Raw genomic sequence first — 57,175 nt, 5'->3', positions numbered from 1 at the left:
GGGGTGAGCGGTAGCCGAGGGCGGAGTGGCGGCGGTCGAGATTGAAGTAAGTATCGAGGTAATGAGCAACTTCCAGACGGGCCTCCTCCAAGCTGGAAAAAGCGGTTCCAGGAGGCAGCAATTCGGTTTTGAGCGTGCTCCAGCCGGCTTCGGCCTGCACGTTGTCGTAGGGATTACCCGGCCGGCTGAAGCTGGCCACCGCTTCGGCCCGCTCGATGCGGGCCCGGCAGGCGGCGCTGGTGTACTGACTGCCGTGGTCAGCATGGATGATAAGCCCTGGCGCGGGTTGACGCAGCGTCAGCGCTTGTTCAAGCGCGAAGAGCACGAGTTCGGTAGGCATCTGGGCCGCCAGGTGCCAGCCCACAACCCGGCGCGAACAGGTGTCACGCCAGGTAGCTAGATAGCACCAGTGTCCGCCCGCCAGCGGCAAATAGGTGATGTCGCCCACCCACACCTGATCGGGGGCGGTGGGGGCAGGCTGACCGAGCAGCAGGTTTTCGGTCACGACGGCGGCCGGGTCGGCCACGGTCGTGCGGGGGCGTTGCGGGCGGGTGCTCAGCGCCCGCAGCCCATTTCGGTGCAGCCACGAGCGCAGGGCATAGCGACCCACGGCATGGCCTTCAGCGCGTAATTCAGCCTGCAACCGCCGGGTGCCGTAGTGGCGAGCATGGCGCGTAAAGGCCTCCTGCGCTGCCAAATGCCAAACTGCAGCCAGTCGAGCCGGGCGTTTGTGCCATTGATAATAACCGGTTGCACTGACGGCCAACAGGCGGCAGAGCAACCGCACGGGCCAGGGCTCGGTGCAGGCTTGAATGAACTGGTAGCGGCTCATGACTGAGGCGGTTGCGCAAAGATGGTCACGACTTTTTTTAAAATATCGCGCTCTATTTCCACGCGCCGCAGCTCGGCGCGCAGCCGCTTGATTTCTCCCCGCTCGGCGCTGCTGGGCACGGCCTTTTCCAGTGCCTCGCGCTGCCAGCGGCCCAGCAGGGCCGGCGAAATGCCTTGGGCGCGGGCCACGTCGGATTGTCGGGCACCGGCCACCACTTGGCGCACGCACTCGACTTTGAACGCGGGCGTGTATTTCTTGCGCGTGGCGGGCAAAACGCCAGGATTTAGTTTCTCGGTCATGGGCAGGGAAGACTTCTCACTGTCCGTTTTAGCTGGACCACCTCACTCTAACGGGGGGGGGTTCTTACTCTTGCTTTAGTTACCCTATTGGCACCAGGCTCCGGTTTATCCGGCTCACCAGCGCCGGCCCTTCATAAATGAACCCGGTGTAAAGTTGAATGAGCGAAGCCCCCGCGTCAAGCTTTTCCCGTGCATCGGCCGCCGAGTGAATGCCACCGGCGCCGATAATAGGCAGCCGTCCGTCCGATTTTCGGTGCAGGTAGCGAATGACTTCGGTGGCCCGCGCCCGCAGCGGCTTGCCGCTCAGGCCACCCGCACCGAGGCTGGCTACGTAACCAGGCTCGGTGCTCAGGTTATCGCGACTGATAGTGGTATTCGTGGCGACGAGGCCGCTCAGGTTGGTTTCGCGGGCGATGAGCAGAATGTCGTCGAGCTGCGAATCCGTGAGGTCGGGCGCGATTTTGAGCAGCAGCGGACGCGGCACGGCGCGGGCCAGGTTCCGGGCCTGCACCTGCTGCAATAGCTCAATTAGGGGCTTTTTCTCCTGCAACTGGCGTAGGTTGGGCGTGTTGGGTGAGCTCACGTTCACCACAAAGTAATCGACCACCTCGGCCAGAGCCTCAAAGCCGGCCACGTAATCGGCGGCGGCGTGCTCGTTGGGCGTGTCCTTGTTCTTGCCAATGTTACCGCCGATGATAAGCTGCCGGTTACGCCGCCGGGCCAGCCGGGCCGCTACCACGGCTGCCCCGTCGTTGTTGAAGCCCATGCGGTTCACCAGCGCCTCGTCCTGCGGCAGTCGAAACAGGCGCGGCGCGGGGTTACCGGACTGCGGCCGGGGCGTCACGGTCCCAATCTCCACGAAGCCAAAGCCTAGCGTGGCCAGCTCATCGGTCAGGGCTGCGTTCTTATCAAACCCCGCCGCCAGGCCCACGGGGTTAGGGAATTTCAGCCCGAAAACCTCCCGCTCCAGGCTGGAATCCTGGAAATTATATAGCGTCCGCAACAGCGCTTTGGTACCCGGCATCCGCGCAGCACGGCGCAAATTATCGAAAACGAGATAATGGGCGCGCTCAGCGTCGAAGTTGAAAAGCAGGGGTTTGATGAGGAATTTATACACGGGCATTTGGGCCAAACGGTTGGTCGGGTTCAGCGAATAAGTTTTCGCGGTACAGGTTTTTAGAATTCCTGAACTTTAACAGGCTCTTAGTGGAAATCTTAGGTCGATGTACAGCCATACGGACTACCAAGTCCGCGCTACATGGCCTTATACTCGTTCCAGCTCTTAATCTTCAAATCCTTCATCTCCAGCCTGCAAAACGCCTTGATAAACGCCTTTGCCAGCCGCGCATTCGTCAGCAACGGTACGCCGGAATCCACGGCGGTGCGGCGGATTTTGTAGTCGTTATCCAGCTCGCCTTTTGAGAGGTTTTTGGGGATATTAATTACTAAGTCGATTTTCTTTTCCTTCAGATACGTCAGCACGTTGGGCTCTTGCATATCATCGGGCCAAAATAGCAACGAGCTGGGGATGCTGTTTTCGGCGAAGAAGCGGTGGGTGCCCTGGGTGGCGTAAAGCTGGTAGCCACGCTTCACCAGCAGCTCGGTGGCGGAGAGCAGCGCCACTTTCGACTGGATGGGGCCGCCGGAAATGAGCACCGTTTTCGCCGGGATTTTGTAGCCCACGCTCAGCATGGCTTTCAACAGCGCTTCCTCGGCGGTGTCGCCCAGGCAGCCCACTTCACCGGTGCTCACCATGTCCACGCGCAGCACCGGGTCGGCGCCGGGCAGGCGGGTGAAGGAGAACTGCGGGGCCTTCACGCCCACGAAGGGCAAGTCGTACACCCGCTCGCTCTCGTCGCGGGGCACTTGCTTGCCCAGCAGCACCTGGGTGGCTTTTTTGATGAGGTTGTTGCCCGATATTTTCGACACGAAGGGGTAGCTGCGCGAGGCCCGCAGGTTGCACTCAATCACGCTGATGGCCCCGTTTTTTTCCAGAAACTGGATGTTGAACGGGCCGCTGATTTCGTAGCGGCGGGCCACCTTCTCGGCAATGATTTTGAGCTTGCGGATGGTGCCCACGTACACCCGCTGGGGCGGGTAGTACATGGTGGCGTCGCCGGAATGCACGCCGGCAAACTCGACGTGCTCGGAAATGGCGTAGCTCACGATTTCGCCCCGGTCGGCCACCGCATCCAGCTCAATTTCCTTGGCTTCCTGCATGAATTCGGACACCACCACCGGGTATTCGGCGCTCACTTCCCGGGCCGCTTTCAGGAATTCTTCCAGCTCGAAGGCGTTGGAAACCACGTTCATGGCCGCGCCCGACAGCACGTAGCTCGGCCGGATGAGCACCGGGTAGCCCACTTCCCGCACGAACTCGTGCATGGCTTCCAGCGAGGTCAGCTCCTTCCAGCGCGGTTGGGCAATGCCCAGCTCGTCCATGATGCGCGAGAACTTGTGGCGGTTCTCGGCCTCGTCGATGTGCGCGGCCGTGGTGCCCAGGATGGGCGCGTGGGCTTCTTCGAGGCGCATGGCTAAGTTGTTGGGAATCTGGCCACCGGTGCTCAGAATCACGCCCCCTGGCTGCTCGAAATCCAGAATGTCCATCACCCGCTCGAAGCTCAGCTCCTCGAAGTAGAGCCGGTCGCTCACGTCGTAGTCGGTGGATACGGTTTCGGGGTTGTAGTTGATGAGGATGGTTTTGTAGCCATCCTCGGCGGCGGTTTGCACGGCTTGCACGCCGCACCAGTCGAACTCGACCGACGAGCCGATGCGGTACACGCCCGAGCCCAGCACCACGATGGACTTGGCGGTTTCGCGGTCCAGGTCGTTTTCGGTGCCGTGGTAGGTAGTGTAGAGGTAGTTGGTTTTGGCGGGGAATTCGGCGGCCAGCGTGTCAATCTGCTTTACCACGGGCAGCACGCCCAGGGCCTTGCGGCGGGCGCGCACGCGCAACTCATCGGCCTTCATGTCGCCCTCGCCCAGCAGTTGCACGGCAATCTGCTGGTCCGAGAAACCGGCTTGCTTCATCTTGCGCAACAACTTGGTTTCCAACGAATCGAGGCCGGTAGCGCGGTGGGTGGCCAGCCGCTGGCCCAGCTCGAAAATGGTGAACAGGCGCTGCAAAAACCAGTGGTCAATCTTGGTCAGTTGATGCACCTGCTCCAGCGTATAGCCGGCCTCGAAGGCACTGTTGATGGCGAAGATGCGCTCTTCATTAGGCTCGCTCAGGAGCTTATCAATCGTGTCGGGTTCAATGTTTTCGGGCCGGTTGGCCACGAAGCCGCGCTTGCCGGTATCGAGCATCCGCAGGCCCTTCTGAATGGCTTCCTCAAACGATTTTCCTATCGCCATCACCTCGCCCACGCTCTTCATGGCCGAGCCAATCTGGCGGTTCACGCCCGCGAATTTGCCCAGGTCCCAGCGCGGCAGCTTCACCACTACGTAGTCGAGGGCGGGCTCGAAAAAGGCCGTGGTGGTCTGCGTCACGCTGTTTTTCAGCTCGGCCAGCGAGTAGCCCAGGCTCAGCTTGGCGGCCACGAAGGCCAGCGGGTAGCCCGTCGCCTTCGAGGCTAGCGCCGACGAGCGCGAGAGGCGCGCATTCACCTCAATCACGCGGTAATCTTCGGAAAAGGGGTCGAGGGCGTACTGAATGTTGCACTCGCCCACGATACCCAAATGCCGGATGGTTTGGATGCCGATGGTGCGCAGCTTGTGGTACTCGCGGTTGCTCAGCGTTTGGGACGGGGCCACCACGATGCTCTCGCCGGTGTGAATGCCGATGGGGTCGAAGTTCTCCATGTTGCAGACCGTGATGCAGTTATCAAACTGGTCGCGCACCACTTCGTACTCCACTTCCTTCCAGCCCTTCAGCGATTCTTCCACCAGAATCTGGTCCGAAGTCGTAAAGGCTTGCTGCACCACGGCCCGCAGCTCGTCCGGGTTGTTGGCGAAGCCGCTGCCCAGCCCGCCCAGCGCAAACGCGGCCCGCACGATGATGGGGAAGCCGATGGTTTCGCCGGCGGCCAGGGCAGCTTCCATCGTGGTGCAGGCCACGCTGCGGGCACAGAGCACCCCAATCTGGTCGAGCTTGACCTTGAAAATCTCCCGGTCCTCGGTGTCGATGATGCTCTGCACGGGCGTACCCAGCACCCGCACGCCGTACTGCTCGAACACGCCGGCGCGGTACAGGGCCACGGCGCAGTTCAGGGCCGTTTGGCCGCCAAAGGCCACCAGAATGCCATCGGGCCGCTCTTTTTTGATGACTTCCTCCACGAAGTAGGGCGTCACGGGCAGGAAGTACACGTCGTCGGCCATGCCGTCGGAGGTCTGCACGGTGGCAATGTTGGGGTTGATGAGGATGGTGCGGATGCCTTCCTCTTTCAGCGCCTTGAGGGCCTGCGAGCCGGAATAATCGAACTCCCCGGCCTCGCCAATTTTCAGCGCGCCGGAACCGAGGATGAGTACTTTGTTGGGTTTGTTCATGTGCGTAACCTCACCCCCCGGCCCCCTCTCCTTTGGGAGAGGGGGAGCCAGACGATTTGTGGTTGATGTATGTTGTTTTGAAATTATCAAAGCATTATTTCGAGTGAAGCCGGAGCTTTTCGCGCGCAACATTGACTATTTGAATTGGATTTTCAAATACAGGATGTTTGTCCTTCCAAATAGTATCGACTTGACTAAAGTATTTGTCTAGCAAAGTGTAAGCAGCTTGTATTGTAAACAACTCATCTTGTTTCTGTAATTCGGGCTCTAAATGGCTTCGTTTACGTCGGAGTAGCTTAGGTATAACTTTGGTAACGACCTCTGAACCAAAAGGCCCCTGCATTTCTTCGATAACGGTCATGCAGGCGACCATTGATTCTCCGGGGTCTTTAGATTCCAAGAGAAATTTTACGAAAAAATTCAGGTGTGCAGTACAATCGTATTCCGAGCAACTCCAGAAATAAACTGAATTATAATTTTCGTTTTCGGGAGCCAAAGCCGCTTTCATAAGCGGCTTTAATACTTTCGAATCTTTAGCTGTTCCGAAAATATCAGCTATGAAATGTTTTGTTACGTGACTGGTTGCGATTTTTAATAAATTAGCCTGTACCCGAAATGTCTAATGCCACGGTTGCTGCAAAGTCACAAGAATTTGCTTTAGCTCTTCTTGAAGAACAACGTCGTTTTCTTGCTTCGCTTCTTTGAGCGAATCTTTAAGTTGCTGAAGCGTCGTTTTTTGGCGAGGCATATTTATTTGGGATTTACAACGAAGCGGGCAAGATGCTGTGCTCCGCTCTGCATGACGTTCTGGTTCCCTCGTTCTTTCTTTATCGCTGTGCCTTATACTCCGCCACCTCCTTCAGAAAATCATCAAACAGAAACTCCGTATCCTCCGGCCCGCCAGCGGCCTCGGGGTGAAACTGGGTGGAGAAGAACGGCTTGGACGTGTGCTTGATGCCTTCACAAGTCCCGTCGTTCAGGTTCTCAAACAGCATCTGCCACTCGGCGGGGAGCGTTTCGGTATCCACCGCGAAGCCGTGGTTCTGGCTGGTGATGTAGCAGCGCTGGGTGCCAGTGAGCTTCACGGGCTGGTTGTGGCTGCGGTGGCCGTATTTCAGCTTGAAGGTGTCGCCGCCCGCGGCCAGGCCCATGAGCTGACTGCCCAGGCAGATGCCGAAAATGGGCTTGTCCTGGGCCAGGGCCTTTTGCAGGTGCCGGATGGTGGCCTCGCACATTTTGGGGTCGCCGGGGCCGTTGCTCAGGAACAGGCCATCGTATGCCAGGGTCGTGAAATCGTAGTCCCAGGGTACGCGAATCAGCTCCACGTCGCGTTCCAGGAAGCAGCGGATGATGTTGGTTTTGGTGCCGCAGTCCACGAGCACGATTTTGTGCCGGCCGCCGCCGTAGTGCTGCACGCCGGGCTGGCTCACCTGCGCCACCAGGTTATCGAGGTTGGGGTCGTGGAAGGGCACGTCGGTTTCGGCCACGATTTTGCCCAGCATCGCGCCGTTCTCGCGCAGCTTCTTGGTGAGCATCCGGGTATCGACACCGGCGATACCGGGGATGTTGTACTCCTTCAGCCAGTCGCCGAGGCTTTTGGCGGCGTTCCAGTGGCTGTGCTCCTCGGAGTAGTAATTGACGACCAGCCCGGCAACGTGGATTTTGTCGGACTCGAAAATGGTCGAAATCGACTCGTAAAGCGCTTCGCCAGGCACGCCGTAGTTGCCCACCATGGGGGTGGTGAGCACCAGAATCTGGCCGGCGAAGGACGGGTCGGTGAGGTTTTCGGGGTAGCCCGTCATGGCCGTGCTGAACACGACTTCGCCGGCAGCGGAGGTGAAGGCCCCGAAGGATTCGCCGGAGATGGAGGTGCCGTCTTCGAAGATGAGTTTTACTGTTTGGGACATAGCGTGGCGGTTTACCTTACCCTCGCCCCCCCCCACTCCTTAACGAAGAAGGGCAGAGCATTTCGATGGGTAGGGTTTAGGTTTTAGCGGTTGGTTTTGACGATTGCTAGGACGCGCTTGGTTAAGCGCAGACAATGGCAGCTAGATATCATTCAGACCCGGCAAGCCGAGCAAACCAGCGGCGCGGCGCGCCGTGGTTTTTACACTGGCGACATCCGGGCCGGTGATGGTCAGGTGGCCCATCTTGCGGCCGGCACGCGCTTCTGCCTTGCCGTACAGATGCAGGTGTGTCCCCGGCAAACTCAGCACGGCGTGCCAGTCCGGCTCCCGCCGTTGCCCGTTGCCGTCAAACCACACCTCGCCCAGCAGATTAAGCATGATGGCCTGGGAATGCTGGCGCGGCGATGGCAAGGGCAGGCCCGCCATGGCATGAACCTGCAGGTCAAACTGCGACACGTCGCAGGCGTCCAGGGTGTAGTGGCCGCTGTTGTGCGGGCGCGGGGCCATCTCATTGACTACCAAGTTGCCGTGCTCGTTGTCGCCTTCCACTACAAAAAACTCAACGCACAGCACCCCCACATAGCCCAGATGCTGCGCCAGGGAAACGGCCGCGTTGCGGGCCCTGGTGGCCAGTGCTGGCGGCATATTGCCTTCGTAAGCGTGGGTCACGGCCAAAATGCCATCGACATGCACGTTGCGCTGGGCGGCAAAGCTGACAACTTGCCCGTCCCAGCCGCGTGCCACCAGCACCGAACACTCGGCCGTGAGCGGCAGCATCTTTTCCAGCACGCAGGCCACGCTGCCCAGCTCGGCCCAAGCGGCGGCCAGCTCAGCGGCAGTCTTCACCCGGACCTGACCCTTGCCGTCGTAGCCCATACGAGCGGTTTTGAGGATGCCGGGCAGCAAATCAGCCCGGTCGTTCCGCACGGCCTGGAGCTGGGCCGGCGTTTCAATCACCGCGTAGGGTGCGCAGGCCACCCCCGACAGGTCGGCGCCGGCCGTGAAGTGGGCTTTTTCCTCGATGCGGTCCTGGGCAATGCCGACCACGGCCGCGCCCGGGGCCACGGGGCGGGTTAGGGCCAGCGTTTGCAGGGCCTGGGCGGGCACGTTTTCAAACTCGGTGGTGATGGCCTGGCACAGGTGGGCCAGTTGCGCCAGCCCGGCTGGGTCGTTGTAGTCGGTCTGGATGTGGTGGTGGCTCACCAGCCCGGCCGGGCTTTGCGCGTCGGGCTCCAGCACGGCGGTGAAGTACCCCAGGCGCTGGGCGGCATGCACAAACATGCGGCCCAACTGGCCGCCGCCCAGCACCCCCAGGGTTGCTCGTTGGCCAGCGGCATCCACACTGCCCGGAAAAACCGGGGTCATGGCGAGGCTATGCGTCTCGTCGCTCATATGGGCAGCGTCATGGCGCGGGCGGCTTCGGTTTGTGCGGCGCGAAACGCGTGCAGACTGGTCGCCAGGTCCGGGTCGTGCAGGGCCAGCATGCTCACGGCGAACAGCGCGGCATTGGCTGCCCCGGCATCGCCAATGGCAAACGTAGCGACGGGCACGCCTTTGGGCATCTGCACGATGCTGTGCAACGAATCCACGCCCTGCAAATGCCGGCTGGCCACCGGCACCCCCAGCACGGGCACCGTGGTTTTGGCGGCCAGCATGCCCGGCAGGTGGGCGGCTCCCCCGGCCCCGGCGATGATGGCCTGCAAGCCGCGCGGACCAGCTTGTTCGGCGTAGGCGAACAAGTCGTCGGGCATGCGGTGGGCCGACACGACGCGCGCCTCGTGGGCCACGCCAAAGTGGGTGAGCATCTGCACGGCATGCTGCATGGTGTCCCAGTCGCTGCTGGAGCCCATAACTACGCCAATCAAGGGTTTGTCTGGGGTAGCGCTGGGGCTAGAGGATTCGGAGGAGGAAGAGGTATTCATTGATAAATATTTGGTCGTCATGCTGAGCTTGTCAAGCATCTCTACCGCTTCGTTGAATGGCTCAGTCGAAGCGGTAGAGATGCTTCGACAAGCGCAGCATAACCGTTCTTATTCAAAAACATTGATTTTCGCTGGGCTCTATCTATTCGCGTTCCAGCAGCACTTCCGTGCCTAAAATCACCAGGTCCACCCGACCTTTCAACGTCTGGTCGATAAATGGTGTGTTCTGGGATTTGGATTTCATGAAGTCCCGCGTGAAGGTCGTTTCCGCTTCGGTATCGAACAAAACGCAGTTGGCCGGCTGGCCGACTTCGATGGAGGCAGCCGGCAGGCCCATCAGGCGGCGGGGCTCCGCCGAATAGCGCTTCACCAACACGTCCCACCCAAATTTTCCGGGCTCTACAAAGTGGTGGTAGAGCGACACCAGGGCCGTATCCAGGCCGGTAATGCCATTGGGCGCGGTGATGAAATCCTGGGCTTTTTCGAACGGCGTGTGCGGCGCGTGGTCGGTGGAGATGATGTCGAATACGCCCTCAATGAGCCCTTCGAGCAGCGCATCACAATCGGCCTGAGTGCGCAGCGGCGGGTTCATCTTGTAGTTCGTGTCGTAGTCGCCGATGTGCTCGTCGATGAACATCAGGTGGTGCGGGGTGACTTCCGCCGTCACCTTCACATCGCCGCGGGATTTCCACCAGCGGATGGTCTCCATGCCCAGTTTGCTCGAAACGTGCTGGATATGCACGTGCGCGCCCGCCGCATGGGCCAGGCGGATGTCGCGGTCGATGATGATTTCCTCCGCGCACGCCGGCGAACCCTTAATGCCGAGCCTGTAGCTCATCACCCCTTCATTCACGGCACGCGGCCCGGCCAGTTCCGGCACCTCGCAGTGGCTGGCGAAAAACATCCCAAATTCGGTGGCATACTGCATGGCCCGCAGCAGCACGGCCGGGTCGGCCGTGGTATCGCCGTCGTCGGTGAGCATTTTCACCCCGAGCTCGCGCATGCCCTCAATTTCCGCCAGCTCCTTGCCCTCCCGGTTCTTGGTAACGCAGCCGGAGGTATACACCGGAATGCGCGACCGGTCGCGGGCATTGTCGAGCACAGTGGCCACCGCCGTGGCCGAGTCGAGGGCCGGGCGGGTATTGGGCATCATCACCACCCCAGTTACGCCGCCATTGATGGCCGCTTCGCTGCCGGTAGTGATGGTTTCCTTGTTCTCAAACCCTGGGGCGCGAAAATGCACGTGGGCATCAAACATGCCGGGCATCAGCACCCGGCCTCGCGCGTCGATGACTTGGCCACCCTCGGGAATGGCCAAGTTGCTGCCGATGTCCTGAATTTTTCCTTCGACAATCAGGACATCACTTTCGAGCAGTACGGGTGAGTTTTCGGAGGCGATGCGGGCGTTTTGAAGCAGCAGCATGAATAGGGTATGATATGGTTATGTAGGAAGTAGCCGAAAATCAAGGGGCGGTTATGCTGCGCCTTCGCTCGGCATGACCGTTTTAATCAGGGCGTGAGCACCGTCGAGTCGGCTCGCTGCCGCGCTACATACGATACCTGCTTGGGGAATTCCCCGCCCGGCTTGAGCCAGTCGAGTACGGCCATGCGGACAGATATGCCGTTTTCGACCTGGTTGGTAATAAGGCTGCGCTCGTAGTCCATCACGGCGTCGCACAGCTCCACCCCCCGGTTCACGGGTCCGGGGTGCATGATGTAGAGGCCCAGGTCGCTGATTTCTGCCAGCCGGGCAGTGGTGATGCCGTACACCCGGTGGTATTCGCGGAGGCTGGGGAAAAACTGCACGTCCTGGCGCTCCATCTGCACGCGCAGCAGGTACACCACATCGGGCGCCCAGGCCATAGCCGCCTCATAGTCGGTGAAGCGGTGGATGGAGGCCGGCACGTACTTGGGCACCAGCGAGCCCGGTCCCAGGTACGCAACCTCGATGCCCAGCTTTTGCAACAGGGTGCTGGTGGAGCGCGCGACGCGGGAGTGGAGAATATCGCCGATTATGAGGACCTTTTTGCCTCGGGGGTCCGGGAATTTTTCCTTGATGGTAAAGGCGTCCAGCAGGGCCTGGGTGGGGTGCTCGTGCGCTCCGTCGCCGGCATTAATAACCGAGGCCGTGGTTTGGCGGGCAATCATGCCGGGCAGGCCGGGGTGGCTGTGGCGAACGACGATGTAGTCGGTGCGCATGGCCTGGAGCGTCTCAATCGTTTCGCGCACCGACTCGCCCTTGGAGATGGAGGAGTGGGCCACATCGAAATTCGTTACCTCCGCCGAGAGGCGTTTGGCCGCCACCTCGAAAGAAGAGTGAGTCCGAGTGCTAGCCTCATAAAAGAGCATGAGTACGGACTTGCCTTCCAGGGCGGGAATTCGCTTCACCGAATGGGTAAAGAGCTTTTTAAAGGACTTGGATTGGTCGAGCAGGAACTCGATTTCCTCCGGATGCAGGGATGCGATGTCGAGTAGGTCTTTGCGTGCCATACCGGAGTTGCGGAAATTTAAGTACGTAATCAGTAGTTACGAGCCAGAGGGGTTCACCCTATATGGTTTAACAAGTCATTCAACTTGTTTATAACCAATCACTTGAACAGGAACCCAAGGCAGTGACTACCGGTGTGAGCCAGGGTGATGGGGGCCGCAGCCACGGCGGCGGAGCGGCAACCCCCGAACTCATTGGACATAAAAAAACCGTTTCGGAATCCGAAACGGTAGCGGGGCAATACCCGGAAAAAACAACAGAAATACCAGTGGTAAAATCGGGAAAACCGACGGGACCGCAGACCTTCCGGTCCACTCGCGGTTCCCAGTCGAACTGGGTTCCACGCTTCATCAACAGGTTTTTTGGTTGAAGCATGCTGCAAAGCTACAGTATTGTTACGCCCGACAATTCATCAACAAAGTTAATTTTTTCGGACTACTTTTCTCATCTCTGTATTTTTCAAGCTAACGGGCTAATCGACGCATCTTTTGTTCTTCTTTTCTCTACCAAAAAAATTATGGCTCGCGCAACCAGTTGCTTGGCAAGCACATACATCTTAACTTTAGCTCTTTATTCTGCTGCTTAAGCTGGTGGACCACCATTCTGTGGTGACAAGCAGCCCATGAACCACTCGGTATTTCATGGGCTGATTCATCTCCGGCCGGTACAAAGTAGTATCAGGGTGGTCTGGTTAGGTCGAACCCGGACAGGTGAGGTGGGCTAGCGAAGCCGGACAGGATTGGGACGTGGTTTACAGATGGATTTCGAGGTAAGCTGGTCTAATAAATGTGGGCGGAATAGGGTGGTTTAGATGAGGTGTGGCCCCTTTTACATACTGTAAAAGGTCATTCGGCATGAGGTGGTCTAGGCGAGCCGGACAGAAGAAGGACGTATATTTCTTCTGTTATAGCAACCAAATCCAGTGGGGCGTCGCCCGACAAACGACGTAAATACGACGAGGCATTTAAGGTGGAGGCGCTGCGCCTAGCCAGTGAGAGCCGCAGCACGCAGGCGGCGGCCCGGCAGTTGGGCGTCAGCCCCAAGCTGCTCTACCGCTGGCAGCAGGCGCAGGCAATGGCCGCTAACAGCATCGTCTTCTGGGCCCCGGCTTTACCGCGCGTGCTCACGCGTCGCAGACCATACTGATGAATCAGGTTGCCAAACACGGGTTCGACCGTACTTTGGCGCTTGCGCCGCATCGTCTGCCCTTGCGGACTCTGTTGCCGCGCCCAGGCCCGTCGGTAAGCCGGATCATACGCCGTACGCGTGAGCTGCTTGCGCTTAGCCGTGGGCACACAGGTTGGTTTAAGAGCACAGTGCTGGCAGTCCTGATAGGCTGCCCAATAAAGCTTGAGCCAGTTACCATCGGCGCTGGTGTCAAACTTGCGAAACGGTAGCGGCTTGTCGGCTAAGCAGGTGTAGGTGTCCGTCACCGAATCATGGGTAAAGCCCTCGATCGTTACTTTGTACTTGCCGAATACCGGCATCCAGGACCTGATACCCCGCTCCTCCAGAAAGGCATAATTGAATCCATTGGCGTAGCCGGCATCGGCCAGTAGCTCGTGCCAGTACAGTCCCTGTGCCTGCAAGCGGGGCTGTAAACTGCCGACGATGCGGGGCAGGTGCACGCTGTCCCGACTGTCAGCGAAGTCGGCCTGCACGTGACTGATAACGCCGTGACCCGTATCGACCGCCAGGCTACAGAGGTAATTTAAGGCGCGGGCCTTGCCGGGTTTAACCGACACGCGGGCGTCTGGATCGGTTGTGCTGTAGTGCGTTTTATTGCTCAGTAAACGGGCTTTGCTGTGGGTCGCCCCCAACGCGCCCGGTGCTTTTTGGCGCTTCGCTTGGCGGGTGGCCTCCTGCAGTAGCTGGTGCGCCGGGGCGGTGAGCACCCCCGTGGACAGTGGGGTATCGGCGGTAGCGGCTTGCTTGGGCTGCATGCTTTCCAGCGCGGCATTCGCCTTTACAGGAGCCGAATCGATGGCTTGGATATTACCGGCGACAAATCCCTGCGCTACACATTGGGCAAAGACATGATCGAACAGGTGCTCGAAGACCGATGCGGGGAAGAGTTGACGTGTGCGGCTCACTGTGGAATGCCAGGGCAGTTCTTCGTCCAGCTCGTAGCCAAGAAAGTAGAGGATATCCAGCCGCAGAGCGCAGTGCTCGACGAGGCGCCGGTCGCTGACCAGATTCTCCAGTCGGCCCACGAGCACCAACGTAAAGAACACGACCGGGTCGAGCGACGGGTGGCCGGTATGACTATAAAGCGCGCGCGTTTGCTCGTAGAGAAACGTCCAGTCTACCAGCTCAGCGAGCCGGCGGTAGAGGTTATGGGGCGGGATCCGCTCGGAGAGCCGAAAGCGGGTCACTTCTTTGTCGAGGTACTGCTTCTTGCCTTGCATGCTTCTGCTACGAAACGTGCCCGAATCCGGTCATGGGTTCTGCAACAGCCACGAGCGTTTTCTGAACAAACAGCTTGTCATCTAAGGGTGCAACCGTTCAGCTTTTATACCAGTTGCCATTGCGCGAAACGCTGGTCGAGCAGCGTATGAAATTGCTCCCGTAGCTGTTCGGGCATAAAGCTGCTAGCAATGAACGCGTGCCAGGCCGGCTTGGCCTCTGCAAAGTGCGTGAACATGCGCGTTACCACTTTCTCGTCGATGCCCGCACGCTGGGTGGCCTGTCGAAAGTCGGCCTGCCGCAACCGCTTCTTTTTGCCGTTGAGCGTCAGGGCCAACTCCTCGGTATCCGCCGGGTTGACCAGCACGGTGGCCACCAGATCGTAGGCCGGGGCCAGGCCATAGCCCAGGCCGGGCGTGTGCAACAGCGAGAAGTTCTTTAAGTGCATATCGGCGTTGCCGGTCAGGAAACAGAAAAGCACCAGCTCATAGAAGTCAACCACGTCCAGGCCCGGATTGGCCGAGTATTTCAGCAAGGCTTTGGCCACCTGTTCGTGGGAGCCATCGTACTTGTTCTCGGTCAGCCGCTCGGTGAGCTGGCACATATCTTCCATGGCCAGCTTCCGCCCTTTCTGCCGGTCAATGCGCCGCGTGACGTAGGCCAGCGCGTCGCCTTCGAGGCGCAACAACCCATGGGGTACCGTCGCCAGGCCGGTGAGCCGGGCCAGGTGCATCGTCAGGTCTTCCACTTCCGGTAAGTGGGGGTAGTGGTTGGTCGGCGGCTTGAGAATGTACTCGCCTCCCAGCGCCCCAACGATGGTAAAGCGGCTGGGCTGGCCGGTGCTGGTAGCGGCGGGTGCCACACTTAGCGAGAGTTTGGGTTGTACGCCGGTAACCGTGATGTGCTGTCGTACCACCTCTTCGGCTAGTGAGAGCAGCTCGGCCTCGCTGTAAGGAAATGCGGGCGCAACCGTCCGGCCGAATAGCTTTCGGCTACAGGCCGGATGATAAGCGGACCCATCGCCAGCCGGCAGCAACTGGTAGCAGTACAGGCAGCGGCTCATCGCTCATCATTTGTTTCGAGTGGGTAGATACTAACATTGCCAATGCAGTCGCGGCAACAGGCCAGCAGCAGGCCCATCCGGTCGCGGGTCTGCAGTTTCCAGTTACGCTCAGCCACTTCCAGCAGCCAGCCCTCGGGAATTAGCCCGTCGAAAAAGGGGAACAGCACCCGTTCCACATACGGTGCCGGGCGCAAGGGCAGCGTCAGACTTACGGGCTCCATCAGGGGGGAGAGCAGGTAGACGGGCGAGTAGGTAAAGGTGTAGCCCTGCTCGTCCTGGGTAAGATGCCCCGCCAAGTGCTCCCGCACATATACTTCGGCCTTTCTCATAGCTGTTGCACAAGCAGGGTGCGGTCGAGGGGGGCGGGGGCCATTTCGTGGCCGAAAAGACGTAGTACTTGGTTGACTTTGTCTAGCCGGAGCGTAGGTTTACCCTGCTCCAATTCGCGCACAAAGCGCAGCCCGACGCCGGCTTTAGCCGCCATCTCGGGCTGGGACAAGTGCAACAGCTTACGCCGCTGCTTGACAAATGAGGCAAGGGAAGATAACATAATAGCACCCGATCGGGTGTACAAGTGGGCAGAGTAGTATATTTCATCCCCGATCGGGTACGAATATAGCCAGATATTTGTCAGCCGTACCTGAACGGGTATATGCTATGCGCCTAAATTAGAATCAGTCACCCTCCAATAGGTAGCCACCTATGCAGTTTAAGTAGCTACTCCCGTGCCTCCACCCACTTAAGCAAGCGTTGAACGGTCATCGTAATGCCCTCTATTGCTGGTGCGTGGGTCTGGTACGTTGAACACATGGGCAAGCTGCTGGCGCATGCGTCCCGGCCCTTGCGCCAAAGTAGGGCCTCTGGTGGTTGTGGGCGGTGGTCTGCTACCCTTCTCTTCACTACTGCTTTAGAGATGAGGCGGGCGAGTACGCGCAACTGGCAACCACGTGCTTCGAAGCTTTAGCGGGAAACAATGAGAGAAAACCTTAGGGTAGCTAATCAGCAGCATAACGCGCTGATAACTTCTAAGGGCAGAGGAAGGCCGATCTGTTTGACAGGTTAGCTCACTAACTGCGTTTCGGTAGCATTCTCAAAACCGGCCCTATTTCGTGAGTTGTCTGAGAAGCTACATTACCTTAAACGGTAGCCGGCTAAAAACGCGCGCTGCAAGGCCTTGATGACTAACTCTTCGGGCATGGTGGCCATCACGTGCTAGCCCACGGCGTGCTTGCTGCACGCGTCCTGAAAGGCGCATAAATAGGCCCAATTACCGTCGGCCAGCGGCAAATAAGTGATGTCCGAAACCCTCACGCGGTTGGCCTGGGTCGGCTTGGACTGGTCAAGCAGCCGGTTCGGGGCGCAGCGTAAGCCATGGGTCGAGTCGGTGGTCCGCGGCGTGTAGGCCTTGGGCTGCAGCGCGCGCAGGCCCCGCCTGCGCATGGCAGCGCGTAGGCACTGACGACCTACCTGATGCCCTTTTTGGCGCAAGGCCACCTGGAGCCGGTGGGTACCGTAGCGGCTTTTATGATGCCCAAAGGTTTTGACCAGCGCCGCTTCCCAGGCTGGTGCACCCTTCTGCCCCACAGCCTGGGCTACCTGCCAGGCGTAGTAACTGCTGGCCGGTACGCCCAACACCTGGCAGAGCCGCCGCACCGGGTAGTGGCCGCACTCGGCGGCGATGAAGCGGTAGCAGCTCATGGCGTCTCGGTCTGTGAGAGCCTGCGCTTAAAGCAGGCAACTGGCAATGGCTTTTTTTAAAATGGCCAGTTACTGCGCCTGCCGCCGGGCCAGTGCCCGCAACTGGCGCAACTAGGCGGCTGTAGCCGGGTCCAGGGTGTCACCCAAGGCGGCGGCCACCGGAGTTTGAGCGGCTTTTTGCCACTGGTAGAGGCGTTTGGGGGCGATGTTCAGCGCCCGCGCCGCAGCTTGGGTCGAGCGGCTTTGGGCGGCCAGGCGCAGGGCCTCGGCGCGGAAGGCCGCATCATACTTGCTTCGTTTGTAGGGTTTTGGTGTCTCGTTCATGACGAAGGAAAGATACCACCCTATTCTGTCCAGATTTACTAAACCACCTCATCTTTACTCTGCTGGCTCTGTCGTCGAGCATGCTGATTCGGGCGACGGGCCAGATTCGGCAGGCCATGTCGTTTTCGGCTGGGGCTGTTGTGGCTAATATGGTGTTGGCGGCGGTACTTGTACGAGGGCTGCACTGGGGCGTGCGCGGCGCGGCCCTGGGCGCGGGCTTGGCCATGCTGCTCTACTGCGCCCTGAACCTGTTTCATCTGCTACGGGGCCGCACGGCCTTGGTCCTGGGCCGGCCGCGCCTGTATTTCGACTGGCCGCTTACCCGCGAAATCATGGCCATCGGCTCCTCGGCCTTCCTGATGCAGGCTACCAGCTTCGTGCGGCAGGTGCTTATTTTCAAGTCGGTAGCTTCTTATGGCACGACGGCGGAGCTGGCCTTTTTTGGAGCTGTGTACCGAATCTATGGCTTTTCACTGCTCCCGGTGTTCGGGCTGTTGCAGGCCTTGCAGCCCACGGTGGGTATTAACCATGGGGCGGGTAATTATGAGCGGAGCCAGGAAGCAGTCCGGGTATTCCGGCGGGCCGGCGTCGGGCTGCTACTGTTGATTAGCTTACCCTCGCTGCTTTTTCCGGCGGTGGTGCTGCACCTGCTGCTACCGGCCGCCACCTTTGCCGCCGCCGACCTGGCTCACTTCTGGCTGCTGATGCTGGTGCTACTGGGTACCCCGCTGGCCTCCACGGGCTACGTCTACTTTCAAGCCACGGGGCAGGCACAGCTGGCGACTACGCTTTCGTTCGGACGCGAATTGCTGTTCGTACCACTGATTCTGCTATTACCCCGGCTGGCCGGTTTGGGCGGGGTGTACTACGGGCTAGCTGCCGAAAACGTGGGGTACGCGCTGGTCGTGCTGGCCGCCACCACCTGGTCGTTCCGGCGGACCGGGCCGCTGGTCGCACAGGCCAGCTAATTGGGGCAGTTGTGGGTGGCGGCAACCGGGTTCTTTTGATTTATATGCAATATAGTTGCAATAACAACCTGGTCACGTATCTTTGGGCTTTCGGTAACGGTATGGGCACGCGAAATCTACGTAATAAGCTGGTGGCATGGTGGCTATTACTGCTGCTTGGGCGCGTGATGGCCCCCGAAGCCGCCGTGCTGAGCCTTCACGCTCACCACCACACCGTAGACGCCGTAGAAACCCAGGCCGCCGGCCAGCATGATATTCGGCAGCACTGGTCCCAACAGCATCGGCACTGCCACACCGAGCAGTTGTACGACGCCGCTTTCCAGCCGGCCCTACCGCCCGGGCTACCAGTTGCGGCCGTCCAGCCCACTTTCCCCGCTTACCGGGTAGCCGCCCCCGGGCGGGCCAGCCGGCACCTGTTGCGCGGAGCGGCCCTGCGCGGCCCCCCGGTATCCTAGCCCACCGTGGTACGTTGGGCACCCACCGAGGCGCGCTAATTAGCGTAGCTCCTCGCGTTGTAGGTTAGGCAGCGTACCACGCTGCCGGGCGGCTCCCATTCATTTCATGGCTTTCTATCTGCCGCTACCCGCCTGGGGAAGAAGCGGTTGGGGCCTGGTGGCGCTCTTGGCGGGGCTGTTCAGTCAGCCGGCCGTTTACGGCCAGACTGCGGGAACAGCCGTGTCCGTAGCCCCGGCTGAATGCCCACTGGCTCTGACGGTGCGTGTTACTGATGCCGAAACCGGCCAGCCCTTACCAGGAGCCACAGTGCGGGTACTCGAAACCAGCGCGGCCCAGGCTACCGACGCCGCCGGCCACTGCCGCTTGCGGGCCTGCCCCGGCCACTACCAGGTGGTAGGCAGCCTGATAGGCTACCGCACCCAAACAGTGGAAGCCCGGCTGCGGCCGGTACAGCCCGCGAGCCTGCGCCTGGCGTTGCGGGCCACCGCCCAGGAGTCATCGGCTGTTCAAGTGCAGGGGCAATCTGAAGCAACTACGTTGCAGCAGAGTGCCCAGGCCGTGACCGTGCTCAATGTGCGGCCTTATTACGGGCAGGCCCTTGGGCTGACGGAGCTGGTGAACCAGGTGCCAAGCGTGCGCATTCGTCAGGATGGGGGCTTGGCCCCGCCCGGCGACACGCTCTTTCAGCCCAACCTGCTCTCCAAAGGCTACTCCGTCAACTCCCAGCTCAATACCCAGCGCCAGAAGCCCGTGGTGGACGCGTACCTGCGCGCCGTAGCCGCCCGCGAGGCCCTGGCAGGCCGCTTTAGCCTGTTCAATCCGGCCGTGAACACCCAAAACCTGCTCAGCCAGCTGGCCGGCACCGACCTGCCCAGCTACCTGCGCCTTTTCAACGCCCTGCCCGCCTTCCACCGCCAGATTGTGGGTTTCTACTTCCCGCGCCTGTTTCGCAACCAGCCCCTGACGGCGGCGGACTACGCGGCCCGGCCCATTTTTCAGGCCCCGATTCCCACTGGCACGGGCGTGGGTTTCGGGCTGCTGGAGCTACTGGCGGCCACGGCGGTGCTCTTTGGAATCGGCTACTGGAACCTGCCCCGCCGGCTGCGCGGCTGACAGGTGCGGCTTAATGCCACCGGGAATGCGCCCCTACCACGCACCGCCGAACAAATAGCTGAAATGACAGCGAACCGCCTCCCACAATTTTCCTTCCGTGTGCAATGATTCGACTACAAGCCCTGCAACTCAGCAAAGACTACAACGGCCAGCCGGCCCTGCGCCCCCTGAACCTGACGCTGCACGACGGCGACGTGTGCTGCCTGCTGGGCCAGAACGGGGCGGGTAAAACCACGACCCTCAACCTGTTTCTGGGCTTTATCGCGCCCACGGCGGGCAAAGCGCAACTGAACGGAGTGGACGTGCGCCTGAACGCGCCCGACACCAACCGCTTCGTGGCCTACATCCCGGAAGTAGTGATGCTCTACGGCAACTTGTCGGGCCTGGAAAACCTGCGCTACTTCAGCCGGCTGGCCGGGTTTCGCTACGCGCCGGCCGAGCTGGCGGACTGCCTTACGCGGGCCGGGCTGGACGCGGCGGCGCACCCCCGGCCGGTGCGCGGCTATAGCAAGGGCATGCGCCAGAAAGTGGGCATTGCCGTGGCCCTGGCCAAAAATGCCGACGTGCTGCTGATGGACGAGCCTACCTCGGGCCTCGACCCCAAAGCCACCCAGGAATTCACGGACCTGGTGCGCGGGCTGGGCCAGCAGGGCAAAACGGTGCTCATGGCCACCCACGACATTTTCAACGCCGTGCAGGTCGGCACCCAGGTCGGCATCATGCGCCAGGGTGAGTTGACAACGGTGCTGCCCACCGCCCAAATCACCGCTCCCGAACTCCAGGAGCTTTACCTCCAGACCATTTAACCTTAGTTCATGAAACTCGCTTTTACCCTTATTGGCTGCGTGTCGGCTACCTGCGCGGTAGCCCAAACCGGCACGGTGCGCGGCCGGATTACCGACGCCGCCCAAGCCCCGCAAATCGGGCTGGTGGTGCGGCTGGAAAACACCGCCTTGGGCACCGCTACCGATGTTGACGGCACCTTTTTCATGGACAAAATCGCGCCCGGTCAGTACACGCTTATCGTGTCGGGGGTGGGCTATACGGCTCAGAAGCAAAATATTGTGGTGCAGGGCGGGCTGACAACCCAGCTCCAGCTGGCCCTCGACAAGGAGCAGCAGGTGTTGCAGGAGGTGGTTGTAACCGAACGGCGGGCATTTGAAACCAGTGCCGGCGGCCTGACCCGCACCAACACGCCCATCAAGGATTTACCCCAGTCGGTGCAGGTTATCAACCAAAGCACCTTGCGCCAGCAGCAGGTATACCGCCTGGACGAGGCCCTGCGCAACGCGGCCGGCGTGAGCGAGACCTCGGCCACGGGCAACTACGGCTTTCGCGGATTCACGACGAATTCGCAGAGCTTTCTGACCAACGGCATCAAGGGCATCGGCAACCCGGAGGGCGTGATGCCCTTCCTGGCCAACGTGGAGCGGATTGAAGTGCTGCGCGGCTCGTCGGCCATTTTGTACGGCGAGGGAGCCGTGGGGGGCAATTTGAACCTGGTAACCAAGCAGCCCAAGAAAACCACGGCCGTAAATGCCGGCCTTTCGGGCGGCAGCTTCAATCTGTTTCGGGCGCAGGCCGACGTGGCCGGCAGCCTTACTTCGGACAAGCGCCTGTACGCCCTGGCCGGGGTCGGCTATGAGCGCGGGGGGCGTTTTACCCGCGACTTCGAGCACCGCACCGTGCAGCTGTTCAGCAGCCTGCGCTGGGAGCCGGGCGTGAACACCAGCTGGCAGGTAAACGCGACCTACAACCGCGACCGGTCAACGCAGCGGGGCGTGCCGGACCTGCCGCAGGCTGCCGGTCAGCTGTTTTCGGTGCCCGATAATTTCCGCGTCTCCGCCGCCGATGCCCGCTACGAAGGCGACTCCTACCAGTTACAGTCGCAGATGCAGCACCGCTTCTCCGACCGTTGGGCTGCCAACCTGTGGCTGGGCTACGCCAAAAGCCGCGCCGACGATATTTCCTACTCCATTCGCTCGACCCTCGACTCGACGGGCAGCTTTAGTCGCGGCCGCACCCAGCAGGTACGCAGCGCCCCGACCCGCACCCTGAACGCCTTTCTTACCGGCCAGATTGCGCTGGCCGGCACCGAGCACCGCCTGACGGGCGGCCTCGATTTGGCCTACGAAAACGCGGATTATCCCGAAGGTCTGCGCCTGTGGCGCGCCGCGCCGCTCAACGTGAACGCGCCCATCTACGCGGCTTTCAACCCCGCCGAAATCAACGACCCGGCCAAGGTCCGGTATGTTTCGGGCCGGGAGAAATTCACGAACAATACCTACGGGGTGTACGTGCAGGACCAGGTAACGCTCTCGCCCAAATTCAAGGCCCTGCTGGGGTTGCGCTACAATCACTACTATTTCCGCTACACCGCCGACGAGCTGACCTACGACTTGGTGGACTATCAGCAGCTCAAGGAAACGCCCGACAACACCACGGCCCTGCTGCCACGCATCGGCCTGGTGTATCAGCCCACGACCAGCAACTCGTTTTACGTGGATTATAACACGGGCTTCGTGCCGCAGTACTCCAACTCGGCCCTGTTCGGCGGGCCCTTCGACCCGGAGCTTACCCGGCAGGGGGAAATTGGCTGGAAAGGCGACTTTCTTAACCACCGCCTCGTGCCCACGGTGGCCGTGTACCAGATTCAAAAAAAGAACGTGCTGAATTTTGACAACGAGGCGTTCGACCTAACGGGCGACGTGCTGTTCCGCGCGCTGGGCGGCGTGCGCAGCCGGGGCATTGAAACCACGCTCACGGGCACGGTGCTGCCCGGCTGGCAGCTCATCGCCAACTACAGCTACAACCGCACGGAAGTGACCGACAGCAACGTGCCGGAGGAAATCGGGGGGGAGCTGGCCAACACGCCCCGCCACCTGAGCAGCTTCTGGACCACCTACGAATTCAGTCAGCCCGCCCTGAAAGGCCTGCTGCTGGGGAGCGGCTACCGCTATACCGGGGCCCGCTACAGCAGCACGCGCAACCCTGGTGACGCCGACGTGCTGACTTACCCCGGCTACGGCATCGTGGATGCCGTGGTGGGCTACCGCTACCGGCAGTTCTCGCTGCAAGCCAACGGCAACAACCTGCTGGGTAAGCGCTACGTGCGCAGCGGCCTATTCAACAGCTACTTCGCCGGTACCCCGCGCAACTTCCTGCTCACGCTGGGCTACGCGCTGTAAGCGCCCGGATGGTCTGCTTCAAAAACGCCCGCCCCCTACCGCCATGAACCCCGTCTTCCAAATTGCCGCCCACGAAATCCGGACCAGCCTGCGCACCCGCGCCGTGCGGGGCCTGGGCGTGTTTTTGCTGCTGCTGCTAGTCTTCTGCCTGGTGGCCGGCCGCGCCGACTACCAGAAAGCCGCCCATGAGCGGGCGGCGGCCCGGCAAGCCATGCGGGCTTTTTTCCTGGCTCAAGGGGCCACCAACCCCCACAACGCCACGCATTACGGCACGTTCGTCTTCAAGCCGACCTCGCTGCTGAGCGTGGTGGACCCTGGCATTGAGAAGTTCGTGGGCGTGACGCTGCGCATCGAAGGCCACTTTCAGAACGAGGTGCAGTTCGCGCCCGCTGAGCGCAATTCGTCGCTGGTGCGGTTCGGGCAGCTCTCGTTCACGGTGCTCTGGCAGGTGGTGCTGCCGCTGATGCTGATTTTCGTGGCCCACCGCGCCGTGGTGGCCGAGCGGCAGGCCGGCACCCTGAAGCTGCTCGTGGCGCAGGGCGTGTCGGTGCGGCGGCTGCTGTGGGGCAAGGTGCTGGGCTACTGCGGGCTGATGCTTGCGGTGCTGGCCGTGTCGGGGGCCGCGCTGCTGCTGCTGCGAAGCGGGCCGGCCGGGGCGGATGGCGGCCGGGACATAGGGGGACGGCTGGCCTTGCTGCTGAGCTGCTACGCGCTGTACTACGTGCTCATTATCACGGCCACGGTGTACGCGTCGGCCCGGCTGGCGGCCCCCAGCCAGGTGCTGGTGCTGATGCTGGCGGGCTGGTTTGGGCTGACCATCCTGCTGCCCAAGCTGGCGATGAGCGTGGGGGAGCAGTCGTTCCAGCTGCCCACCCGGCTGCAATTCGAGGAGCAGCTGGACGCCGCCTACAAGCAGGGCCTCAATGGCCACGACCCCAACGATGCCCGCGCTAAGCAATTTCAGGATTCGCTGCTGGCGCGCTACCAGGTCAAGGAATTGCAACAGCTGCCTCTCAACGCCGACGGTTTGCTGATGCAGGCCGACGACGTGTACCACGGCCGCGCCTACGACCGGCAGGCCGCCACCCTGCAGCGCACCCTGGCGCGGCAAAACCAGCTGGCGGGCCGCGTGGCCCTGCTCGACCCGCTGCTGGCCGTCAGCCGCCTCTCGCGGGGGCTGGCCGGAACCGACATTCACCACCACCTGCGCTTCCTGCAACAGGCCGAAACCTACCGGCGCGGGCTGGTGAAAACGCTCAACGAAAAAATGGCCTACGGCGGCTCCAAAACCGGCGACTGGGGCTGGAAAGTGGACGCGACCTACTGGCAGAGCATTGCCGATTTCACGTACCAGCCGCCCACCATTGGCGGCAGCCTGCGCCCCTACCGGGCCGAGCTGCTGGCCCTGCTGGCTTGGGTGCTGGGCACGCTGGGCTTGGTGCATTGGGCCGCCCGCCGCCTGTCGGCCGTGTAGGGCCGCGTTGTCAGCTATTTTTTTAGTCTTGAATTTTTATGTGGAAAACCGTCTTTGCTCACGAATGGCAGCTGTTTAGGCGCAGTAAGCTCCTGGTTGGCGGGCTGCTGTTTCTGCTGCTGACCGGGGCCTACGGCCTGTACGCCGGCCACGCCTTCGCGCAAACCCAACGCGCCGTGCTGCGCGGCATCGATGCCAGCCAGGCGGCCCGGCTGACCAAGCACCTGGCCCGCTTCCGGGCCGATACGCTCACCGACGCGGGCAAGCGCGACTGGCGCTGGGCGCACGATGCGGTGGTCACGGACCGGGAATTAAATAAAATCGTGTACCAGCCCCTGGCCCCGCTGGCGGGCCTCTCTATCGGGCAGCGCGACGTGTACCCGTACTACTACCCCGCCGTGCCCTGGGATAACGCCAACGAGGGCAAAACCACTGAAATCCGCAACCCCGACAAGCTGCTGGCCGGCAACTTCGACCTGGCTTTCGTGCTGATTTTCCTGGTGCCGCTCTTCCTCATCGCCTACGGCCACAACGTGCTGAGCGAAGAGCAGGAGCAGCACACGTACGCGCTGCTGCGGGTGCAGGCCGGCTCGGTGCGGGCGGTGGTGGGCTATAAGCTGCTGTTCCGGGTGGGGCTGACGCTGGCGGCCGTCTGGGCGCTGAGCGGGGCGGGCTTCCTGCTGAACCGGGTGCCCGGCGCGCAGCTGGCGCAAATGGTGGGTTGGCTGCTGGTGAGTTTGCTGTACGTGGGCTTCTGGGGCGCGGCCACGTACGCGGTGGCCGCGCTGGGCCGGGGCTCCGCTTTCAATGCCCTGACGCTGCTGAGCGTGTGGGTGCTGGTGCTGCTGCTCATTCCCTCAACGCTCAATTATGCGCTCAGCCAGCGCCAAACCGACCCGGAGTCTATGCGCCTGGTGTCGTTGAGCCGGAAGAAAGACGGCCCGTGGTACTGGCGCATGCCCCGGCTAACTCAGGCGTTTCAGCAGGCGGCCCCGCGCTTTGCCCAGGCCCGCTACGCCCCCGCCCGCGACACGTCGGAGTTTCGGTTCGTGGCCTACGTGGAGCTGGAGCAGCAGGAGAAAAACGCCGTCGGGGCCGTGCAGGCGCGGGAGCAGGCGGCCCTGTATGAGCAGACGCTGGGCTTCAACCTGCTCAACCCCGCCTACACCGCCCTGAACGCCTGCAACCAGCTGGCCCAAACCGAGCTGAACCACCACCAGGATTTCGTGCGGGCGGTGCTGGCCTACCAGCAGCAGCGGCGCTATTTCAGCTTCGACTACGATTTGAGCGGCAAGCCTTTCGGCCGGGCGGACCTGAACAAATTCCCGGAGTTTGATTACCAATCGGCTCCTACTTCGCTGGGGGCTGTGGGCTGGAGCGCCTGGCCGCTGCTGCTGTGGGCGGTGGGGCTGGCACTGTTTGGCTACCGCCGGCTGGCGCGGGTGAGGTAGCCGCCACTACCGCTGCTATCGGGTCCGAATAACCTTCTTCCTTCTTTCAATTCCTGCCATGAAACTCCTTTTTTCCTTCGTCTTTGCTTTGCCGCTGGTGAAGCTGGTAGCCCGCAAGCCCCGCTAATATTCATTGTCTGCTATGCGTCTTTTCAATCAGTATTGGTGGCTTTTTCTGAGTGGGCTCTGCTTTAGCTTGGCCACCAGCCCGGACGCCCGCGCCCAGGATGCCACCATCTTCGCGCCGCCGCCCGTGCCGCCCGTTATCCGCGCCGTGCGGGCCACCAGCCCCGTGAGCGTGGACGGCCGCCTCGATGAGGCCGCCTGGAAAGCCGCGCCGGTCGTTCGCAACTTCCGGCAGGTGGAGCCCAACCAGGGCCAGGCCGCCCGGCCCGACACCGACGTGCGCATCATCTTCGATGATAAGAACCTCTATATCGGCGCGTTCTGCCCCGATTCGCTGGGCCGCGCCGGGCTGCGGGCCCCGGATATGCGCCGCGACTTCGGCTTCTTCGACCACGACCTGTTCGGCGTGGGCTTTGACCCGTTCCTGACCCGGCGCAACGTAATGAGCTTTCAGACCAACCCCTACGGGGCCCAGCGCGACTTGCAGGCGTTCGACGACAACCTGTTCGACCGGGAATGGGACGCTCTCTGGAAGGTGCGCACCACCCGCACCGACTCGGGCTGGGTGGCCGAAATGCAGCTGCCCTGGGCTACGCTGCGTTACCCAACGGCGGGCAAGAATGCCAGCAAAGGCAGCGGCAAAAGCCCAGCGGACACCGTGGAATGGGGCATCAACTTCGTGCGGCTGGCCCGGCGCCGCAACCAGACGTCCGGTTTTCCCGGCTGGCCCCGCGCCTACACTAACGCCCGCATGAGCTACGCGGCCGTGGTCCGCGGCCTCCAGCCCCCGGCCGCCTCGGCCAATATCCGGGTGCAGCCTTACGTGGTGGTGCAGCAGGACCGCCGCCGCGACGGCCCCGACCAGCCTACTGACATCGACACGAAAGTGAAAGTAGGCGGCGACGTGAAGTGGGCCCTCAACCCCCACGCCGTGCTCGACCTGACCGTCAACACCGACTTCGCTCAGGCCGACGCCGACCGGCAGGTGATTAACCTGCGCCGCTTCAACGTATTCTTCCCGGAGCGGCGGCAGTTTTTTCTGGAGAATGCCGGGCTATTCGCGCCCAGCACCCCGCTGTTTCAGCCGTTTTTCTCGCGCACCATCGGCCTCGGCGACAACGGCCTGCCGCTGCCCCTCACCGGCGGGGCCCGCTACACCGACCGCACCGTGGGCCGGGGCATTGGTGGGCTCTACGTCCATCAAAAGGGCGAAGACTTTGCTGGCGGCCAAGCCCCGGCCCACTTCGGCGTGGGGCGTTTTCTGAAAAATTACGGGAAGCAGAACAACGTGGGCCTGCTCGTGACCTCGCGCTACGACCAGGCCGCGGACGAGGGCCGCGCCTACGGCCAGAATACCACCGTGAGCGTGGACGGCCTCATCCGGCCCAGCCAGCCGCTCACGCTCAATTACCTGCTGTCGGGCTCGCTCACGCGGGGCGGGGGGGGCGAGGGCGCGGCGGGCTATGTGCGGGCCAGCTACAGCACCAACCAGTTCTTCGTGTCCACCAGCCACAGCGTCATCACGCGCGCCTACCGGCCGGCCATGGGCTTCGTGGCGCGGCAGGACCTGGTGTACCACAACCCCTACGGCTACCTGATTTGGCGGCCGGCGTGGAAGCCAACATTCATCCGTTCTATCGAGCCCGATTTTTCGGTGGATGTGTACCAGGGGGCCAGCGACGGCAAGTTTCAGGAGGGATCCTTCGCGGTGAGCCCGCTGTTTTTTCTGCTGCAAAGCGGCGGCCAATTCTACCTGAAACTGGAGCATAACCGCCAGAATCTACCCGTGGATTTCGACCCGGTGGGGGTGCTGATTGGGGCCGGCCGCTACCGTTACAACCGCGTGGAGGTCCGCTTCGCCACCGACCCGTCGAGCAAACTCTACTTCGGCACCACGGCCAGCAGCGGCGGCTACTTCAACGGCACGCTGCGCCGCGCCGAAGCCAGCCTGCGCTATTCGCCCTCGGCCCACGCCGCCCTCAGCCTCGACGGCGAGTACAACCGCCTGCGCAATGTGGGCATCGAGAAACAAAACCAGGACGCCTGGCTGCTGGGCCCGGAACTGCGCCTGGCCCTGAATCCGCGGGTGCAGCTCACGGCCTTCTACCAGTACAGCTCGGCCGCCCGCCTGGCCCGCTGGAACGTGCGCGCCAGCTGGGAATTTCAGCCCCTGAGCTACGTGTACCTGGTTTTCAACGAGCTGGATAACTCCCGTCTCGACTCACGCCAGCAGCAAACTATCGGCAAGGTTAGCTACATCAAACAGTTTTGACGAGCGGATTATATGGGGTCTTCTTTTGACGGAATAACCACTTTCACAAGTGGCCAAGTAGCGTTTCCGCGTGAAAACCCAGCCTAATGCATTCGTGTCAGGACCCAAGCAGAACTTGTATTTGCATCTTTATTGCATAAAAGCAACTGTTATTTATCAAACTAGAATGCAAAATAAGTTGACAAAATATTGCTTTTCAAGTCATTTACCGCTTTTTATTAACATGACAAGCTATTAATCTACCTAGATGCAGCCAAGGCAGGAAGTGTGTCAAAGCATATTTAACGCATCATAGTTGCAAATTATGCTTTACCTTTGTCCCGACAATTTCTTTCTTCTTTTCAATCATGAGAAACATCCGACTCACTCATCGTACCCTTCAGCTGGCGCTGAGCTTGGCGGCGGCAACGCTTCTGGCATCTTGCGACAAAAACGACAAAAGCGAGGTAGCTCCCGACGTTAAAGAGTACCGCTACGTCCGGGTGCTCGTTACCGACGAACAGGACCTTAAGCTCACGCAGATTACCCCGCGCGATGCTTCCATTACTTCATTCGACACGGATTTTCCGTTGGGCACGCTATACCCAACGGCTTCGGGCCGGTTTGCCGGGGTGCTTTACGGCCCGCAGAACCTGGTCAAAATGTTTGACACGGGCTTGGAGTCGCATGGCGACCATATCGATGTAAAAGGCACGCCCAAGTGGGGTGCCATAACGTCCACGGCCCCCCGGCCGGCCCACTTCAAAAGCAGTGGAGCCGAAACGCTCATCTTCAACGACGGCGACGGTACGCTCAGCGTGAGCAACGAAACGAATTTTCACAATTCCGGTGCCCGTTTCACGGTTGTCAACGCGGGCCTGGTGCCCCACCACGGGGCCATGGCCCATTTCGGCAATGATACTTACGCCGTGACGACGGCCAGCGCCAGCGGCGCCAGTCCCACCCGCGTGCAGGTGATTGACAAGCGCGGTGCCCTGACCCACGCCTCCACGCTGCAGACCGGCGCGATTCACGGCAACGCCTCCGACGGTGAAAACGCCGTGTTCGGGGCCTGGACGTCCACTGCCAACACCAGCGCCGGGGTACTGGTGGTGAACAAGAACGGCCAGCAACGCCTGATTCCTAACCCCACGGACTTCGGGGCTTTCCGCCTGGGTACGGTTCTTTATGCCAAAGAGGCGCGTAAATTCATCGGGTTTTCGGGCGCTAAAGGCGCTTACCTGATTAATCTGGTCGACAACAAAATCACTCCGATTTACGCCGGTAACGATGCCTTCCAGTGCAAAACCGATTATGCCGGCAAAAACCTGCTGGTGCTGACGTTGGACGGTAAGCTACGAATCTATGACCTGGTCACCGGCACCCTCAAAAAGGAGGGCGACGTACTCGCGGCCACACCAGCTGCTGATACCTTTAAACCGGTTTTAGAAGCCACCGAAAAATTCGCGTACATCGCCGTGCCCACGCTGGGCGAGGTGCACCAAATCAAGCTGGACGATTTCAGTACGGTAGTCCGCCACAAAGTAACTGCCCGCCCGGTGCGCCTGACCGTGCTGGGTTTCGAATCGGACGCCGTTCACTAAACCACGCCGCAACCACACACAAAAAGCCTCCGCACAAGCCTTATGCGGAGGCTTTTTTGTGCGCGGGGAGTAAGGCCGCCCCGGACGGGTTCGGCGGAGGTGTCCGCCGGTCAGCTTAAGGTGGGCGGAGCCAAGCGTTCCTGCTGCCTCGGCCACGTAGACAACCCGCCGGCAGAGCGACTACAGAACCCTGTTTTTTCCAACGCTGGTGCGTTGCCGGCCACAGTTCATGGCGGTGCTGTTATGAGTAGTAAACGTGGGCTTGCGGATTGTAGTCGGCTTAGCTTGGCAGAGAGCTTGACAGTGAGCACACACTGGTCCATTTCTGACGGGTCCATCAGCTGAGAACATGTTGCTCCCACATCGAGCTAAGCGCGCCGGCATTATTGCCGTTGTTGCTGCCCACCACTAGCCGTGCTCACGCCCATGACGTACCCAGCTTCGCGCCGTCCGCCGGGCTGCTCCTGGTGCGGGCCGTGCGGGCTACGGGGCCGGTTAACGTGGACGGCCGCCTCAATAAGCCCGCCTTTCGCTCAACCCGCGGGTGCAGCTCACGGCCTTCTACCAGTACAGCTCGGCCGCCCGCCTGGCCCGCTGGAACGTGCGCGCCAGCTGGGAATTTCAGCCCCTGAGCTACGTGTACCTAGTGTTCAACGAGCTGGACAACAGCCAACTCGACTCACGTCAGCAGCAGACCATCGGCAAGGTTAGCTACATCAAACAGTTTTTAGACAAGTACTATGGCAGCTTCTGAAATAGATTTCATCATCGTCGGCGGCTCTTATGCCGGCCTGAGCGCCGCCCTGGCCCTGGGCCGGGCCCGCTGCCGGGTGCTGGTGCTCGATGCCGGCCAGCCGCGCAACCGCACCACCCCGCACGCCCACAATTTGCTGCTGCACGACGGCGACGCGCCCGCCGAGTTGGCAGCCCGCGCCCGCCAGCAGGTAGCCGCCTACCCCACGGTGCAGCTGCTGGAAGCCCGCGCCACCGCCGCCGAAAAGCTGCCCGATGGCACCTTACAAGTAACCACCGCCGCCCACGGCACCTTCGCGGCCCCCACGCTGCTGCTGGCCACCGGCCTGCGTGATGAGCTGCCGCCCCTGCCCGGCTTTGCCGAATGCTGGAGCACGTCCATTGTTCACTGCCCCTACTGCCACGGCTACGAGGTGGCCGACCAGCCCACCGGCCTGTGGATGAACGGCGAAATGGTGGCCCACATGGTGGCCATGCTCCTGAACTGGACCCGCGAGCTGACGGTGTTCACCAACGGCCCCGCCACGTTTGGGGCCGACGTGCGGGCGTTGCTGGCGCAGCACAGTGTGAGCCTGGAAGAAACGCCCGTAGCCGCCCTACTGCACACCGGTCCGCAACTCGATGGCCTGGGCCTGGCCGATGGCCGCGCCCTGCCGCTACGGGTGCTTTACGCCAAAGTGCCCTGGCAGCAGGGTTGCGACCTGCCCGCGCAACTGGGCTGCGAGCTGGATGAGCTGGGCTTGCTGCGCGTGGACGAGCTGAACCAGACCACCGTGCCCGGCGTGTACGCGCTGGGCGATAACTGCACCATGATGCACCAGCTGGCCAACGCCATCGGGGTGGGCAACCGGGTGGGCGGGCTGTTGAGCCGCGACCTGATTCTGGGGCGCACCCTGCCCATGCGCCCGTAAGGCCGCTGCTGTTTCACTACCTGAAAGCAGCTTTCCCTGGTACTCTTGACTTCAGCTTCTATGGTTATTGACCCGGTTCGACAGGCCCTGCGCCGCCACGCCCTGCGCCACACCCCCGTGCGCCGGGCCGTGCTGCTGCTGCTGTTAGAGTCACCCTGCGCGTTATCGGGCCGCGAAATAGAGCGCCAGCTCAGCGTGGCCTCCGACCGGATTACGCTCTTCCGCACCCTGCGCACCTTCGAGCAGAAGGGCCTTGTGCACCGGGTACTAGACAGCTGCGAAATCGTGCGCTACGCCATTTCCGGACCAGGGGGGCAGGCGCACGTGCATTTTAAATGCACCAATTGCCTGCGGCTTTACTGCCTGCGCGATATAGCCGTGCCCGCCGTAGAACTGCCCACACCACTGCGCGTAACCGCCGCCGATTACCTGCTCTCCGGCCTCTGCGCCAAGTGCCAGCCAAGCTAAACCGAGTTGCTTTTGAGTTCCCTTTACCCTTTGTGCCCATGTCTTTGGCCCCTGAATTTCCGCTGCCCCTGCCAATCCTGGCGACTTCCACAGTTGCCCCCGCTGCCGTAATACGACCCACCTTGCGCTGGACGGCGGAAATGGGGGAGTCCGTCCGCGCAATGGCCTGGCAGGCGACCACAATGCCGTGCTGGTCCTGACGATGAGCGGCCGGCTGCTACGCCTGTCCGCCGCCACCGGCTTCCAGGACTGGACCCGGACGGATGGAGCCCTGAGCCTGGCCTTGTGTCCCACCGCGCCCATTGTAGCCACTGGCAGCCCCGACGGCCAGCTCACGCTCCGCAACGCCTATACCGGCAAAGTAGCCGGCCGGCAGCTACTGGGGCAAGGGTGGATAGAGCAACTGAGCTGGTCTCCCAACGGCCGGATACTGGCCGCCGCCTGCAATTCGACGCTGCACCTGCTTGACGCGTTGGGTTTACCGCTAGGCTATTATCAGCACTCCACCACCATTACAAGTCTCCACTGGCAAGCTGATTCCAGGCAGCTGACCACCACAAGCGCCAACGCTATCCGCCAGTTTCACGGGCTGGAGGCGGCCGGCGTGCTGGAACCGCACCACGTCATACCGGGCGAATTTCCCCTGGGTGATGCTGCCTGGAACGCCCCAGCAAGCCGGTTGGCCACCAGCACGCCCGATGGCCGGCTCGTATGCTGGCGGCTGCCCGCCGACCGGCCCAGCAACCGGCAGCCGCCCCGCCGGCTCAGCGGTCCGGCCCGCCACCTGAGTTGGTGCAGCGGGGGCCGGCTACTGGCTTCCGCTCACGGCTCTCAGGTACTGGTCTGGCCGGCTACCCCAACCGGGCTGGGCGCTCAGCCCCTGCGTCTGGCTGGTCACGAAGCGGCCGTGCGGGCGCTAGCCGGACAGCACCAGGGCCCGCTGCTGGCCTCCGCCGACGTGGCCGGCCGCCTGGCTTTGTGGCACCCTGGCCAGCATCCGCACCCCGTGGCAATCTGCAATTTCGGCAGTGCCATCAGCGCCATACAATGGATGCCCAACGACTGCTGTTTGGCCATTAGCACGGTCGGGGGCCGGGTGGCGGTACTCAGCGTTTCAATGAGTGAATGAGCCGGGTAAAGACCGAACGCCGCGTTGCCCCTGTGGTGGCTGGCGGCGGTTAGTCTAATGCTCCCAGCCCAGTGGCTCCCGCCTCCTAACGGGCCGGCAAAAGCGAGGTGTTGGTAGCCTTTATGAAACGTTATTGCGTAATTGCACTCGTACCATTTTTTCTTTTTTACGCATGACCAACGCCCGTTCCTTTATTTCGCTCGCGCCGGCCGCCCTATTGGCCCTGGCCCTCACCGTTACCAGCTGTCAGCCGTCGGCCGAAACCGCCACGGCCACTACGGCCACTACGGCCACTACCGCCACCGGAGCCGTTACCCACGACCAGCTACTGGCCGATCATCAGAAGATGGAGGCCGACCACCGTACTATGGAAGAAGCCGACTCGGTGCTGGAAGCCGACCACGCCGCTGATTTGGCCGCTGCCATTGCTGCCAAGGTAGATGGAACGCCCGCTTTCAAAAAGTTGGAAGCCCGCCACTCGGCGCTCATTGCCAAACATAAGGAAGTGCTAGCCAAGCACACTGCCATTCTGGCCCGCCACGCCGAACTGGAGCAGAAGCACGGGGCCGGCTCTGTGGATGATGCCGCCATGCAAACTGACCACGCCAGCATGAAAGTCGAAGACGAGCAGATGCAGCAGGAGCACCGCCAACTGGTTGATGACCACAAAAAAATTCAGGCGGAGCACCAGCAACTGCTGGGGGAAGCCAAAAAATAACGGTTCATTCGCAGCGAAATAAGGCGGGGGATTCTTTTATGCAACTTAGTTGCATAAAAGAATCCCCCGCCTTATTTTTGTCGGCTGACCTACGACGGGCCAGCTGCTTTACAAACCGCATTATGACCACCTCTGCCGGCAACACGGCCCCTACGGCCCCCACAACAACAGCCCATCGATTGCCCGTTACCGTGCTGAGTGGCTTTCTGGGTGCGGGCAAAACCACGCTGCTCAACCACGTACTCCACAACCGCGAGGGCCTCAAAGTGGCCGTCATCGTCAACGACATGAGCGAGGTCAACATCGACGCCGCCCTCGTGGCCCGCGAGGGCGGCCTCTCACGCACCGAGGAAAAGCTGGTGGAGATGAGCAACGGCTGCATCTGCTGCACCCTGCGCGAAGACCTGATGCTGGAAGTGGAAAAGCTGGCCCTGGAAAACCGCTTCGACTACTTGCTCATCGAAAGCACCGGCATTTCGGAGCCGCTGCCGGTGGCCCAAACCTTCTCCTTCGTAAGCGAGGACGGGACCGTGGACCTAAGCCGCTTTTCGCGCCTCGACACGATGGTAACGGTGGTGGATGCCTTCAACTTCGCCAAGGACTTCGGCAGCCTCGACCGCCTGCCCGACCGCCTGCTCAACGAAGCGGACCCGCAGGACGTGCGGGCCATTGTGAACCTGCTCACCGAGCAAGTAGAGTTTGCCAACGTCATCGTTCTCAATAAGGCCGACCTCGTCACGGCCCACCATCTGGGCGAGCTGAAGGCCATTTTGCAGCAGCTAAATCCCAGTGCCCGCGTGGTCGAAGCTAGCTTCGGCAAGGTTGGTCTGGAGCATTTGCTCAACACGGGCCTGTTTGATTTTGAAGAAGCCGAACAAAGCCGGGGCTGGCAGGAGGAACTGAAGAAGGCCCACCACACCCCCGAAACCGAAGAATACGGCATCGGCAGCTTCGTCTTCCGCGACAGCCGCCCCTTCCACCCGCAGCGGTTGTGGGACTATGTTTCGGATGGCTGGCCGGGCGAAGTCATCCGTAGCAAGGGGCTGTTCTGGCTGGCTTCGCGCCCCGCCGATGCCCTGAACTGGGGCCAGGCTGGCGGCTCGCTGCGCACCGAAAGCGCGGGCTCGTGGTGGGCAGCCATCGAGCGCCCCGAGCTGAACCCGACCTTCCAGGAAAACCGGGACATTATCATGGCCCGCTGGGACGGCCGCTTTCAGGACCGTCAAAATGAACTGGTCTTCATTGGCCAGGACGTGCCCGAGGCGCGGGTGCGCCAGGAGCTGGAAGCCTGCCTCTGCACCGAAGCCGAAATCGGCCACTGGCAGCACGGTGGCTCTTTTCCGGACCCCTGGCCCGCGTTTTAAGCCGATGCGCACCTTTTCATTTCGCCGCGCCGCCGACTACGGTGGCGTGCTGAACGCCCTGCTCTGCGGGGTGCATTGCGCCGTGGGGCCGCTACTGCTGGCTTGGTGGGGCACCCGCAACCCCGGGGCCACGGCAGAGCGTTGGGAGCTGGCTTTTCTGGTGCTGAGTGGCGTACTGGTGGCCCTGGCTACCCGGCGGCACTCCTCCACCCGGCTGCGGCTGATGCTGTGGGGACTCTTTGCCGTGTTCGTGGTATCAGCCCTGCTGGCCGAACGCTGGCCACTGCTGCAACTGGTGCAATATGGCGCTTCGGCGGGCCTTATTGCCACCCATTGGCTCAATCAACGGCATTGCCGCCGCTGCATGACCAGTTCTCCTTCATCAGATGCCGGTAGAATTTCTCAGTAACGAGCAGTATGCCCGCTATGGTAGCTACCACGCCGGATATAAAGTATAGTCTCTTGCTCAAAATCAAAATCCTCGTTTCGGTGAACAGCAGGAATCAACCATACACTCGGTGGGCTGACTGCCCCATCAATGCGGGGCGAGTTTAAGAAACCCGTCTACGATTCAACGTTTACCAAACGCGTTGATGAAATGAGTATTGTAAACGCCCAAAATGGAGCCTGATTTCTCAGCAAAGTACCACGCGGGCCGCGTCCAACCAAGAGTGCTAAAACCGTCCTTATTTCGAGGACGGTCTGACAATACTTGTCAGGGGTAGCACTAGTAAGAATTGAAATTCCCGCTAAGAGTTTGCAATATATGTAGTGCTACCATAGAGGTAGAGCCCATCACAAGGTGAAAGGCACTTCGGAGGCTGGCTCGTAATCTGTTACTTTCGGGCCGCCCTGTCCGTATTTGTACCTGTTCTGTTGCGCATGCCCCCCGCTCCGGCTATTCCCGTCAAAGACAAGTTTCTGCCCGGCCTGGCCGTGCGCCTGACGCGCATGAAGGAGGTCATCAAGACCACCCGCCCGCACGGCCACAAGCGCTACTACGAGCTGATTTACCTGACCGCGGGCGCGGGCTGGCACTACATCGACTTCCAGCGCTACCCGGTGGTGCCCCATACCTACTACCTGATTTGTCCGGGCCAGGTGCACCACTGGGAGCTGAGCGAGGTGCCCCGCGGCTACGTGCTCATGGTGAAGGAAGAATTCCTGGAGCAGCACCCGGCCCCGGTGGCCCTGGACGAGCTGCCCGCCGCCCTGACGCTGGCCCCGGCCACCGACGCGCCAGCCGTGTGGGAATTGATGGCGCGCGAGTACCAGCAGCCCGACGCGCCCCACCTGGCGGCGACGTTGGCCGCGTACCTGCACGTGCTGCTGGTGCAGCTCTGGCGCGGGCACCCCAACCCGCAGGGCCGCAGCCGGCCGCTGCCCCCGCTGGTGCAGGCCTACAAGCAGCAGGTGGAAGAAAACTACCCGCGCCTGCACCTGGTGAAGCAGTACGCGGCCCGGTTGGGCGTGACGCCTCGCTACCTGAACATGCAGTGCCAGCAGGCGCTGGGTCAAACAGCCAGCCACGTCATCGCGCGCCGCATTGTATTGGAAGCCAAGCGGCAGCTGCTGTTTACCCAGCAAACGGTGGCGCAGATTGCGGCCGCTCTGGGCTTTGACGACCCCTCGTACTTCAACAAGTTCTACCGGCAGCAAACCGGCCAGTCGCCCGGCGAGTACCGGCAGAGCATTTCCTGATTTTACCCTAAATAGGCATAATTCTACCGCAGCCGGGTGCGCGGGCCTGCCGACCTTGCGGGCTGTTTCCCGACTTTTCGGGCTGTACCCTTTCCCGCGCCCATGCTCCGCCGCCTGCTGCGTACCGATTCCTCCGCCACTACCCTGCTGATTCGCCTGTCGGTGGGGCTGGTGTTCTTCACCGAAGGCCTCCAGAAATTCATTCTGCCCGCCGAGCGCGGCGCGGGCCGCTTTGCCAAGATTGGCCTGCCGGCCCCCGAGTTTCTCGGCGCGGTCGTGGGCGGTTTCGAAACGGTGTGCGGCCTGTTGGTGCTCATTGGCTTGCTCACGCGCCTGGCCTCGCTGCCGCTGCTCATCATCATGCTCGTGGCCCTGGCCACCACCAAGGTCGAGGTGTTTGTTAACGACGGCTTTTGGGAGCTGCTGCACGGCAGCCGCACCGACTGGGCCATGCTGCTGGGCAGTCTTTTTCTACTGATTGAAGGTGGGGGCCGCTGGTCGATGGACCACCGCTTGTATCACCCCGACCAACGGTAAAATGTCCCCCACCACGCCTACGTCCACGCCCACTTCCCTGGCCGAGCTGGCCCGGCTCTTCCTGCGCCTGGGTGCCACGGCCTTTGGCGGGCCGGCCGCGCACGTCGCCCTGATGGAAGAAGAGGTGGTGCGCCGCCGGGGCTGGCTCACCCAGCAGCAATTTCTGGACTTGCTCAGCGCGGCCAACCTCATTCCCGGCCCGAACTCCACGGAGCTGGCCATTCACATCGGCTACGAGCGGCGCGGCTGGAAGGGGCTGCTGGTGGCCGGCACCTGCTTTATCGTGCCGGCCATGCTTATTGTTATGGCCTTTGCCTGGGCCTACGTGCGCTTCGGCACGCTACCGGCCCTCACGGGAGTGCTCTACGGCGTGAAGCCCGTGATAGTGGCCGTGGTGGCGCAGGCGCTCTGGAGCCTGGGCAAATCGGCTTTAAGCACTTGGTCGTTACGGCTCGTGGCCGGGGCGGCCCTCGGGCTGGGTTTGCTGGGCGCGAACGAGCTGGTGCTCCTCTTCGCGGCGGGCTTAGCAACCAGTGCGCTAAGCTGGCCGACGCTGGCGCACAAAACCGTGCCGCCGGCCCTGCTCAAGCTGGTGGGGGCCGTGGCGGCGCTGGCGCTGCTGCCGCTACTCGTGGGCCTGGGGGCGGGCACCGCGCCGACCGGGGCGGCGGCCCCGCTGGGGCTGCTGCCGCTGGGGCTGGCCTTCGTTAAAATCGGCTCGGTGCTCTACGGCAGCGGCTACGTGCTGCTGGCCTTCCTCGACGCCGATTTGGTGCAGCGCTTCCACTGGCTCAGCCAGGGCCAATTGCTCGACGCCGTGGTAGTGGGGCAGGTAACGCCAGGGCCGGTGTTTACCACGGCCACCTTCGTGGGCTACGTGCTGCAGGGCTGGCAAGGGGCGCTGGTGGCTACGGTGGGCATTTTCCTGCCCGCGTTTGCTTTCGTGGGGCTCAGCATCAAGCTAGTGGCACAGCTGCGGCAATCACCGCTGGCCGGGGCCTTCCTCGACGGGCTGAACGCCGCCTCCTGGGCCCTGATGGCGGCCGTTTCGCTCACGTTGGCCCGCACGGCCCTGCTGGATGTGCCCACCGTGGTGCTGGCGCTGGTCAGCGCGGTGCTGCTGCTGCGCTATAAGGTCAACTCGGCCTGGCTGGTGCTGGGTGGCGCGGCGCTGGGATACGGGTTGCAACAACTGGGAATAGGATAAACATCGTAACCAATAGGGGACGCTAATCGGTTGCTCGGCAGGATGGCTTAACTCCTCTAACGAAAAAAGGGCGTATCCCTAAAAATCATTCTAAATCTAATGACCAATTCCCCCATTTCCCGCCGCGACGCCCTACGGGCCGCCGCGCTGTTAGGCACCACCACATTGCTTGGTGGTTCCGAAGCCCTGAGTGCCGCCCCGCAAACTCCTTTGCTGCCGGTCGGTAGTACTCCGGCTTTGAGTACCGCTAGCATTGCGGCCATTGAAAAAGCAATGGGCAAAAAGGGCACGTACGTGGCCGCGCAAGCCACGCACAGTACACCGCTGCCGCGCAATGATTTGAAAGTGAGCATCAAGGGGGAGCCAGTACCCATTGCCTTTGGCTTCGGCGGCTGGGTGGCCATTAAGCACACTTTGGATGGCAACTCGGCCATGCTCATGAGCGACACGGTGCTGTTGCAGGAAGAAGTAAACCCGCTCATATCGGCCGCGCTGGCCCAGGGGCTGGAAATCGGGGCCGTGCATAACCATTTTTTCTATGAGGAGCCCCGCATCTTCTACATGCACATCCACGGCATGGGCAGCCCGGCCGAGCTGGCGCAAAAGTTTGCCGCCGCGCTGAAAGACTCCAAGCTGCTGCCGGCTAACCAGCCCCAACCAGCCGGTGCGCCCGCGGCTGCGGCGGGCAACAACGCCACCCCCGCGGCCGGGCCGCCCACGGGCAAGGAGCTGTTCAACCTGCCGGCCCTGGATAAGATTACCGGTAAACAAGGCACCGTAAACGGCCCCACTTACAAGTACACCGTGGGCCGCGACGACCTGCAGTCGCTGATGATGGGTACGGAAATGACGGCCGCCATTGGCCTGAATTCCTGGGCCGCTTTCGCCGGTAAGCAGGCCGACGCCCACATTGCCGGTGACATCGCCATGCTCGAAGCGGAGGTGAATCCGGTTATCAAAGCGCTGCGCGCCCACAACCTGGAAGTGGTGGCCGTGCACAACCACATGCTCTTCGATGAGCCGCGCATGATGTTTCTGCACTACTACGGCCGTGGCCCGGCCGCGCAGCTAGCCACCGGCTTCCGCGCCGCCCTCGACCAGCTAGGCAAAGCAAAAGCTCCCGGCATGAAGGGTGCCATGAAGCACTAGTTGTATAGTCCCAGAGTGAGGTGGATCGGGTCTCGAGTAAGGTTGGTGAGTTTTTTTTTCCACTGGGCACAGACAAATTCGTGTGGTGTCAGCCCGCGCAAGGTCTTCAAACGCTTGGCGTGGTTGTAGGCGAGTAAAAAGGCTTGTAGGTGCTCGTTGAGCTCTTCGGTGGTCTGGTAGTGGAAGCGCTTGACCGTCGCTTCCTTGATGGTGCGGTTTAGGCGCTCGACCTGGCCGTTGGTCCACGGGTGAGCTGGTTTAGTGAGGCGGTGTTCCACGCCGTATTGCCGGCAGATGCGGTCAAAACTGTGCCCACCCGGCAGGAACTGATGTGCCTGCGGCGTAAACTGTACTCCATTGTCGGTCAGTACAGTGTGCACTTTATAGGGCAGCTTATCGAGCACACGCCGCAGAAATTCGGCCGCCACGACCCGTATGGCCCGCGGGTGGAGTTCGGCAAACGCCACATTACTGGCGGAAGTCAATGGCGACGAACAGGTACTGGCGCCCTTCCTCGGTCTGCACCTCGGCAAAATCGACGTGCAGGTAGCCAATCGGGTAATCTTTGAATTTCTTTTTCGCTGGGCTCTGCCCGTCTTCGTTCAGGGGCAGGCGGCTGACGCCGTGGCGTTGGAAACAGCGGTGCAGGGCCGAACGGGACAGGTGCGGAATCGTGGCCTGCAGCGCGTACAAGCAGTCATCGAGCGCCAGCAGGGTGTGGCGACGAAAGGCCACGGCAATGGCTTCCTGCTCGATGCTCAATACCGTGGAAACCGGCGCCGGGCCCATGCGCGCATCCAAGACGGTGGGGCGCTTGCGCCACTTGGCCACTGTTTTCGGATTGATACTGTAGCGCGTGGCTAGGCTTTGTAGGCTTTCCTGGCTGTGTTGGATAGCGCGCCGTATTGCCTACGTTGTGCGGGCGCTGCCGTGGAGTACTCGTCCCATAGGTGCGTGCGAAATTCCAGCCCGAAAAACACACCATCACACTTTGGGACTATACAGCTAAAGAACTCACAAGTTCTGTGAAGGCCGTAGACAGGGCTTTGCTGCTGTTGTCGAGTTTAAGAAACTCGTCTACCAATCAAAGTTTAGGAAACGCCGTTAGGAGATGAGTTTCGTAAACTCCTCCGCATGAAGATTGGCTACGCCCACGTCTCGACCCGGGACCAGAATGTAGAACTCCAACTCGACGCCTTGACCCAGGCCGGCTGCGAGCTCATCTACCAGGAAAAAGCCTCCGGCGCCTTGGCCGCGCGGGTCGAACTCGACAAGCTCTTGCTCCAGGTGCGCCCGGGCGACACGGTCTACCTCTACAAGCTCGACCGGCTGGGCCGCTCCTTAAAGCACCTGCTCGACCTGGTGGCCGACCTGCAACGCCGGGACATTGGCCTGATTTCGCTGACCGACGCCATCAACACGTCCTCTGTTCAAGGACGGCTGGTGCTCAACCTGTTTGCCTCGCTCGCCGAGTTCGAACGCGAGCTCATCCGCGAGCATACCCTGGCCGGGCTGGCCGCGGCCGCGTGGGTGGGCGCAAGCCCGGCCTCTCGGAAGAAGCCCAGCGCACGGCCCGCGCGGCGGAACTGCTCTTACAACGCCCGCGCGCTGAGCGTCGACGACATGGCCCGGAGCCTGCGCATCTGCAAGGCCACGTTTTACACGTACCTCCACCACCGCGGCGTGACCCTGCGCGTCCAGCCCTTGCCCAGTCCCGTAGCCACCCCCACCACGTGAAAAAGCCGCCGAGGCGGGGGCGTGCGGCGAATAAGGGGTGTATTCACCGCAGATTATGCGGAGATTAGGCTCCTACATTCATCACCGGCCGGAGTGGCCGGCCTTTACCTGGGACCCGGCGGCCCTGGAAGCGCTGCTGGGCGCGGTGCGCCACCGGCAGGGGCGCCTGCTGGGCCGGCTCGAGGCCTTGGGCGTGGACCTGCGGGCCGAACCCACCCTGCGCACGCTCACGCTCGACGTGCTCAAGTCCAGTGAAATCGAGGGCGAGCTTTTACCCCCCGCGTCGGTGCGCTCGTCCATTGCCTGGCACCTGGGGCTCGAACAGGCCGCGCTGCCCCCCGCTGACCGGCGGGTGGAGGGCCTGGTAGCCATGCTGCTCGACGCCACCCAGCAGGCCACCGCGCGCTGAGCGCGGAACGCCTGTTCGGCTGGCACGCGGCCTTGTTTTCCACCGGCTACAACGGCCTGTACCCGGTGCAGGTGGTGGCGGGGCGCACGGGCCCCATGCAGGTCGTGTCCGGGCCGCTGGGCCGCGAGCGGGTGCACTACGATGCGCCCCCGGCCGCGGGCCTGGACGCGCAAATGCAGTAGTTCCTGGCGTGGTTCAACGCGGACCAGGGCCTAGACCCCGTGCTCAAAGCCGGCCTGGCCCATTTCTGGTTCGTGACGATTCACCCCTTCGACTACGGCAACGGCAGCATCGCCCGCGCCATTGCCGACCTGCAGCTGGCCCGGGCCGACGGCAGCGGCCAGCGCTGCTACAGCCTGTCGGCGCAGATCCAGGCCGAGCGCCAAGCGTACTACGACCTGCTCGAAACCAGCCAGCGCGGTTTCCTGGACGTCACGCCGTGGTTGACGTGGTTCCTGAAATGCCTGGGCCGGGCCCTGCACGCCGCCCAACACACCCTGGGCCAGGTGCTGGCCAAGGCACGGTTCTGGGAGCGCCACCAGCCGACGCCCTTCAGCGAACGACAACGGCAACTGCTCACGCGGTTGCTCGACGGCTTCGAGGGCAAGTTCACCACGGCCAAGTGGGCGCGTATGGCCCATTGTTCGCAGGACACGGCCGGCCGCGACATCGCCGACTTGCTGGCCAAGGGCGTGCTGGTGCACGAAGGCGCCGGCGGGCGCAGCACCAGCTACCGGTTGGCCGCCGAAGCGTAACCACCCCCGTGGGGCTCGTGGCGGCAACCAGAGAAGCAAATAAAAGGAACGGGAGCCCAAACGGTTCCGGGGCCTATCCCGCTACCTGGAATCCTTGCTACGGATGGATACCCATACTGCACGTAATACTGCGCGCTAGGGCGATCAACAATTGAGTGATGTGGTGCAGGAGACCTCGCATATTCTTAGCGGATGGATTTAGTTAGAAACAGTCCAGGAGCAATAGTAACGGATTGCTGGCAACTAGCGACGGCACTCTACTGGGACCGGAAAGCGAAAACGGCCCGCTGCGGGCGGGCTCCCTTCGCGGAGTCGGCGCTTAACGTAGCATCTGTTATTGGACGACTCTGGAAATATGCACGGGTTTTGGCCTAGCATTTCTACTACCTTTGTATAGCATATTTCCTAGTTAAAGGACGACCTAGGAGGCGGAAATTATTGCCTGTTTAGGGCCCTCACACATACCACTACCCACCCCGTTTTATGCGTATTTTAGTCCTTGCCCTGTTGACCATCGGGCTGCTTGGCCGCAGTGAACGGAGTTGGTCCCAGGCGGCTACTCCCTTGGCAATCACCGAGGTAAACGTGATTCCAATGAACCAAGACACCGTGCTACGCCGGCAGACGGTTCTCATCGAACGGGGACGAATCAAGGCTATCGGGGCGGCAAGCCAGGTTAAACTACCGGCTGGGGCTGTGCGGCTCGATGGCCGAGGCAAATACCTACTACCCGGCCTGATAGACATGCACGCGCATTTGCCGGGCAAGGAGGGCACCTTGCATCCGTTGAACACGTATTTTCGGCTTCAACTCGCGGCCGGTGTGGTGGGTTTGCGCAGTATGCGGGGCGATTCCAGCCACCTGCACTGGCGCGACAGCCTGCGCCGCACTGCCGCCTTGGCCCCCCGCCTTTACCTCGGTTCTCCCGTATTCAACCGCGACCAAAGCTATTCCGCCCGGAAAGGCCGGGTCTTGCTGGCGCGCTACCAAGCCAGCGGCTACGACTTTGCCAAATACTTGGGCGGCCTGACAGCCCCGCACTACGACTCGCTGCTGACGGATGCCCACCAGTTGGGGTTCAAAGTGGCCGGGCATGCGCCCCGCAGCGGGCTGCGCGGGGCCGTCGCCGCCCGCATGGCTTCCGTGGAGCACATTGAAGCCGTCGTAGAGGCCTTCCTGCAGGACTCGGTGCAGTTCCGGCAGCTGGCCCGGCAAATGGCGGCCGACCGCATCTTTACCTGCCCCGATTTATATTGGTACGAGGTCAGCTGGCTTCAGTATCCCCTCGACTATTTGCAGCGCCTGCCGGGCTTGGCCTACGTCAGTCCACCGGTACGCCAGGAGTGGCAGGAATGGTGGACGGCCGAAAACCAGCAGCTCAAGCCGGGCGGCTCCCCTACGGCGGCTTTCACCCAGCTCACGGCGGCGCTGCGGACGTACGGCCAAGCGTTTCGCATCCTGCATAAGGCCGGGGTCCAGTTTCTGATTAGCCCCGGTGATGGCCCGTTTGTGGTGCCTGGTTACAGCATGGCGCAAGAATTGGGCTTGCTCGTAAAACTGGGCCTGAGCCCCTACGAGGCGTTGCGGGCGGCGACCTACAATGCGGCCGTCTGGCTGGGCGAGCAAGACCAACGCGGTACCCTGGTACCCGGCAAAGCCGCTGACCTGGTGCTGCTTGATGCCAACCCCTTAGAAAACATTGCCAACATAGGCCGCGTGCGTGGGGTGGTGCTGAACGGGCGCTGGGTACCCGTGGCCCAATTGCTGCCCACCCAACCCTAATGGCTAAGGCTACTTTATCGAACCAACTTTGCTGGCGGCGTTCACCATTTTACATCTTGTGGACGACTAATCGCAGCACGTAAACTCCTCCTTATTTGCCGCACCCTGGCCCTACTCTGCGTCTGAAGTTGGGTAGCCACCAAGCCCTGTACATTGCACGGAAGAGGAGTCTACGAAACTCATCTCTTTGGCGCATTTCGTAAACTACGAATTGCAGACAAGTTTCTTAAACTCATCACGCGCTGCAGGGGCATCAGAGCATTAGAGATTCAGTCAGTTTCTCTCGTTCACGAAAAGGAGCGTTCTAATAGTCCAGGAGTACTTCTTCATACACCTGCACCCTGTTGTGGTCTGCCGAATCCATTAGCGGTGAGCCTATGTCTCCGCTGATTTGCAGCCATGCACGGATAATCGAGGCCTCGTCTGCACAGGGGGTGATGGGGGCCCTGAACGGTAAGGCTTCATGCAGCACGCTTATGAAGTTAAACCGCAGCTGCCCTGCCTGCGGGTCGTGCCAGAGGTAGTAGCGCAGCCCGCTGGGCTGCCCGCACTGGGCGAGTTGCTCGCGGCGGTTACGCTTGACGCGCTGCAAAAAGGCCTGGACCTCTTCGGGCGCAATCACCCCGGCCAGTTCCTCGCTCACGCCGATGGTCCACATGTTTTCGGCAATCTCTTTATCCAGTTCCTCCCGCGAGGCGGTCAAGTACACCTGGTCGGTTACGATGGACTCTAAGTCCTGGAAGTAGGCTTCTTTACTGTTCATAGGCACGGGTTAACCTTTTGCTGCAGGAAGCACCGGCACGAAAGGTATCGCTTCCTCGCGTTTACCGAAAGGGTCCGAAGCTAAACGCGCTCTGTTCAATTGAAGGAGGGTCTCGCTACATCGCGTTGCCTAACGCGGCACTTGGGCTACCTTTCCCTATGGAAAAGACTGCCTGCCCCGACTTGGCGGCGGTGGCCACGGCGGGCCTGCTGTGGCTGCTGGCCGGTTGCCAGCCGCACGAACCCGAAGCCCGTGCCCTCGCTCCCCTGAGCACTGACTTAATGGGACGGTGGCGCTATGATTCGGCTGGGGCCGCCTTTTACGACCGCCGGGGCCACTTTTCCCACCGCTTCATGGACCCGCTCCCACCGGGCGCGTGGCTGACCATCGGGCCGAAGCAGTGGACCTACTCGGGCAGCGTGCGAGAAGCGCATGCCTACATCCGGCAGGGAAATACGGTGCGGGTGCGCCGCGTGGTGGACACGGCCTTGGTGCGTGCGGGCCACGCTCGTCGGGAAGAGGTAGGTGCTTTCATTGGGTTGGCCGATACCCTCTTGCTGACCACCCTCACCCGTCATCGGCTCGTCCTCCGCGACAGTGCAACCGACCCTGATGGCGCGTTAACCCGGGTCTGGCGCTATTATTACTCCCGTTAAGGGGCAGCGACAACAAGGCGAGGAATAGGCGTCACACGTTCACTTTAACGGTCTTATCTTTCGACAGTCATGAAAGACAGCTCCTAACCCGCCAAACGTCGGCGTTATGACGCCTCCTTCCGCGCCGAGGTCCTGCGTCTGGCGTGCGAGAGCCGCTCGATCCAGGCCGCGGCCCGCGCCCTAAATATCAGCCCCAAGCTTCTCTACAAGTGGCAGAAAGAAGCCCTGATGCCCGTCGCGGCCGTAGCCGGGGCCGATTTGGACCCGGCTACGGCCGCCGAGTTGCGCCAGCTGCGGGCCTTATCCCGGCGGCAGGCTCAGGAACTAGCCATTTTAAAAAAAGCCATTGCCAGTTGCCTGCTTTAAGCGCAGGCTCTCGCAGACCGACACCCTATGCGCCGCTACCGTTTCATCAATAAGCAGCGGAGCCAGTATCCGGTGCGCCTGCTCTGCCAGGTAGTAGCCGTGCCAGCCAGCGGCTACTACGCTTGGCACCACGCGCAACAGCAGGCCGTAACGCAGCCGGAGCCGGCCTGGGAAACGGCGCTGGTAAAGGTCTTCGGGGCGCACAAGCGCTGTTATGGTACGCGCCGCCTGCAGGTAGCACTGCGCAAAAAGGGGCACCGGGTTGGCCACCAGCGTCTGCGAGCGACCATGCGCCGCCGGGGTCTGCGCGCGCTGCAGCCCAAGGCCTTTACCCCGCGCACCACGGATTCGACCCACGGGCTGCGCTGCGCCCTGAATCGGCTGCTCGGCCAGCCCAAACCCGGCCAGCCCAAACCCGTCCAGGCCAACCGGGTCTGGGTCAGCCGTGGCATCATGTATCTGCCCCTGGCTAACGGCGATTGGACTTATCTGTGCGCTTTTCAAGACATGGCCAGCAAGCAGGTCGTGGGCTGGCAGGTTGGGGCAACGATGCCCTGGCAACTGGTGACCAGCGCCTTGCAGCGCGCCTTTTGGTCCCAGCTGCCCGCGCTGGGCCTGCTCGTGCACTCCGACCGCGGCGGGCAGTACTGCGGCAAGGCCTATCGGCAACTGCTGCACGACCACCAGGCGCTACGCTCGCAGAGCCGCCGCGGCGACTGCTACGATAATGCCTAGGCCGAAAGTCTCTGGTCGCGCCTCAAAACCGAAGTACTCGAAGTCCGCGAGCGGCCTGTTTTTGCTGACCTAGCCGATGCCCAGCGCAGCGTCGCCGACTATTTCGACTACTATAATTACGAACGGCTGCACTCCAGCATCGACTACCAGACACCGTATCAAACTCATCAACAGCTCCTTCCACTTAACGCCCTAAACTGTCCAGCGTAACTAGACCACCTCAACCCTAATTAGGCCACGAGCTGAGCTACGCTGCACTTCTCAACGAAGTACATGGCTGCCTCACCTTTGCCCTTCGCCTGGACGTAGCCTCTGTATTCAAACGAAAAGCAGTCTTCGTCTTTGATGATCTGGTACAGCGTCTCGCTGATATTTACTTTCCCGACCATGCCGCTGCTCTCCATCCGGCTGGCCGTATTGACCGTGTCCCCCCATACGTCGTACTGGAACTTCCTCACCCCGACGATCCCGGCAACGATCGGCCCAATGTGGATGCCCAGTCTCATTTCAAAGGCGGGGCGATTTGTCCGGTGGGCCTCCAGGGCTCTATTCCTGATAAACGCCTGCATCTCAAGTCCTGCCAACACGATGTTTCTGGTTGAGTCCTTGTCCGCCTTAGAAATGCCCCCTGCCGCCATATAGGCGTCACCTATGGTTTTTATCTTCTCGATCTGGTATTTCTCTGTAATCAGGTCGAATGCTTTGAAGCATATATTTAGCTCCTCAACCAAGCTCTGGGGAGTCATCTTCTCGGCGGTCTGAGTGAATGACTTGAAGTCGGTGAACAGGATCGACACCAGATCATAATCCCGGGCACTCACCTTGCCCTTCTCCTTGAGTTCCTCCGCAATTTCTTCCGGAAGGATGTTTAGCAATAAAGTATCGGATCGGTCCTTCTCGGTTTGTAATGCCGACTTTGACTTCCTGGTATAGTTTAGCCGGTTCCACAAGCCAGCCGCAATCAGGAGCATAAAGCACAGCGAGATGACGATGATGTTTCTGCTCTTCTCTCTGCGCCGTACCTCCTCTTTGTGCTTGAGCTGAACGACGTATTCTTTTTTGACGTAGGCAATGCTATCGACCAACTGCTGCTGCTGGAACTCCATGCCCATCATCTTATTGGACGTTTCCGCTAAGTTCAAGCTGTCCCCGTACGCATTGGCTTGCTCATAATAGCGCAGTGCTTGCTGATTGTTACCTAATGACTTATGTGCCCGATACAGGCAATCACACCCCCCCTTCTTTTGGGACAGAGACCCCAGTTTTTCGGCCAATCTCAACCCCTCTTGGCATTTCACTAGTGAACTCCTGTTCTTTCCCAACATGTGCATAATGCCGCCAATGGCAATCTGCGATTCACTTTGGTACTGCAATCTGCCTACTTCGTTTGAATAGGCCAAGCAACGAGTGTAATAGGGCAAGGCTCGGTTGTAGTCTGACTTACTATAGAACAAATCACCTAAACTAGCGAGTGCTCTGATTTGCAATTGCTTATCCTTCTCCTCATCTGCAATTTGTAATGCTTTGGTAAGGTTCTCGAAAGCACTATCGTACCTTCCTTCTTTGGCATACACATTCCCTATTGGTATTAGGGTTTCGCAAATGTTTTTCTGATCGTTCAACTTTCTATGAAGAGCATACGATTTGCGAAAGTATTCCATCGCATTCTTGTAGTCCTTACCCTCCATGTAAATCAGCCCTATGTTTCGAATAGCTACACCCAGATTTTCCTTCTCTCCAACTTCCTCAAACATAACAATAGCTTGCTTGTAATAATCTAATGCTTTGAGATAGTTTCCAGAGGTATTATACACACTGCCTATGTTATTTAGAAGTGAGGCCACTCCTTTTTTATATCTAGCTTTTTTGTGTGACTCAATGCTCTTCTTGAAGAAGAGTATTGTTTTGGAATAGTCGCCTTGATAATAATGTATTACTGCAATGTAGTTGAAGCAATCTCCTGTTTTTTTGTGATTATCAGTGAGGCCATATAGTTCGATACTTTTTTGGAAAAGCGGCAGCGATTGCTCGTATTTTTGAGAATTCAAATATTTTTCGCCAAGACTAAAAAGACTATCGGCTTCGGTTTGGCTATTAGAGGAATTCGCCACTTTATTGACCTGTGTGGAGTCCGATTGCGCATATAGCAATTCTCCTGGTCCTTTCACCAGAACCAGGAGAATTAGTACTATATATATTCGAAATATTCTCATGGCTGTTGCACAAGCAGGGTGTGGTCAAGGGAAGCAGGGGCCATTCCGTGGCCGAAGAGGTAGAGTACTTGGTTGACTTTGTCTAGCCGGGGCGTGGGTTTACCCTGCTTGTGCAACAGTTCACGCACGAAGCGCAGCCCAACGCCGGCTTTAGCCGCCATTGTGGGCTCGGACAAGTGCAACAGTTCACGCTGCTGCTTGACAAATAAGGCAAGGGAAAACAGCATGGCAGCGCCCGAGCGGGTGTACAAATGGGCGGAGCAACAGATTTTATCCCCGATCGGGGACGAATATAACCAGCTATTTGTCAACCGTACCTGAACGTGTATAGGCTATGCGCCTAAATCAGAATCCTTTCGAAGAGTGGCTTAAAGGTTTCAACAAAGCTGCCTTTAGTGGATGTTGTGCTACCCCCACATTCTAGTATGCGGTGTTAACTACTGCTGCGCGCCGTTCACCAAAAGGAGGGTTAAACTTCTATGTTCCTTTCTTCACCAGCTTGCAAAAAACAGGCTTTCGCCCTCGACAAAGTTGTCAATAAAGTTCTGTCGGAAGTTCTGCTGCAACTGTTCTAACGTGCTGATGTGGTCAGCCTTGAGGTATGCATATGCCTTTTTCACACTGGCCAAGTCGAAATAAAGCTTATCATTCTGAAAGTCTTGATAAAACGCACTGTTCATGCCTTTCCGTTGGTACCCTTTGTCCTGGAAGTAGATACCCTTCGTATTCGCTTCTTCTTCGTCTACCGCCGCTAGAAGGGCGTGATGTTTTTCGACAAAGCCGGGCGAATCACCCAACTCCGCTACGGTAAAATAGTCGAGTACCTCGGTCGTCTTCGGACAAGGAACAACGTGGTATATGTCTAACCCCATGAGTGATAATAACGGAAGGTGTACTCGGTCGCTTGCCGCTAAAGCACAAGTTTAGCCAAACGGTCAATTTTCTAAAGGATGCCAGTTTGCCCCTAGGGCTTAGGGCACTAATCTTCCAGAATGCTGTACAACTCGCGGTTGACGTAGTAATGATTGCCGCCAATGGTCTGCTTTTCCAATACCTGCAGTTGCACCAGCTTGTTCAGGTAGTCCCGGGCTGTGTTCTCGGCATAGGTCCGGTCCTCGGTCAGGTGCTTGACGCGGGTAATGGGCTGGGTGAAGATTTTCTGCACCAACTGGTCGGGGCGGCGCAGGTTCTTCTGGCCCGCGACCACTTCCCCGATGGCGTCGCGGGCGGCCAGGATGCGGTTGATTTTGTCAAAGGTCAGGTTCGCCGTGACTTCCACGGCTTTGAGCATGTACAGCAGCCAGGCTTGCCAGTCTCCGCGCTGCGAGACGCCGGCCAGGGCCCCGTAGTACGCCTCCTTGTGGGCGACGATGTAGCGGCTCAGGTACAGAATCGGGTAGTCCAGCAGCCCTTTGTGCACCAGGTAGTGGATGTTGAAAATGCGCCCCGTGCGCCCGTTGCCGTCCCGGAACGGGTGGATAGCTTCGAACTGAAAGTGCCCAATGGCCATCTTGAGCAAGGGGTGCAGCGGGTAGGCGTGGTCGTCGTTGACAAAGGCCAGCAGGTTGTCCAGCTTGGCTTCCACCACGCCCGCGCCCCGGGGCGGGGTGTAGACGGCCTTTCCGGCGTTGTAGCCGCTGCCGCCCTGGCGGATGATGGTCGAAGAAAATGGGGGGCGGATGCCTTCCTCGACCTGCTTGATTTCGCGGAACATGCGCACGAAGTAGTCGCGGGTAAAGCCGGCTTGCGTTTGCAGGTACGCGTGGCCGCTCCACAGCGCCTCGCGGTAGCGCAACACTTCCTTGGCCGGTCCCTCGGCCTGCTCGGCCGCGGTTTCGCTGAAGGCGCGGTACAACTCGTCGTCGGTGGTGAAGATGTTCTCAATCGCGCTGGAGGCCTTTGCTTCCTGTAAGCTGATGGAATTCACCAGCAGCCCCTGGTTAGGAACGGCCACGCTGCGGCCGTGCAACCGCCCCAGGGCTTCGCGGGCATGGCCGAGTTGCTCGAGCACTTCGGGTGTGCGCCACAGTTCTTGGGCAAGGGGCAGATCCGGCAAGGCATTCCAGGGCACGTCCCGGCTGGGGTTAATAGCGTACAGGGGCTGTATTGGCATTAAAACGCGGAGTAAATAAGGTTAGCGGGCGTACCCGGCCGTAAATGTAGCCCAAACATCTATTTAAAACATTAAAAACAACCCTTTTTAATGTCAGCCCCTCATCTAGGCCTTAAAGCAGCTTCTTCTCCCCTTCGAAGATGAAAGTAGCGCTTGGGGACACACACGACCTTCTACAGTAGTTCACCGAAAGGAGCCATTCGGTGGCCCATAGTAGCTGAGTAGGAGTTGATGTGATCCGGCGATGGTCCTTTTCCGGTGGCTACACTATGTTGCGGCCGGTTTGCGTGATGGTCACGTCCCGGCCCACTACTTCCAGGCAATGCATGGCCTCAAGTTTGGCCAAGGCACTACTAATCTCTTCTTGCGAGAGAATACCGCTGTAATGCTGCACAAGCTGGTCAATCGTCTTCGGGCTGGGGATCGGGTAGTTCAGGTGACGTAGTAAGGAGTCATCGCGATAGCTAATCCCCCGCTTGAAGTAGATTTTGTAAATGGAACCGTCTGCTATGGCTCCTCGAGTCGTATCCCAGCCATCAAACAGGATTCTTATTTCGCGATGCCGCTCATGCCATTTGAGTTCTAACTCGTAGGTGACGCCCTGGTAGGCCATGTGCTCAAAGTGGTAGGAATGGCTCTTGCGACTCTCTTTTTCCGCCGGTTTGTAGCACGCTAGCTTCTTTTCCAGTGCTTCGGCCAAGTGGGCCTGGATTTCTACCAAAGCGTTATGCTCCAGCGTTATGACGTGAATTGTAGGCGGAGCAGCACCTAGTAATAAGGAGGGGTCGACGTAAGGTGCAATGGCAAAACTGTCGAACTGGCTCACGTATCCTACCGAACGGTACACCCCGTTATTGTACACATAAAGGTTAACGCCGTCGTCACACGGTTGCTCATGCTGGATGTGCGCCTTTTGCTCCCGTTTGAGGTGACAGGTATAGCAGATGTGCTTTGGCAGGTAGGGACTATCCGTGGGAAAGCCAAGCTTGCCACAATCATCACAGGCCCTCGCCTGCTCCCGCTCGGTCCAGCGGGGCCAATCGAGATCGGGTTCTTCCGACGGTAAGTAGAGGGTCAGGCCATACTTCGCCTGAGTTTGCTGCACAAACGTTTTGACCAATTCCGCCTCGGGTCAAGGGGGCACGTGGCCGTTGAAGAGGCGAATATCAGTACCCAGCACGACGGTGCCTAAGGCGTGGCATACGGTTTTCTTCAGGGGCCAAACACTCTTTTCCACATACACGCTCACGCATAAATACCAGCCCTGCGTGTCGCCATCCCACAGCGCTTCTAGGACCCTCGGCGTTCCGCCCACCTGTAGCAGAGCTTGTTCCAAGGATGCAAGTGACGTAATAGCGGCCATAGAGTGAACAAATATGATATGAGGTGCGAAAGGAAGGTAAGGTGACCGATATTACTCAATGTGTTCACGAAAAGGGTCCGATGGTAAACGGGGCCCACTCAGAAAAAGGAGGGTAACTAACCTTCGAAAGGCGGAACCTGCACCTGCGGCAAGTAGCGCCGGTTGAGGTACGCCAGGCGCTCGGATGTGAGGGCCACGGGAGCCACGCGCAGTTCGGTGCGAACCAGATCGAGAAAGGTTTGCTCTTGGGTCGACACCTCCGCGGGCGCTACGCCGTAATATGCCACGGTGCGGGGGGCATCGTAGGCCAATTGTTCAAGTTCAAACCAGCCCATTCGGCTCCCAATGCCCAAAAACTCCGCCAAGGTTTCGGCCACCACCACGTTCGTCTCCGCTATGGGCACAGTCATGACCACCGGGCCAGCGGCGGTTTCGTCGCGGGCGTTGAGCAGGCCAAAGTGGACACCATCGCCCCCCGTGCTCGCGAAGCTGAGCGTGTTCGTTGGCGTACAGGGATAGGCGCCGCTTTCCAAGGGTCGCAGGGGATGCAGCCCGCAGTAATCCACGTATCGGAAGGCGTTGCGCCCCCACCGAGTCTTTATTATATCGTCTAGGGCGAAAAACTCTTTAATTGTCAACATGGCAGCGCAATACGGTAGAGCACCAGAGCAAAGATGCCTAACCAGAGGTAGTGCAGAAGAGAAGGCCAGTCTGTGTTCATTTGAACGGTACTGTCTTAGACACACCGCAGTCGGTTCAAGGAAGGGTTTATTACACCCCGAACTGCCGCAAATGGTGGTCTAGGTGCTTCCAGGTGACCTCCCCAAACTCCTGGGCCGTCAGATGACCGAACACGGGATGCTCCACCCCCTGCGGGCCGTATTTTTCGCGCTCCAGTAAGCCCAACAATACGTCACGGTCCGCTTCGAAGGTGGTCGGCAGGGTCATGCCTGCCTCGGCATCCAGTTCTTTTAACGTGCGCATGCCCGGCTTGAAGGCCTTCAGGCGCGATACGACCAGCCACTTCACCAGTGGTTTAATAAAACCGGGCAGGCGCGTCGAGTTCACCGCTTTCTCCCCGCGACTGACGCGCAGTTGGTCGGTGCAGTGCACCACCATTTGGCCGGCCGTCATTTTGCCCCAGTGACGGACGCTATCCGGTCGCAGCTGTTGGATGCGTGCGCACAAGGCGTCATTGTCACTGGCGGTGAGAAAGTTAGAGCTCATGGGGCAAAAAAAGGATTGATGGAAAAGGGCGGCTCCTGGTGGCAAGTCTTGCACTGGGCGAAAGGTCTCATGGATTTGGCTTTGCGTTCATCGAAACGGTGGTGGCTTAAACGCGCTCCGTTCAAAAATAGGAGCCTCACTCTTCAATTTTTTGGTGCAGCGTGAGCAAGTGGCAAGCAACACTAGTCCCGACACTAGAAATCACGAAAGCGGATGTACACACCAAGCACCTGAACCTAGCTACAGTCTGCCGTAGAAGGCACTTCGATAGGCATCCCCGACGGGAATTACTCGGGCATCACTGCCGGCGACCTGGATGAGGATGCGGCTGCGCTCCACGGTGTGGATGTGGGCCAGCGACACGATGTACGACTTGTGCACGCGCACAAACGTTGATGCCGGCAGGCTCACCTCCAGGCTGTTGAGCGTTTGCCGGGCAATAATCTTCTCCGTCGCCGTGTGAATCACGACGTAGTTTTGCAAGCCTTCCAGGTAGCGCACCTCCGCCAAATCGACCCGCTGCATCCGGTGTTCGGTTTTGACAAACAGGTAGGGACGGGGCGCTTCGGCCGCCACCGGGCGCAGCCGCCGGTGCGCCTTTTGCACGGCTTGGTAGAACCGCTCGAAGGAAATGGGCTTAAGCAGATAGTCCACCACGTCGTGCTCGAACCCGTGGAGCGCGTAATCGGCGTAGGCGGTCGTGAGCACCACCTGCGCCCGCCGGTCCAACGCCTGCAGGAACTGCAGGCCGGTGAGTTGCGGCATCTGGATGTCGAGAAAAATCAGCTCGACGCGCCGTTCCCCGACCCAGTTCAGGGCCTCCACCGGACTTTCGCTGCGGCCTGCCAGCTGCAGCGCCGGCACCTGCGCCACGTAGTCGGTCAGCAGGTCGAGGGCCAGCGGTTTGTCGTCCACCAGCAGGCACGGAATCGGGTCGGTCATAAGTCGAGGCGGAGGGTCACTTGAAAATCAGCGGGCGATTCGGTCACGGTCAGCGTGTGCCGGGCGGGGTAGAGCAGCGCCAGCCGCCGCCGCACGTTGGGCAGCCCGATGCCCCCCAGCTGGTCTTTCTGGTGCGCGTTCTTGGCGTTGCGCAAGCAAAATTCCAGGGCCGTCGCCGTCAGATCGAGGTGGAGCGTAACGGGCCGCGCGGCGTCGGTCAGCACCCCGTGCTTGAACGCGTTTTCTACGAACGACACCAGCAGCAGCGGGGCGATGGTTTGCCCGTTGAGCGTGCCCCGCACCTGGTAGTCGAGGTGCAGGTTGCCCTTGGCGCCGAGGCGTTGCAGCTCAATCAACCCGTCCAGGTAGTCCAACTCGCGGCGCAGCGGCACCCGGTCGTGGCGGGATTCGTGCAGCATGTAGCGCAACAATTCGGAGAGCTTGAGCAAGGCCCCCGGCGCGGCGTCCGACTTCTGGTACACCAGCGCGTAGATGTCGTTGATGGTGTTGAACAGAAAGTGCGGGTTCAGCTGCGAGCGCAGAAAGGTCAGCTCGGCGGTGGTGTTGGCTTGCTGGGTTTCGCGCCGCCGCCGTTCCGCCAGTAAATGATGCCGGACAAAGGCGTACAGCAACCCGTAGAGCACGTAGTCAAAGTAATACCGGACGCTGTTTTCCACATACCATTGCGCGGTAAAGGCGGTGTTCTGGCCGTAGTTGTCGAAGCCGAGCAGGGGTTTGAACACGTGAAATTCGAGCCCGTACCGCACGCCGGTGATGAGTAGCAGGGCCAGCAGCAACCCACCCGCCGCCCAAGCCAGGGGCCGCCAGCCCCACGGTTGCGCCAGCAACGGCCGGGCGGCCAGCCAGCTCGACGAGTAGAATGCTGTCGCGTTGATGAGCGAGTAACCCAGTCCTATCAGCCAGTACGTGAGCACCGCCGTTTTGGGAACCGGGTAGGCTGGCGCATCCAGCATTGCCACCACGTCCTGGACGAGCAGCAAGGCCCAGACCACTAGGTGCACGGGCCATTCCGGAAAGAGGCACGGTCGGACAGCCATCATTGATTCGGTGAGGCGGCGGTGGGGAATGTCTGGCTCAAGTACGTGAGGATTTCGGGAAAGAACTGCTTAAAATTCGGTTGGGTACGCCGGCCGCTGTACTTCGCCGCGATTACGTCGGCAATGTCGCTCGCGTAAGGGAAATCGCCGACCGTTTTCTTAAACTCAGCTCACCGGCCTCCTGCCAATGGGGCCAGAGTCAGACGAGCTACGGCGCAGCCGTCAGGGGCCGCGCCGCGCCCACCGCGGGACTAGTACCGCTTGCTTGGTTTTACGGTGGTGCTCCGCAGCGCCTGCCGCAGCAGCGCGAGCCCCTCGGGGCGGTACAAAAAGCCGTGGCCGCCTTTGTCTTTGGGCACGGTCTGAAGAACCCAATTAGGCCGGCCGGCGCGGTTGGCGTCGTAGGCGGCACGCACGGCAGCGTAAGCGTAGATGTCGTCGTCCTGGGCACTTACCATCAACACGGGCTTGGTTTTGCCGAGCGGGCCATAGCTTGACTGGGCCAGTAGCAGTTTAGGGGCGGGCGCCAGGGCCACGTAGCGGCTGAAGGGCGCGGCCGGCTGCGCGGCAAACCAGAGGGCCGCCGAGCCGCCGTTGCTTATGCCCACGAGCGTGGTCCGGGCCGGGTCAGTGCGGTAGCGGGCGCGCACGGCCGTGACGATGCGCAGCACCTGGGCAAAAGCGGCCGGCTGGTCCACCCAGCCAAAGCTCGTCCGACCGAACGGATACACCACCAGCGCATCGGCCGGCGCGGCGGCAAAAATAGGCTCCGGCGTGACCGCGTCGGGGTTGGTGTGCTGGAACTGCGGCGTGCTGACCACCCCGCCGTGCAGAAATACCACCACCGGCGCCGGCCGGGCGGGGTCGTAGCCGGCGGGTACCCGCACCAGGTAAGGCATCCGCACCGTGTCGCCGGGCACTGGGCTGAAGTAGAGCGCGAAGCCCGCCAGCGCCGGGGCCACGCGGCCCTGCTTGCGGTCGGCGCTCGAGGGCAACGGCAGGGCTCGGGCCTGCGTTTCGCTCAGCCAACGGGCGCGGCGGGCCTGTTCGGCCACCGCCTGCTC

Annotated in this window: 53 protein-coding genes and 4 pseudogenes (1 of these 57 cut by a window edge); 28 read left to right on the top strand and 29 right to left on the bottom strand. The window is 60.8% G+C overall.

What is annotated here, in order from left to right:
* The 17 genes and pseudogenes from D0N36_RS14450 to D0N36_RS14380 all read right to left on the bottom strand — a co-directional run.
* Positions 1 to 979, bottom strand: partial view of an IS3 family transposase gene (locus tag D0N36_RS14450; RefSeq protein ID WP_242478932.1) — the 5' portion only. Its footprint begins 38 nt before the window's first position; 979 of the gene's 1,017 nt are visible here — the first part of the coding sequence; it begins with the start codon at positions 977 to 979; its stop codon lies off the left edge, out of view.
* Positions 913 to 1,131: pseudogene (locus D0N36_RS19725) on the bottom strand (transposase); the annotation flags it as partial. The pseudogene D0N36_RS19725 and the gene D0N36_RS14450, both read right to left, overlap by 67 nt.
* 79 nt (positions 1,132 to 1,210) lie before the next feature.
* Positions 1,211 to 2,248 carry a quinone-dependent dihydroorotate dehydrogenase gene (locus tag D0N36_RS14445; protein WP_116942514.1) on the bottom strand — a complete coding sequence of 346 codons (1,038 nt, stop codon included), beginning with the start codon at positions 2,246 to 2,248 and terminating at the stop codon, positions 1,211 to 1,213.
* A 137-nt stretch (positions 2,249 to 2,385) separates the two neighbouring features.
* Positions 2,386 to 5,616, bottom strand: a complete 3,231-nt coding sequence (gene carB / locus D0N36_RS14440) for a carbamoyl-phosphate synthase (glutamine-hydrolyzing) large subunit (protein WP_116942503.1) — start codon at positions 5,614 to 5,616, stop codon at positions 2,386 to 2,388.
* 94 nt (positions 5,617 to 5,710) lie between these two features.
* Positions 5,711 to 6,016, bottom strand: coding sequence for a hypothetical protein (locus tag D0N36_RS14435; protein ID WP_147320916.1), 306 nt, complete (start codon positions 6,014 to 6,016; stop codon positions 5,711 to 5,713).
* 219 nt (positions 6,017 to 6,235) lie between these two features.
* The gene (locus D0N36_RS19995) at positions 6,236 to 6,364 is read right to left on the bottom strand and encodes a hypothetical protein (protein ID WP_262895324.1); all 129 of its coding nucleotides are present in this window, start codon (positions 6,362 to 6,364) and stop codon (positions 6,236 to 6,238) included.
* 79 nt (positions 6,365 to 6,443) lie between these two features.
* Positions 6,444 to 7,523, bottom strand: coding sequence for a glutamine-hydrolyzing carbamoyl-phosphate synthase small subunit (gene carA, locus D0N36_RS14430; protein WP_116942513.1), 1,080 nt, complete (start codon positions 7,521 to 7,523; stop codon positions 6,444 to 6,446).
* Positions 7,524 to 7,664: 141 nt separating this feature from the next.
* Positions 7,665 to 8,915 (bottom strand): 5-(carboxyamino)imidazole ribonucleotide synthase, encoded by a 1,251-nt coding sequence (locus D0N36_RS14425; RefSeq protein ID WP_199798342.1) that lies wholly within the window; start codon positions 8,913 to 8,915, stop codon positions 7,665 to 7,667.
* A complete protein-coding gene (purE, locus tag D0N36_RS14420) occupies positions 8,912 to 9,445 on the bottom strand; it encodes a 5-(carboxyamino)imidazole ribonucleotide mutase (RefSeq protein WP_116942501.1) in 534 nt (177 codons plus the stop codon). Before purE ends, D0N36_RS14425 begins: the two co-directional genes overlap by 4 nt.
* A 142-nt stretch (positions 9,446 to 9,587) precedes the next feature.
* Positions 9,588 to 10,868, bottom strand: a complete 1,281-nt coding sequence (locus D0N36_RS14415) for a dihydroorotase (RefSeq protein WP_116942500.1) — start codon at positions 10,866 to 10,868, stop codon at positions 9,588 to 9,590.
* 86 nt (positions 10,869 to 10,954) lie between these two features.
* Positions 10,955 to 11,935: an aspartate carbamoyltransferase catalytic subunit gene (locus tag D0N36_RS14410; RefSeq protein WP_116942499.1), complete on the bottom strand. Its 981-nt coding sequence runs from the start codon at positions 11,933 to 11,935 to the stop codon at positions 10,955 to 10,957.
* Between the two features lie 1,047 nt (positions 11,936 to 12,982).
* The gene (locus D0N36_RS14405; protein ID WP_116942497.1) at positions 12,983 to 14,341 is read right to left on the bottom strand and encodes an IS1182 family transposase; all 1,359 of its coding nucleotides are present in this window, start codon (positions 14,339 to 14,341) and stop codon (positions 12,983 to 12,985) included.
* Between the two features lie 104 nt (positions 14,342 to 14,445).
* Positions 14,446 to 15,402, bottom strand: a complete 957-nt coding sequence (locus D0N36_RS14400; protein WP_116942496.1) for a HipA domain-containing protein — start codon at positions 15,400 to 15,402, stop codon at positions 14,446 to 14,448.
* The gene (locus D0N36_RS14395) at positions 15,399 to 15,731 is read right to left on the bottom strand and encodes a HipA N-terminal domain-containing protein (RefSeq protein WP_116942495.1); all 333 of its coding nucleotides are present in this window, start codon (positions 15,729 to 15,731) and stop codon (positions 15,399 to 15,401) included. The genes D0N36_RS14400 and D0N36_RS14395 overlap by 4 nt, the downstream gene beginning before the upstream one ends.
* The gene (locus D0N36_RS14390) at positions 15,728 to 15,952 is read right to left on the bottom strand and encodes a helix-turn-helix transcriptional regulator (RefSeq protein WP_116942494.1); all 225 of its coding nucleotides are present in this window, start codon (positions 15,950 to 15,952) and stop codon (positions 15,728 to 15,730) included. Before D0N36_RS14390 ends, D0N36_RS14395 begins: the two co-directional genes overlap by 4 nt.
* Positions 15,953 to 16,614: 662 nt before the next feature.
* The gene (locus D0N36_RS14385; RefSeq protein ID WP_116942493.1) at positions 16,615 to 17,100 is read right to left on the bottom strand and encodes an IS3 family transposase; all 486 of its coding nucleotides are present in this window, start codon (positions 17,098 to 17,100) and stop codon (positions 16,615 to 16,617) included.
* 111 nt (positions 17,101 to 17,211) lie between these two features.
* Entirely contained in the window at positions 17,212 to 17,424 is a 213-nt protein-coding gene (locus tag D0N36_RS14380; RefSeq protein WP_116942492.1) for a transposase, read from the bottom strand.
* Between the two features lie 80 nt (positions 17,425 to 17,504).
* Between D0N36_RS14380 and D0N36_RS14375 the strand changes: the two genes are divergently transcribed.
* The 20 genes from D0N36_RS14375 to D0N36_RS14280 all read left to right on the top strand — a co-directional run bounded on the left by D0N36_RS14375 (position 17,505) and on the right by D0N36_RS14280 (position 39,992).
* On the top strand, positions 17,505 to 18,392 hold the full coding sequence (locus D0N36_RS14375; protein WP_116942491.1) for an MATE family efflux transporter: 888 nt from the start codon (positions 17,505 to 17,507) through the stop codon (positions 18,390 to 18,392).
* Positions 18,393 to 18,493: 101 nt separating this feature from the next.
* Positions 18,494 to 18,847 (top strand): hypothetical protein, encoded by a 354-nt coding sequence (locus D0N36_RS14370; protein WP_147320915.1) that lies wholly within the window; start codon positions 18,494 to 18,496, stop codon positions 18,845 to 18,847.
* A 106-nt stretch (positions 18,848 to 18,953) separates the two neighbouring features.
* Entirely contained in the window at positions 18,954 to 19,961 is a 1,008-nt protein-coding gene (locus D0N36_RS14365) for a DUF3526 domain-containing protein (RefSeq protein WP_116942489.1), read from the top strand.
* A gap of 104 nt (positions 19,962 to 20,065) precedes the next feature.
* The gene (locus tag D0N36_RS14360; RefSeq protein ID WP_116942488.1) at positions 20,066 to 20,767 is read left to right on the top strand and encodes an ABC transporter ATP-binding protein; all 702 of its coding nucleotides are present in this window, start codon (positions 20,066 to 20,068) and stop codon (positions 20,765 to 20,767) included.
* A gap of 9 nt (positions 20,768 to 20,776) precedes the next feature.
* Positions 20,777 to 23,149, top strand: coding sequence for a TonB-dependent receptor (locus D0N36_RS14355; protein WP_116942487.1), 2,373 nt, complete (start codon positions 20,777 to 20,779; stop codon positions 23,147 to 23,149).
* A gap of 43 nt (positions 23,150 to 23,192) precedes the next feature.
* Positions 23,193 to 24,623, top strand: a complete 1,431-nt coding sequence (locus D0N36_RS14350; RefSeq protein ID WP_116942486.1) for an ABC transporter permease — start codon at positions 23,193 to 23,195, stop codon at positions 24,621 to 24,623.
* A 38-nt stretch (positions 24,624 to 24,661) separates the two neighbouring features.
* Complete coding sequence (locus D0N36_RS14345) at positions 24,662 to 26,074, top strand: DUF3526 domain-containing protein (protein WP_116942485.1); 1,413 nt, start codon at positions 24,662 to 24,664, stop codon at positions 26,072 to 26,074.
* Between the two features lie 142 nt (positions 26,075 to 26,216).
* Entirely contained in the window at positions 26,217 to 28,472 is a 2,256-nt protein-coding gene (locus tag D0N36_RS14340) for a carbohydrate binding family 9 domain-containing protein (protein ID WP_116942484.1), read from the top strand.
* A gap of 347 nt (positions 28,473 to 28,819) precedes the next feature.
* Complete coding sequence (locus D0N36_RS14335; protein ID WP_116942483.1) at positions 28,820 to 30,055, top strand: hypothetical protein; 1,236 nt, start codon at positions 28,820 to 28,822, stop codon at positions 30,053 to 30,055.
* A gap of 544 nt (positions 30,056 to 30,599) precedes the next feature.
* Entirely contained in the window at positions 30,600 to 30,809 is a 210-nt protein-coding gene (locus tag D0N36_RS14330; RefSeq protein WP_116942482.1) for a hypothetical protein, read from the top strand.
* Positions 30,796 to 31,719 (top strand): NAD(P)/FAD-dependent oxidoreductase, encoded by a 924-nt coding sequence (locus D0N36_RS14325; protein WP_116942481.1) that lies wholly within the window; start codon positions 30,796 to 30,798, stop codon positions 31,717 to 31,719. Before D0N36_RS14330 ends, D0N36_RS14325 begins: the two co-directional genes overlap by 14 nt.
* A 45-nt stretch (positions 31,720 to 31,764) precedes the next feature.
* The gene (locus tag D0N36_RS14320; protein ID WP_147320914.1) at positions 31,765 to 32,187 is read left to right on the top strand and encodes a Fur family transcriptional regulator; all 423 of its coding nucleotides are present in this window, start codon (positions 31,765 to 31,767) and stop codon (positions 32,185 to 32,187) included.
* Positions 32,188 to 32,374: 187 nt separating this feature from the next.
* Positions 32,375 to 33,316, top strand: a complete 942-nt coding sequence (locus D0N36_RS14315; protein ID WP_147320913.1) for a WD40 repeat domain-containing protein — start codon at positions 32,375 to 32,377, stop codon at positions 33,314 to 33,316.
* A 172-nt stretch (positions 33,317 to 33,488) separates the two neighbouring features.
* Positions 33,489 to 34,034, top strand: a complete 546-nt coding sequence (locus tag D0N36_RS14310; RefSeq protein ID WP_190242685.1) for a hypothetical protein — start codon at positions 33,489 to 33,491, stop codon at positions 34,032 to 34,034.
* 122 nt (positions 34,035 to 34,156) lie between these two features.
* Entirely contained in the window at positions 34,157 to 35,398 is a 1,242-nt protein-coding gene (locus tag D0N36_RS14305) for a GTP-binding protein (RefSeq protein WP_116942477.1), read from the top strand.
* Between the two features lie 4 nt (positions 35,399 to 35,402).
* Positions 35,403 to 35,807 (top strand): MerC domain-containing protein, encoded by a 405-nt coding sequence (locus D0N36_RS14300; protein WP_116942476.1) that lies wholly within the window; start codon positions 35,403 to 35,405, stop codon positions 35,805 to 35,807.
* 473 nt (positions 35,808 to 36,280) lie between these two features.
* Positions 36,281 to 37,099 carry an AraC family transcriptional regulator gene (locus D0N36_RS14295; protein WP_116942475.1) on the top strand — a complete coding sequence of 273 codons (819 nt, stop codon included), beginning with the start codon at positions 36,281 to 36,283 and terminating at the stop codon, positions 37,097 to 37,099.
* Positions 37,100 to 37,201: 102 nt separating this feature from the next.
* Positions 37,202 to 37,636, top strand: a complete 435-nt coding sequence (locus D0N36_RS14290) for a DoxX family protein (RefSeq protein ID WP_116942474.1) — start codon at positions 37,202 to 37,204, stop codon at positions 37,634 to 37,636.
* Between the two features lies 1 nt (position 37,637).
* Positions 37,638 to 38,843, top strand: a complete 1,206-nt coding sequence (gene chrA, locus D0N36_RS14285; protein WP_116942473.1) for a chromate efflux transporter — start codon at positions 37,638 to 37,640, stop codon at positions 38,841 to 38,843.
* Between the two features lie 99 nt (positions 38,844 to 38,942).
* Complete coding sequence (locus D0N36_RS14280) at positions 38,943 to 39,992, top strand: DUF1259 domain-containing protein (RefSeq protein WP_116942472.1); 1,050 nt, start codon at positions 38,943 to 38,945, stop codon at positions 39,990 to 39,992.
* Here the strand turns inward: D0N36_RS14280 and D0N36_RS14275 are convergent.
* Positions 39,989 to 40,898 (bottom strand): annotated as a pseudogene (locus D0N36_RS14275) (IS481 family transposase). The gene D0N36_RS14280 and the pseudogene D0N36_RS14275 overlap by 4 nt on opposite strands.
* A gap of 228 nt (positions 40,899 to 41,126) precedes the next feature.
* Between D0N36_RS14275 and D0N36_RS14270 the strand changes: the two are divergent.
* The 4 genes from D0N36_RS14270 (at position 41,127) to D0N36_RS14260 (ending at position 44,675) form a co-directional block, all read left to right on the top strand.
* On the top strand, positions 41,127 to 41,729 hold the full coding sequence (locus D0N36_RS14270) for a recombinase family protein (protein ID WP_116942471.1): 603 nt from the start codon (positions 41,127 to 41,129) through the stop codon (positions 41,727 to 41,729).
* A 55-nt stretch (positions 41,730 to 41,784) separates the two neighbouring features.
* A complete protein-coding gene (locus D0N36_RS20120) occupies positions 41,785 to 42,138 on the top strand; it encodes a DUF4172 domain-containing protein (RefSeq protein WP_317191479.1) in 354 nt (117 codons plus the stop codon).
* Between the two features lie 221 nt (positions 42,139 to 42,359).
* Positions 42,360 to 42,893, top strand: coding sequence for a Fic family protein (locus D0N36_RS20115; protein ID WP_317191478.1), 534 nt, complete (start codon positions 42,360 to 42,362; stop codon positions 42,891 to 42,893).
* 594 nt (positions 42,894 to 43,487) lie between these two features.
* Positions 43,488 to 44,675, top strand: a complete 1,188-nt coding sequence (locus D0N36_RS14260; protein ID WP_190242684.1) for an amidohydrolase family protein — start codon at positions 43,488 to 43,490, stop codon at positions 44,673 to 44,675.
* Between the two features lie 304 nt (positions 44,676 to 44,979).
* Here D0N36_RS14260 and D0N36_RS14255 read toward each other — a convergent pair whose 3' ends face one another.
* Positions 44,980 to 45,438, bottom strand: coding sequence for a hypothetical protein (locus D0N36_RS14255; RefSeq protein WP_116942469.1), 459 nt, complete (start codon positions 45,436 to 45,438; stop codon positions 44,980 to 44,982).
* Positions 45,439 to 45,596: 158 nt separating this feature from the next.
* Between D0N36_RS14255 and D0N36_RS14250 the strand changes: the two genes are divergently transcribed.
* The 4 genes and pseudogenes from D0N36_RS14250 to D0N36_RS20295 form a co-directional block, all read left to right on the top strand.
* The gene (locus D0N36_RS14250; protein WP_116942468.1) at positions 45,597 to 46,094 is read left to right on the top strand and encodes a hypothetical protein; all 498 of its coding nucleotides are present in this window, start codon (positions 45,597 to 45,599) and stop codon (positions 46,092 to 46,094) included.
* A 105-nt stretch (positions 46,095 to 46,199) separates the two neighbouring features.
* A pseudogene (locus tag D0N36_RS14245) lies at positions 46,200 to 46,460 on the top strand (transposase); the annotation flags it as partial.
* Positions 46,461 to 46,487: 27 nt separating this feature from the next.
* Positions 46,488 to 47,195: an IS3 family transposase gene (locus tag D0N36_RS14240; RefSeq protein WP_116942466.1), complete on the top strand. Its 708-nt coding sequence runs from the start codon at positions 46,488 to 46,490 to the stop codon at positions 47,193 to 47,195.
* A gap of 12 nt (positions 47,196 to 47,207) precedes the next feature.
* A pseudogene (locus D0N36_RS20295) lies at positions 47,208 to 47,405 on the top strand (integrase core domain-containing protein); the annotation flags it as partial.
* A 20-nt stretch (positions 47,406 to 47,425) separates the two neighbouring features.
* On the opposite strand, the gene D0N36_RS14230 reads toward D0N36_RS20295, so the two are convergent.
* The 10 genes from D0N36_RS14230 to D0N36_RS14185 form a co-directional block, all read right to left on the bottom strand.
* Complete coding sequence (locus D0N36_RS14230) at positions 47,426 to 49,363, bottom strand: adenylate/guanylate cyclase domain-containing protein (protein ID WP_190242683.1); 1,938 nt, start codon at positions 49,361 to 49,363, stop codon at positions 47,426 to 47,428.
* A 41-nt stretch (positions 49,364 to 49,404) separates the two neighbouring features.
* Entirely contained in the window at positions 49,405 to 49,635 is a 231-nt protein-coding gene (locus tag D0N36_RS14225; protein ID WP_116942464.1) for a helix-turn-helix domain-containing protein, read from the bottom strand.
* 264 nt (positions 49,636 to 49,899) lie between these two features.
* Entirely contained in the window at positions 49,900 to 50,280 is a 381-nt protein-coding gene (locus D0N36_RS14220; protein ID WP_116942463.1) for a hypothetical protein, read from the bottom strand.
* Positions 50,281 to 50,387: 107 nt separating this feature from the next.
* Positions 50,388 to 51,521, bottom strand: a complete 1,134-nt coding sequence (locus D0N36_RS14215) for a Fic family protein (RefSeq protein WP_116942462.1) — start codon at positions 51,519 to 51,521, stop codon at positions 50,388 to 50,390.
* A gap of 262 nt (positions 51,522 to 51,783) precedes the next feature.
* The gene (locus tag D0N36_RS14210; protein ID WP_116942461.1) at positions 51,784 to 52,641 is read right to left on the bottom strand and encodes a hypothetical protein; all 858 of its coding nucleotides are present in this window, start codon (positions 52,639 to 52,641) and stop codon (positions 51,784 to 51,786) included.
* 359 nt (positions 52,642 to 53,000) lie between these two features.
* Positions 53,001 to 53,294, bottom strand: coding sequence for a hypothetical protein (locus tag D0N36_RS14205; RefSeq protein ID WP_147320911.1), 294 nt, complete (start codon positions 53,292 to 53,294; stop codon positions 53,001 to 53,003).
* Positions 53,295 to 53,655: 361 nt separating this feature from the next.
* Positions 53,656 to 54,111 (bottom strand): DUF1569 domain-containing protein, encoded by a 456-nt coding sequence (locus D0N36_RS14200; protein ID WP_116942458.1) that lies wholly within the window; start codon positions 54,109 to 54,111, stop codon positions 53,656 to 53,658.
* 240 nt (positions 54,112 to 54,351) lie between these two features.
* The gene (locus tag D0N36_RS14195; RefSeq protein ID WP_242478926.1) at positions 54,352 to 55,026 is read right to left on the bottom strand and encodes a LytR/AlgR family response regulator transcription factor; all 675 of its coding nucleotides are present in this window, start codon (positions 55,024 to 55,026) and stop codon (positions 54,352 to 54,354) included.
* A 23-nt stretch (positions 55,027 to 55,049) separates the two neighbouring features.
* Complete coding sequence (locus D0N36_RS14190; protein WP_190242682.1) at positions 55,050 to 56,075, bottom strand: sensor histidine kinase; 1,026 nt, start codon at positions 56,073 to 56,075, stop codon at positions 55,050 to 55,052.
* Between the two features lie 287 nt (positions 56,076 to 56,362).
* Positions 56,363 to 57,175 (bottom strand): alpha/beta hydrolase-fold protein (locus D0N36_RS14185; protein ID WP_199798341.1); only part of this gene is annotated, 813 nt, incomplete at its 5' end.

The organism is Hymenobacter lapidiphilus (assembly GCF_003417065.2).
Lineage (GTDB): Bacteria > Bacteroidota > Bacteroidia > Cytophagales > Hymenobacteraceae > Hymenobacter.
This window is presented reverse-complemented; position numbering and strand designations above follow the sequence as displayed.

Coding starts and splice junctions, on each gene's coding strand:
- D0N36_RS14255 (WP_116942469.1), bottom strand. CDS start 45,438: ATGAACAGTAAAGAAGCCTACTTCCAGGACTTAGAGTCCATCGTAACC.
- D0N36_RS14215 (WP_116942462.1), bottom strand. CDS start 51,521: ATGCCAATACAGCCCCTGTACGCTATTAACCCCAGCCGGGACGTGCCC.
- D0N36_RS14360 (WP_116942488.1), top strand. CDS start 20,066: ATGATTCGACTACAAGCCCTGCAACTCAGCAAAGACTACAACGGCCAG.
- D0N36_RS14405 (WP_116942497.1), bottom strand. CDS start 14,341: ATGCAAGGCAAGAAGCAGTACCTCGACAAAGAAGTGACCCGCTTTCGG.
- purE (WP_116942501.1), bottom strand. CDS start 9,445: ATGAATACCTCTTCCTCCTCCGAATCCTCTAGCCCCAGCGCTACCCCA.
- D0N36_RS14295 (WP_116942475.1), top strand. CDS start 36,281: ATGCCCCCCGCTCCGGCTATTCCCGTCAAAGACAAGTTTCTGCCCGGC.
- D0N36_RS14310 (WP_190242685.1), top strand. CDS start 33,489: ATGACCAACGCCCGTTCCTTTATTTCGCTCGCGCCGGCCGCCCTATTG.
- D0N36_RS14355 (WP_116942487.1), top strand. CDS start 20,777: ATGAAACTCGCTTTTACCCTTATTGGCTGCGTGTCGGCTACCTGCGCG.
- chrA (WP_116942473.1), top strand. CDS start 37,638: ATGTCCCCCACCACGCCTACGTCCACGCCCACTTCCCTGGCCGAGCTG.
- D0N36_RS14425 (WP_199798342.1), bottom strand. CDS start 8,915: ATGAGCGACGAGACGCATAGCCTCGCCATGACCCCGGTTTTTCCGGGC.
- D0N36_RS14400 (WP_116942496.1), bottom strand. CDS start 15,402: ATGAGCCGCTGCCTGTACTGCTACCAGTTGCTGCCGGCTGGCGATGGG.
- D0N36_RS14395 (WP_116942495.1), bottom strand. CDS start 15,731: ATGAGAAAGGCCGAAGTATATGTGCGGGAGCACTTGGCGGGGCATCTT.
- D0N36_RS14365 (WP_116942489.1), top strand. CDS start 18,954: ATGGCTTTCTATCTGCCGCTACCCGCCTGGGGAAGAAGCGGTTGGGGC.
- D0N36_RS14335 (WP_116942483.1), top strand. CDS start 28,820: ATGAGAAACATCCGACTCACTCATCGTACCCTTCAGCTGGCGCTGAGC.
- D0N36_RS14250 (WP_116942468.1), top strand. CDS start 45,597: ATGGAAAAGACTGCCTGCCCCGACTTGGCGGCGGTGGCCACGGCGGGC.
- D0N36_RS14410 (WP_116942499.1), bottom strand. CDS start 11,935: ATGGCACGCAAAGACCTACTCGACATCGCATCCCTGCATCCGGAGGAA.
- D0N36_RS14260 (WP_190242684.1), top strand. CDS start 43,488: ATGAACCAAGACACCGTGCTACGCCGGCAGACGGTTCTCATCGAACGG.
- carB (WP_116942503.1), bottom strand. CDS start 5,616: ATGAACAAACCCAACAAAGTACTCATCCTCGGTTCCGGCGCGCTGAAA.
- D0N36_RS14325 (WP_116942481.1), top strand. CDS start 30,796: ATGGCAGCTTCTGAAATAGATTTCATCATCGTCGGCGGCTCTTATGCC.
- D0N36_RS14280 (WP_116942472.1), top strand. CDS start 38,943: ATGACCAATTCCCCCATTTCCCGCCGCGACGCCCTACGGGCCGCCGCG.
- D0N36_RS14305 (WP_116942477.1), top strand. CDS start 34,157: ATGACCACCTCTGCCGGCAACACGGCCCCTACGGCCCCCACAACAACA.
- D0N36_RS14290 (WP_116942474.1), top strand. CDS start 37,202: ATGCTCCGCCGCCTGCTGCGTACCGATTCCTCCGCCACTACCCTGCTG.
- D0N36_RS14225 (WP_116942464.1), bottom strand. CDS start 49,635: ATGCTGTTTTCCCTTGCCTTATTTGTCAAGCAGCAGCGTGAACTGTTG.
- D0N36_RS14415 (WP_116942500.1), bottom strand. CDS start 10,868: ATGCTGCTGCTTCAAAACGCCCGCATCGCCTCCGAAAACTCACCCGTA.
- D0N36_RS14370 (WP_147320915.1), top strand. CDS start 18,494: ATGGGCACGCGAAATCTACGTAATAAGCTGGTGGCATGGTGGCTATTA.
- D0N36_RS14345 (WP_116942485.1), top strand. CDS start 24,662: ATGTGGAAAACCGTCTTTGCTCACGAATGGCAGCTGTTTAGGCGCAGT.
- D0N36_RS19995 (WP_262895324.1), bottom strand. CDS start 6,364: ATGCCTCGCCAAAAAACGACGCTTCAGCAACTTAAAGATTCGCTCAAA.
- D0N36_RS14380 (WP_116942492.1), bottom strand. CDS start 17,424: ATGAACGAGACACCAAAACCCTACAAACGAAGCAAGTATGATGCGGCC.
- D0N36_RS14200 (WP_116942458.1), bottom strand. CDS start 54,111: ATGAGCTCTAACTTTCTCACCGCCAGTGACAATGACGCCTTGTGCGCA.
- D0N36_RS14240 (WP_116942466.1), top strand. CDS start 46,488: ATGCGCCGCTACCGTTTCATCAATAAGCAGCGGAGCCAGTATCCGGTG.
- D0N36_RS14220 (WP_116942463.1), bottom strand. CDS start 50,280: ATGGGGTTAGACATATACCACGTTGTTCCTTGTCCGAAGACGACCGAG.
- D0N36_RS14375 (WP_116942491.1), top strand. CDS start 17,505: ATGCTGATTCGGGCGACGGGCCAGATTCGGCAGGCCATGTCGTTTTCG.
- D0N36_RS14390 (WP_116942494.1), bottom strand. CDS start 15,952: ATGTTATCTTCCCTTGCCTCATTTGTCAAGCAGCGGCGTAAGCTGTTG.
- D0N36_RS20120 (WP_317191479.1), top strand. CDS start 41,785: ATGCGGAGATTAGGCTCCTACATTCATCACCGGCCGGAGTGGCCGGCC.
- carA (WP_116942513.1), bottom strand. CDS start 7,523: ATGTCCCAAACAGTAAAACTCATCTTCGAAGACGGCACCTCCATCTCC.
- D0N36_RS14385 (WP_116942493.1), bottom strand. CDS start 17,100: ATGAGCTGCTACCGCTTCATCGCCGCCGAGTGCGGCCACTACCCGGTG.
- D0N36_RS14340 (WP_116942484.1), top strand. CDS start 26,217: ATGCGTCTTTTCAATCAGTATTGGTGGCTTTTTCTGAGTGGGCTCTGC.
- D0N36_RS14300 (WP_116942476.1), top strand. CDS start 35,403: ATGCGCACCTTTTCATTTCGCCGCGCCGCCGACTACGGTGGCGTGCTG.
- D0N36_RS14350 (WP_116942486.1), top strand. CDS start 23,193: ATGAACCCCGTCTTCCAAATTGCCGCCCACGAAATCCGGACCAGCCTG.
- D0N36_RS14205 (WP_147320911.1), bottom strand. CDS start 53,294: ATGACTGTGCCCATAGCGGAGACGAACGTGGTGGTGGCCGAAACCTTG.
- D0N36_RS14270 (WP_116942471.1), top strand. CDS start 41,127: ATGAAGATTGGCTACGCCCACGTCTCGACCCGGGACCAGAATGTAGAA.